Raw genomic sequence first — 57671 nt, 5'->3', positions numbered from 1 at the left:
CTCCCAGCGGAGCTCCATATCTGACAATTTCTTTAATATTTGTACTCTTTAAATTTCTCACGCCCTCGCCAACCGCGCGAAATTCTATTGCGTATATGTCTTTAAGTTTAATTAAATAATATATCGACGAAAACAAAAATCCTAATCCGAAAGAAAGAAGTGCACTTTGCACATTTTTACTATCGTTCAAAAATAACATCAACAATAAAATTGCCTGAACTACGCATTGAATTACGGTTGCCTTCAATTGAATTTCGATCTTGCGATTTGATTGGTATACGGATGACAACGTGTAAAATAAAATTTGACCGACAATAAGAAGCGATGAAAAAATAACTACTAGATGATAATTATTTTGAATTCCAATTATTAATGAACCAAAAATTAATCCGATTCCTCCAGCACAAGTCATCACACACAATGCATCAGCTAAAAATTTACTCTTATTTTCTTTCTGAGGAAGATAATACAATATTGAATTGGCTATCCATCCGGTAGATAATTGGGTAGAAATTAATGCTGTTGTCACGATTACAGAGTAACTGATATAGTCATAAGATGATAAATTTCGAAACAGAAATGAAATGAAAAACATTACCGTTATAGCCGGTAAAACCTTTGCCGGGATGTAAAGCAACGAATCTTTTAAAAGAGCTTTGTAAGGCATATTCCGCAAATTTCACATTATTAAATAGTTAAAATTACACATTCACTTCCAACCGTCATGACTGCAACCAACTCGACGATCTTCGAAAGAATCCTATTTTTCAAGATATAACTTGAACACGCAGCCTTGGCTAACAGATTCACAATACATGTCAGATGACTATCAAATAGCATTATCAAATAAAATTATCATTTTATTATCACCGAATAATCTGGGCTCCCCCTCATTGCAGCAATTTTTTGCAAACGGACAACGCTCCCTTGGTTTATTCGAGCCAGGTTGCCTGGTTTGTGAACAACATAAGTGATAGCGCAGAGTACTCTTACCTCCAACTCTCCCCGAACTGATCAAACTATAAGCATGTTGCAGCGTGGTGGTTTGAGGCCCACAATCGGGAAAGTTCAAATTGCCTGCCATTTTGCCTCTTAATCAGGCACAACTCGCTACACAGGGGGGGGTAGAAGCATAATAATTTTGCGTTTTTACCCCGTCACCGGTAGGTCCGGCATACACGCAGGTTTAGGTCCGGGATGGGTATCGCGTGCAGTCTGACTGCCCCGTTCGTCGGCAGTAAATTTGCATCATCCAATTTTTTCGTGATGTACTCCAAGTTCAATAAACGATTTGCGGCCGCTTCGGCTTTCTCGAAATAATCGAGGGCGTCGATCATCTTATACGTCGACAGATTCAAGCCACCGCAGTTTAAGCTCGAGAAATCATTTAGACCATGTACGTCTTGAAATGCAACACATACCGCCAGACGTAATTGCATTTTTACGCATCATTTCTGGCAAATAATCACATCTTGACAGAACGCCATCGCTATTCATTCGTGCTAAATAAGCCCCAAGATTGCGACTGACGTCCATGCCAAAACCATAGTCAGACACATAGAGCACATTGATTGGTTCTCTCTGATTTTTAAGTTCCAGATATGCGACGCCATCAACCACAAGACGCTCAGTGTGAATCGGGTCAATATCACACCTGCGAGCAAGAGACAGCAATTCTTCTCTACGTCTTTCGCCAAGGAAAATCGGTACTGAAAGGGGTTGGTCAGAAATCAAGTATTTATCATCATCGGCTATTTCAATAAGACGTGGCAATGTTAGATACAACAGGATACCCATGCTAACTAATGCCAATGCCATCCAGTAAGCAGCAAGGCCATAACTTGCAAATACCCATTTCGCATTTGGTTCGATATTATCTGGAAGTAGAAGCAGGAAAAACAATATGAATATGGGAACAATCAATCCTGGAGTATAGAAATGCCAGGTGCTCATGTTATATATCGTGCCATGAACTAGCAAACCGAAAACTATCGCAGATGCTAATAACGCTTTTGGACGAATGCGACGACTAAGTGCTTGTTGAATCAATTGAACAATAAATACACCTATCAGCCCAATACAAAATAAAAACAGACTTTTTTGAATCAGGTCACCAAAAAATTGAATTCCGACACCAATTTGTTGATTCTTCGAAGGTGGGAGCCAGCCCGACTGATATGAGTTACGGAAAGGTACCTTATCAAGCACTTGCCACAAAGAAGAACGGAGATTATCCGAAGCGTGTTGAAAGAACTCGGTACGATTCTCGAAAAATTGATGAAGATCCAGCGTGTTATTTGCCAGCGCATGGGCTACAAGAGGTGCCTCTCTACAGTCAGAGGCAATATTTTTGGCTTGTTGCAATCCTTGATAAGTCGCTAGTCCGATTAAAATTGCGATCAAAAAGTTTATATAAAATTTTCCTTTTTGAAAAATCAGAAATGCAGAAACAATCACAAGAGGAAAAAAAAATATGGCTTTAGGGTGTGTGTAATAAAAAACTGATGTCAACAAGATAAATAAAAATATTTTCAAAACCTTTACACGAATGCTCTCAGAATCTCCCATCCGCCAAAATAATGAAAACATGCAATATAGAGCCAAACACAGTAAAAGTACTTGCTCAGATCGCGCTAAAATTAGAACGAACGGCAGTACCCCAAGCCCATTAAAAGAAATAACCAATGTCCGCACGACGATTCTGGCTACGGTTCCTTGAACCAATTTTCCAACCCAAACCCACAGAATAAATAGCCAGCATAGTCCAAGAACAACTCCTATCAAACGCAAACCAAGTCCGCCAAAACCGGAATAGGGAATGCCATAAACCACCCCATAAAATATAGCCGCTGGATACCAGGTAAAAGGAATTTGAGCAGTTAAATAATTATTGCACTGCGGAAACAAATTAATAAGTAAGCCATTTTCGAAAAAAAATCGTGACTTTGCCAAATGAATGGCTATTTCATCCGAATATATTGGAACCAACAACCCAAGGGAAAATGTCAATATTACAGTGGCGATGATAATCCGTAGTACTACCTGCAGATATAGAGAAGGGGATTTAATGTGCATTCGGCAATATTCATGAATATAACTATAAATAAATTCGGAATAAAAATATAATCACCACATATTCACTAGCGACGTGAATATATATGGGTTATTTTTTTATGCGAAAGATAAAATAGAAAATAAATATTTCTTATTTTAAAATTAATTTAAAAAAATAATAACATTAATACGTACATCAGGGGAATGTAGCAAACGATCAGCGTACTGCTGAAACATTACTTTTTATCGAGAAATTAAAATAAAAATATGATATTCAATTCTGCATCCTCGCTGAAATAATCGCTTGTCAAACGTTGCGTGATTCGTTTTTTCGATTTGATGAAATACACTGACAATCTATTAATCCTCTTATCATACTTTTTTCATTGGAGCGAGAAATAAAAAACCTGACCAGATCGGTACCACATAAGAGAAATGCAATACAGACATATCCGGTGAACGCATATATCCGGCGAACACACATATATCCGGTAAAACGCTGCGTATACGGTCTCCAGTTCCGATGCACTATTTCCAACCACACTGCTCTAAAACAGCCACTACTTTTTTATAATTTCGCTCTCCCCCCTTCAGGAGTAACCACCGTGCTGCCGGCACCTGCGAGCTTACCTTCGCCCCCCCAGCCTTGATCCCATTGCGCAATGCCGGATCCCTCAGACCAAGCTCCTTTGCCGTCGCAATCGCGTGCCCGTCAGAAATGCGTTTAATGGCAAGCTACTTGACAGTTGTGTATGTTGGCTTCCGTAAGCTCTTCATTTTTAATTCGTCCAAAGTACCGCTATTTTATGGTAGCGATGGAAGACTGAATTTGAAGGGGATCTCAGAACTACTACATTTAATCGGTGATTCTCCCCCCTTCACTGTACTACCGTGGTCACGCCAATATCTTTTTGATGGTATTTGTTACTGTATCTATATTAGACTCAGACAATCCAACCCACAGTGGAAGACGCATCAATCGTTCACTGGTTGAATTTGTTACCGCCATATCTCCAATCGTTTTTCCTAATCTGCTGCCTGCCGGCGAACTATGCAGCGGCACATAGTGAAACACCGAATAAATCCCATTTCGCTTCATTTCATCCAACATCGCTTGCCGGTCTACCTCAGGAGCAAGCAGCACATAGTACATATGCGCGTTGTGCTGACAGTCCTCGGGGATTATGGGCCGACGCAATACACCTTTAGTCTCAAGCGAAGCAAGTGCTGCGTGATAGTATTCCCAGCTAGCTAAGCGCCGGACCGTGATAGCGTGCGCCTCTTCCAATTGAGCCCACAGGAAAGCGGCAATGAGCTCGCCAGGCAGGAAGGACGAGCCTACCTCTTGCCAAGTGTATTTGTCCACTTCGCCCCGAAAGAAGCGGCCTCGATCAGTGCCTTTTTCTCGAATGATCTCAGCACGCAACGCCAGTTCGGGGGCGTTCACCAGCAGTGCACCACCCTCACCGGAAATCACGTTCTTGGTCTCATGAAAACTGAAGGCTCCCAAGTCTCCAATACTACCTAGTGCGCGTCCCTTGTAGCTCGCCATAACACCTTGGGCAGCATCTTCCACCACCACCAGTCCGTGCCGACGTGCAATGTCGATGATGGAGTCCATTTCACATGCCACTCCGGCATAATGCACTGGCACGATTGCTTTCGTGCGTGGAGTAATGGCCGCTTCAATCAACCGCTCATCCAAATTCAGCGTATCTTCCCGAATATCTACAAACACCGGTATTCCCCCGCGCAAGGCAAACGCGTTGGCGGTGGACGCAAAGGTATAGGAAGGCATGATGACTTCGTCACCTGGCTTGATATCCAGCAGCAATGCAGCCATTTCGAGTGCAGCTGTACAGGAATGAGTAAGTAGCGCCTTGGCACAGCCAGTCTTTTCTTCAATCCAGCGATGACAACGCTTCGTGAACGGACCATCGCCAGCCAGCATGTTCCCAAACTTGGCCTCGGTAATGTATTGCTGCTCCTTGCCGGTCATATACGGCCGATTGAACCGGATTTTTTCATTACTCACCACACCTCCCAGGTCTTCAAATCTCGGTGCCCAGCCAGCGAGACAGTCGAGCGACTCGCAATTCGGCATCTGGGCAAACAAAACATCAAATGGCACCATATAAAAATGGTGTATTAGTACAATTTTTTAGATAATCAATCGGCTGGCACTCCGCCACCGACTACTCAAAACCGTGGAAAACGCTCGGCACCATGATCTACCGCCGTGACTCAAAAAATAAACATATCGCTGCCGTAGCAATCGGAACTGTGAGCAACCACATATTGGATGACCACCGCTATCAATCAGAGAGTTAACCGCGGGCTGCCACCACCGTTCCCAATACAATCAATCCCACGCCCACCGCTTTTTGAAGCGTCAACGGTTCGCTCAAGAGCCACCCACTGAGCAGAAGCACTACTACGAAATTCAAACTCATGAATGGGTAAGCATGACTCAGATCAAACTTTGTCATTGCAGCCATCCATGCAAGCGAAGCCAGGAATGCCGCGGCAAAGCCAGAAAAGATCGCCGGGTCGAGGAGGAGCGAAATCAAGAATTTCAGTTTCTCCAGCAAGTCTGCCGGAAGCGGCCCCAGTTGTCCGATACGCCACTTAAGAATCAGTTGCCCGTAAACCGTGAAAGCTATCGTTGCCAAAATATAGAAATAATCGATAAAGCGCGCCATTAACTGTGCTCCAATACTGCTAGGCCAAAGCCCGTTCGGCCGTAACCATTGCCGTTGTATAGCATGTAGCGACTTCCTTCGTGGTCGAAAACAAACGGGTATTCGATCATCTCCGAATCCCACCCAGTAGGGGAAACGTCGATGCCTACCTGACTGTCAAGCCGTTTCCACTGTCGTCCATCATAAGACTCTGCATATCCAATACGATAAGACCGGCCACGAAAGGAGTACCACATCCTCCAACGGTCACCGTCATGAATCACCGACGGCCGAGAGATTGCGTATTCCTGATCATTTGCAAAATCGATGGCAACAATCCCATCTCTTCGCCAGCTTATTCCATCGGGAGATTCAGCATACTTTATGTGATATTTGTGCTCAGGTTTACCTTCGCGCATTCTCCAACCTGTACATGACAGGTACCACATACGCCAAAACTCATCTCCCGGCAAAACGCAACAGCTCGCGCTGAAATGAGGCTCGTGCACAGAGCGGTCAATGATTGGCCCATTTGAGTAACGAGTAAACCCATCACCTTGGGTGCTGACGGATAAGCCTATTGAGTTACGGAAAGGAACGGTTACACCCAGATTCCATCCGATGTAATAAAGAGATTTTTTGCCGTGATGCAAGGTAAGCCAAGTTGCCATTGCACCACTATCATCAAACTCACCAAGCTCTCCTGGAACTAGAACCGCTTTAGTAGACAGGTCAAGAATCTGATTGGGACGATCAATGTCGACTATCACATAGCCCGTATAGCTCCTATTAAACTTATCGCGTGAGCTAAAATAAATCTTGAATAAGTTTTCACCTAAACTCTCGGCAATCGGAACCGCCGCATGCGATTGCATCCAGTCGGTTTCACCGGATGGGCAAAAAATTAGTCCGAGCTTTCGCCATTTTAAATGGACGCTCATATTTTTCTCAATTTCGTACTTGGCACTTTGGAGCGCTCTGTCGCAATACCGATATAAACGCCCTCAGGCTCTGCATCAGCTAGCAGCAGGACGCTGGCCCCTACTACGCATTTTTCACCGACCCTGATATGGTCGCGCAATGTGGCATTGACGCCGATAAAGCAAGATTCACCGAGATCAACGCCTCCGGAAATCACCACATGCGACGCAATGAAGCAGTGATCGTGAATGATCGAGTGATGACCGATATGGTTGCCGCTCCATAGTGTCACGTTATTGCCAATGGTGACGAACGGCTGAATGGTGTTGTCTTCAAGGATAAAGCAGTTATCGCCAATTCTGCCATCGTTGAGCACCGTGGCGCGGGAACTGACATAGCTGGCGATTCGGTAACCCAACGCCTTTGCAGCGAGGAATTTTTCCTTGCGCAACTGGTTAAGCTTGGAATAACTCAGGGCGACGAAGATTTCGTGCGTATCGGTCGAATAGAGGTTTGCAAGTTCTTCAAACGGCACAGCGGGTAGTCCGCAAAACTCGGTCGCGGTGATGTAGGCCGCATCCACCGTGAAGGCCACGACTTCGTAGTTCGAGTCCGTGGAGAAATAGTAGTGCGCCAGTTGAGCAATCTCGCCCAAACCGAAAATGACCAGGGGCTTTTTCATGGATGTTTTTTCACTAGGATCGTGAATTCGTAAAGACCATAGTCGTGTAGTAATGCCACGTGGCGTGAATAACGTCGCTTGCACAGATCGAACAAAACGCAAGGATCTGCGTAGTAAAGGTAGTTCCGCATCTTGTCCGAATCCGAGTAGGAGGTCAGACAGTTGAAGGCAAATCCCAGCCGACTGGTACGGTTCAACAAATCAAGGGTGGCCTCCAGATAGTTGTACCATTCGGCGTCACTACGCCCAAGCCGGACATTGAAGATACCGCTAGCGATACCGTAGTCCGCCACATCCGGTGGTTCGGCAGCAACAGCAAAACGGGCGTTGAGTCTGTTGGAGTGGCGATCCTGCGCAGCGCGAATCATGCCAGCGGATACGTCACTGCCACTATAAGCAAAGTCCCGGCAGCGCGAGTTCAAATAGTCGAACAGGGCGCCGTAACCACATCCCAGATCGTTGAGTGAAAAGCCTGTCAACTGCGGAATGACCTGCGCCAGTTGATCGAAGCGCAGTTCCTGGCTTTCTTCGCCGTTCCAATCGACGCCGCGCGGAGTCTCGCCATGCTCGGCCAGCTTGGCGGAGTAGTAGTCGGCCACCTCGGCCAGAATGTCAGTTGTCTTGTTTTCCATAAACCTGTCGCACGATGGTGTAAGGGCGTCGTTTAGTCTCCGAGAAAATCTTGGAGAGATAGATACCAACGATGCCGATGAAGGAAATGACCAAACCTCCCAACAGCCAGATCGAGGCCATAACCGAGGTCCAGCCACTGAGGGGTTTGGCAAGAAACAGCCAATGGCCCAAGAGGTAGGTTGTGTAAGCCCCTGCCAAGAGGGAGATAGTCACGCCGATGTAAAAAATACCGATCAGAGGTGCATTGCTGAATGATGTGACGGAGTTCACCAGGAGCGACATCTTACGACGGAAGGTGTAAGTCGTTTCGCTCGTGCTATGTTTCTTGATGGTTTGCGGACGTTGATCAAAACCAGTGATATGCCAAAGACCCGCCATGAAAACCTCGCGCTCGTCATGACGCAGCAGAGCATCGACATAGCGGCGAGTCATCAGTCTAGCGGTGACGACGTTTTCTGGTAGTGCAATACCGGTCAGTGCCTCGAAGATTCGATAAAACCATTGACCGCTCAAACGCTCGAAAATGCCGCCTTTGCGCTGCTCCTGAACGCCATACACGACATCACAGCGCTCTCGTGCCATTTTCTCAGAGAAGTTCGGCAGCCACTCAGGTTCTTCTTCGAGGTCGCTGTCGATCAGAAAAATATGTTCGCCACGGGCATGCGCCAGCCCAGTCATCATGGCCTTGTGGTGGCCAAAATTGCGGGAGAGATCGACCACCACCACATGCGGGTCTAATTCACAGAGGCGAACAGCCAACTCAAGGCTGTCGTCGGGTGAACCGTCATTGACCAAGACGATTTCATAGTCCTCGTCAACGAGCTGAGACGCCGCAGCACCTGCGCGGCGGCAAAACTCCTCCAGATATTGTGCAGACTGATAAAGGGTAGCGACGATGGACAGTTTCACGACCGGACATTCCTCATATAACGCGACGCATCCTTGCCGCAATTGAACAGCAAATCGAGGATGGTAACGCCGTGGGTGAAATCACCCCAGAGTTGCGGGTATTCCGGATAGCCGGCGTAGTCGAACCAGCCGAGCTTGATGCCACGCTCGACAAAGAGGTGCTCTTCAATGTAATCCCTGGCGGCAGGGCCTGAAATATATTCCGAGCCCATTGCCTGCGCACAAAGATCGGCGAGGCGCTCGGTCTTACCCTCGATTAAGACGTAATCCCAAGAGTTGCTAATTTTGGTGGTGATGCCCAGGTAAGCACACACTGCCTCAATTAACGCGCGGTTAAGCGCGGATAAATGGGTGTACTGGCGTCCCCGGTAAAGCGGTTCGAACAAGGCTGCAACTTCTTCGAAATGCGGCGCGCGGCGGTAGTTCTGCGCGACAGCCTTCCAGTGTGCGTCTGCCCAGTCGGCACCATCGATTTCCGTTTCACGGATGGTCTGGAGGTATTTTCCCTTCACCTTGACAGGAACGGTGACCCATTGCTGCCCTTGTGGTGTTTTAATCTGATTGCGGTTGCGCCAGTCGCGCCGGGTATATTGCATGTCGTCGTACAGAATGAACTCATCCACAGCGGCGATCATGTCAAAGTAGCCCTTCCAGGGGATGTAGTTAGACTGCACAATGGCGATTTTTTTATTTGGCATTACTTCACTTAGATACCCATAAATTTATTTACTCACATCTAATCAGGATTAGCGTTGCCGTTTTAAAACATCTGACATTATAAAAAATGCATCAATTATTTAGCCGGATGCATACCGATTCGATATTAATAAAGAAATAATATCAATGTGTGAGATTCTTTAATTTATAGCTGTTGACACAGACGCAACGCATTCCCCCATTCAGGCAGGCTGCAGAAGGTATTCATGAACAGATCGCATGATAGCTTTGAATTAGCAGGTCGTCCAACGGCTGCTTGGTATTCATGGGTAGCTATCGGGGTAACCAGAGGATTTCTAGCTATTGATGTGTTCGCCAGAATGGCTAGGGCAAAATCGTACCATGTTGTCTGACCTTGGGCAGTCATATGGTAAAGGCCAGACCGTTCTTTCCACCACTCCGCAGTTGGCTGCGCACTCCTGCTTTGCGCGATGATGTGTGCGGTGGCGTCAGCAATTGTACGACACCATGTCGGTGCACCATGCTGATCATTGACTATGTGCAATTCCTCGCGCTCTTGCGCAAGGCGCAAAACCGTCAACAAAAAATTATTGCCGCGCATGCCATAGACCCAGCTGGTTCGTAGAATCAGATGTGGTATGCCTGCTGCCTGTATGGCCTGCTCGCCTGCCAGCTTTGTTTGCCCATACACGTTTATCGGGCACGCAGGATCGCTTTCAGTATAAGGAACGGTCTTTTTACCGTCGAAAACGTAATCGCTTGAATAATGAATTATTGCCGCACCCAGCTTCCCGGCTTCTTGGGCCATAACGGCTGGAGCTTCGCCGTTGATGCGCATGGCAAGATCCGGTTCTTGCTCAGCCTCGTCTACAGCGGTATAGGCAGCGGCATTGACAATGAGGGCAGGCTTGACTGTACGGATGACGTCGCGCACCTGGTCAAGATCGGCTAAATTCATTTGCGCGCGATCTACTGCAACAATCTCGCCCAGTCCTTGCAAGCTTCGCTCTAGCTCATAGCCGACTTGACCGGCTTTTCCTGTGAGTAGAATCTTCACGCAAATACTTCCGCATCATTAAGCCACCGGGCGGCCTGGTCTTTTGCTGATAGCAAAGGCGGAGCTTCAACGGGCCAGTCAATTCCAATAACCGGGTCATCCCACCGAATCGCGCGCTCGTGTTCCGGTGCGTAATAATCGGTTACCTTGTATAGGAATTCCGCAGAGTCGCTCAGCACCAGGAACCCATGCGCAAAACCAGCAGGAATCCACATCTGCAATTTATTCTCTGCGGATAAAACTGTACCTGTCCACTGGCCGAAGGTAGTTGAAGTTTTACGCAAATCGACAGCAACATCAAATACTTTTCCCTCAACCACGCGTACTAATTTACCTTGGGGCTGGCGTATTTGGTAATGCAAACCATGGATAGCTCCTTTTACCGACATGGAGTGATTATCTTGAACGAAAGAGGTTTTCACCCCAGTCAATTCAAAAAAACGGCGCTCGTTGAAACTCTCCCAGAATGTACCGCGCGCATCTCGGAACACTTTCGGCTCAATGACGAGTACTTCCGGAAGATCTGTCGCAACAATTTTCATGGTTTGAAAACCTGCTCCGTAAGCAATCTCAACAGATATTGCCCGTATTCATTTTTCATTAAAGGCTGCGCAAGTTTTTCTAACTGAATGGCATCGATATAGCCTTTGCGATAAGCAATCTCCTCGGGACACGCAACTTTCAACCCTTGCCGTTTTTCGATCGTTGCAATAAATTGAGCTGCGTCCAGCAACGACTCATGCGTGCCTGTATCCAGCCATGCCATACCGCGCCCCATCACCTCCACATTGAGATTTCCGCGCGACAGATACTCGCGATTGACGTCGGTTATTTCAAGTTCACCGCGAGTAGACGGCCGGACTGCGGCAGCAATATCCACCACATCGGCATTGTAAAAATAGAGACCAGTCACCGCATAATTCGATTTAGGCTGAGCTGGCTTTTCTGCCAGTGACAAGACCTTTCCCCGAGCATCAAACTCGACTACACCATAGCGCTCAGGATCTGTTACATGATAGGCAAATACGGTGGCCCCAGACGTGCTGGACGACGCCTTAAGCAAGCTTTGCTCAAAATTACTGCCATAAAAAATGTTATCGCCCAAGATTAACGCCGCTGGTGCGCCATCGAGGAAATCACGCCCGATGATGAAGGCTTGTGCCAGCCCGTCCGGCGTTGGCTGGATCGCGTAGCTCAGGTTGATTCCCCACTGGCTGCCATCACCAAGCAATCCTTCAAAGCGCGGCATGTCTTGCGGCGTCGAGATGATCAGGATATCCGTGATCCCGCCCAACATCAAAGTGGTCAGCGGATAATAGATCATCGGTTTGTCATACACCGGCAGTAATTGTTTGGAAACAAACATTGTCACCGGGTATAGCCGTGTGCCGGAGCCGCCGGCCAAGATGATGCCCTTACGGTGTTTTTGAGTGGTTGCGACCATCAGTCTGATGCCTCCGGCTTTGCTTCACGCTGCATGTAATTTTTCTCTAGCCATTTCAGATAAACACCGGATTGCACATCGCGTACCCAGTCTTGATTGCTCAGGTACCACTGCACTGTCTTTTGAATGCCCGATTCAAAACTCTCCGTCGGCCTCCAACCGAGCTCGCGCTCGATTTTCCGCGCGTCGATAGCATAGCGCCGGTCATGGCCGGGACGGTCCGTGACGTACACAATCTGGTCGCGATAGCTGCCGTGCGCTTTAGGAGCCAGCCGTTGGAGAATGTCACATAATGCATGGACCACGTGAAGATTCGTTTTCTCGTTCCAGCCTCCGATGTTGTAGGTCTCACCTGGCTTGCCTGCTTCCAGCACCCTGCGCAGCGCGGCACAGTGATCCGTCACATAGAGCCAGTCGCGCACTTGCTGTCCATCGCCGTATATGGGCAGCGGCTTGCCCTCACGGGCGTTGGTGATGATCAGTGGAATCAGCTTTTCGGGAAAATGATAGGGCCCGTAGTTATTAGAACAATTGGTCGTCAGTGCAGGCACACCATAGGTATGGTGGTAGGAGCGGACCAAATGGTCTGAAGCCGCCTTCGAAGCTGAATACGGGCTGTTGGGCGCGTACCGGGTGGATTCGGTAAACGGGGCGTCATCGGGACCCAGCGTGCCATATACCTCGTCGGTTGAAACGTGCAGAAAACGGAATGCTGTCTTGTCGGCATTGGTCAGGGCGCTCCAATAGGCGCGGGTCGCTTCCAGCAGGCCAAACGTACCATTGACATTAGTTTCCACGAAAGCCGCCGGTCCGAGAATCGAACGATCGACATGACTTTCCGCTGCAACATTGATGATCGCACGCGGTTTATATTGCGCTAACAGTGATGCAACTTGTGCCGTGTCGGCAATATCTCCATGTACAAAGATATGACGCGAATCCTGGCGCAGGCTCGCCAAATTATTCATATTGCCAGCGTAAGTCAATTTATCGAAGTTAATCACGGGCTCGTCATTTTGCGACAGCCAGTCGAGAACGAAATTGGACCCAATAAAACCGGCTCCGCCAGTAATGAAAATCATGGTATTACCCTAAATTCGATCAAAAGAATCGTGAGGTTAAACTCCATATCAATGGCAATATGGCAATATAAAATATGAGAGCAATCTTGGATTATGCCCTATTCTTAGCATAGCCAAGCTACATGAATTACATATCATGATGCCTCCGAACGACTGATAAACGCGTTGCAGCCATCTACAATAGCGAATTCCAACCTGCCAACCCATTACTTACAGACATGCCTCTAATTCGCTCTGATTTATATGCCATTGGCGATCTGCAAGGCTGCTACCAAAGCCTGTTATCTCTGTTAGAAAAGATTGATTCGACAACCCCCGACGCGCGCCTGATCTTCGTCGGCGACCTGGTCAACCGCGGCCCGCAGTCACTGGCAACGCTCAGACTGATTCGCTCACTCGGCGATCGCGCACAAGCCCTGCTCGGCAATCACGATTTACATCTGCTGGCCGCCGCACATGGCATACGCAAACTCCATCGCAGCGACACACTGGATGAAATTCTCAACGCCCCCGATCGCGACGAGTTACTCGACTGGCTAAGGCAGCGCCCGCTGGCGTTGCTGGAAGATGGCCACTTATTTGTGCATGCCGGCACACTGCCGCAGTGGTCTGCGGCCAAAACGGTGTCGTTGGCGCAAGAAGTTGAAAACGTGCTGCGCGGTCCGCATTGGGTGGAGTTCTTGCGCGAAATGTACGGGGACAAGCCAGCTCGCTGGGACGATGCGCTGCAAGGCAACGAACGCTTGCGCTGTATCGTCAACGCGTTGACCCGCCTGCGTTTTTGCACTGAAGATGGCACCATGGAATTGACTGCCAAGGGAAGCACCGGTATATCCCTGCCCGGCTATCTGCCGTGGTTCGACGTGCCGCAACGGCAGACCCGGGATGTCACAGTCGTGTGCGGGCATTGGTCAACCTTGGGGCTGGTGCTCAGGCCGAATCTGATCGGACTGGACACCGGCTGCGTGTGGGGCGGCAAACTGACTGCGATTCGGCTAGCCGATCGCCTACTGCTTCAGGTCAGTTGTCCGCAGGCGCAGCGGCCGGGATAAAACTTCAGGTCTCGACCGCGTCTGGGCGTCCCCGACTAGGCGTCCCCGTCTAGGCGACCCCTTCTTTTTCCATCACGCCCAATGCCTCTGCAATCGAGGCGCGTGCGATGACTGCCAGGTCGCGGCGATGTAATCCTGTCGTATCGATGGGCGCCAATTGAATCAGCTCGGCTCTCATGGGAGGTGCTTTCAAAATCGCCAGCATGCTTTGGGCAAAAGTCATGTCGCCGATGAAGTCCGCGGCTGGATGCAGTGCTCCGTGCGCATCCAGATAGCGCAAGGCATAAGGCTGGACCGGTGCTTTCGCATCGAGCGCGGCCTCGAACAGGTTGGCGTGGAAAGGCAGGATCGAACCCTGCGCCGCCGTGGTTCCTTCGGGGAAGAAGGCGACTCTGGCGCCAGCTTCAATACTTGTTACGAGGCCCTGGAATATGCGCCGTACGTCGCGCTGTTTGCCGCGCGTGATAAAAATCGTGCCGCCTTTTTCGCACAACCAGCCGAGCAAAGGCCAATCGCGGATATCCGATTTGCCGACGAACTGGCAAGTCTGGATCGAGTTGATGACGAAGATATCGAGCCACGACACGTGATTGGCAACGATCAGGGCGCGTGCTGCAGCTGCGCTGTTTTGCGGATTGCATAACGTGACCTGGACTCGGCAGATTGCCAACAGCTCAAGCGACCAGCGCCGTATGCGCAGCTGCCGCCCCGCCGTATCGATCAGCGGGAACACGACCGCACAGGTCCACAAGCCGACAACCAGATGCATCAGCACCCGTATCAAACGCAAGCCGCTCATACACGTTCGAATGCTATATGACCGGCCACAATCGTGGTCTTGACCCTTCCGCTCAGTTCATATCCGAGAAACGGCGTGTGCTTGCCCTGGCTAGCCAACTCTTTCGCTTCTACTTTCCAGCGTATGGCCGGATCGAAAATGCAGATATCGGCGATACTGCCAACCTTCAGCTGGCCTGCCGGCAAGCCAGCCACGCGTGCCGCATCGGTGGTGATCTTTGCCACTGCCCGGCTGAGTCCTTGCTGCGCAGGAGACACACATTCCTCAGCCCATTTCAAGGCCAGCGACAGCAGCAGTTCGAGACCGGTGGCGCCGGGCGTCGCTTCGCCGAACGGCAGCAATTTTTCATCGTCGTCGACCGGCGTATGGTCTGAACAAATCGCATCGATGGTGCCATCCAGCAGCGCCTGCCGGATGGCATCGCGATCGCGTTGCGAACGGAACGGCGGCGTCATTCTTGCATTGGAATCGAAGAAACCGATATCGACATCCGTCATGTGGATATGGTGGGCGCCGACGTCGCAACTGATCGGCAAGCCTTCTTTCTTGGCGCTCCTGATCAACTCCAGACCCGGAGCCGAAGAAATCCGGCATAAATGCACGCGTGCGCCGGTCGCGCGCACCAGTTCAAAAATGGTATGCAGGCGAATCGTTTCCGCCATGGTAGGCACGCCCGACAACCCGAGCCGCGAAGCTACCGCGCCGCTATGCGCAATCCCGCCAAGCCCCAGATAAGGATCTTGCGGACGCAGCCAGACGGTGTAGTCAAAGGTCCGCGCGTATTGCAAGGCGCGCAGCAGCACGGTGGTGTCCAGAATCGGCTCTTCAGCCTGCGCGAAACCGATACAGCCGGCATCGGTCAGCTCTGCCATTTCTGTCAGCTCCTTACCCTTGAGCCCGACCGTCAACGCACCCAGCGGATAGACGTGCGCCTGGTTCAAGCTTTTGGCGCGATGCTTCAGCATCTCCACCAGGCCCGGCTCGTCCAGCACCGGATCGGTATCCGGCGGGCATACCAGGCTGGTGACGCCGCCCTGCATTGCGGCCTGCATTTCCGATTCCAGCGTAGCCTTGTATTCGTAGCCGGGTTCACGCAGGCGCGCACTCAGATCAACCAGGCCCGGCGTCACCACCAGGCCGCCGGCATCAATCGTTTTGTTGGCGGAAAAATCGGCGGGGGCGGCGCCAACGCCGACGATCTTGCCTGCGGCAATAAACAGATCTTGTTGCGCGTCGATATTGTTTGCGGGGTCGATCAGACGGCCGTTTTTGATGTGAAGTTTCATCTGTAAATGTTATGGCGATTCTATAAATAATTGTCTGGATAAAAGCATGTAAATCAGCGACGCCCTACGAGCAGCTCAAATGACCCTGTTACGTCTCGGCGACCCTGTCTCGGCAACCCCGTCATTCCCGCGAACGCGGGAATCCATTTTAAATCAGTAACTTGGATCCCCGCGTTCGCGGGGATGACGGAGTTTTTTGAGGGTATCTTAAGTACACTTCGTGGGAATGACGCAACGTCGCTTATAAACGCTCATTTCAATTCCCGGCCAGAATGCTCATTACCGCCATCCGCACCGCGATGCCAAATGTCACCTGCGGCAAAATCACAGCCTGTGCACCGTCGGCAACGGCGGAGTCGATTTCCACACCACGATTCATCGGCCCCGGATGCATCACAATCGCATCCGGCTTGGCCAGCGCCAGGCGCTCCGGCGTCAGGCCGTAACTCTTGAAAAACTCTTGCGCCGACGGCAGCAGCGCCCCGCTCATGCGTTCATTCTGCAAGCGCAGCATGATGATCACGTCGACGCCTTTCAAGCCTTCGTTCATGTCGGTGAATACGCGCACGCCCATTTGCTCGAGGCCGCTCGGCAGCAAAGTGCGCGGCCCGATGGCGCGCACTTCCGGCACGCCCAAGGTAGTCAATCCGTGGATGTCTGAGCGCGCAACCCGGCTATGCAGGATGTCGCCGACAATCGCTACAGTCAGATTGCTGAAATCCTTTTTGTAATGCCGGATCGTGTACATGTCCAGCAAGCCCTGGGTCGGATGGGCATGACGGCCATCGCCTGCATTCACCACATGGACATGGTGTTGTCTGGTATCGGTGAGATGTTTGGCGATCAGGTACGGCGCGCCGGATTGCGCATGACGCACCACGAACATGTCGGCGTGCATCGCCGATAGATTGTCGATCGTATCCAGCAGCGATTCACCCTTGCTGGCGCTGGAGGCGGAAATATTCAGGTTGATGACATCGGCCGACAGGCGCTTGGAGGCGATCTCGAAAGTGGTGCGGGTGCGGGTCGAGTTTTCGAAAAACAGATTGAATACGCTTTTGCCGCGCATCAGCGGCACCTTTTTTACATCGCGGTCGCTGACGCCGACAAATGAAGATGCTGTATCCAGGATGTGAGTCACCACCGAAGTCGGCAAGCCTTCTATGGTCAACAGATGTTGCAGTTCGCCGTTTTTATTCAGTTGGGGATTAAGCATTAGAGTGCACCATCAGGGAAAAGCTGCCGTCGTCGGCGCGTTGAAGTTGTAGGGATTGGCCTGGTTGCAGCGTAACTGCATCGGCGACAAAATCGGCTGCCACCGGCAGGTCTCGCTCGCCGCGGTCGATCAGTGCAGCCAGCATGATTTTTGCGGGACGGCCATAATCGAACAATTCGTTGATCGCAGCGCGCGTGGTGCGCCCGGTGTACAGCACGTCGTCCACCAGCAGGATTGTGGCGCCGTTGACGTCGAACGGGATCTGGCTCGGCTTGACATCGCTACGCAGACCTTTTTCAGAAAAGTCGTCGCGATAGAACGATACGTCGATAAAGCCAAGGCGTTCGCCCGGATTCAATTGCAAGGCCGCGACCAGACGTTCGGCGATCCATGCGCCGCCTGAGTAAATACCGACTATGGCAACATTGTCGACCTGCGCCAACGCTGCTTTTACTTTGACCTCAAGCACCTGATACAGTGCTTCGGCATCGAATTGGGGGGTGGTTGTAGTCATTGCATCTTCATCGCAAAATCAGAACAAAATCATTCAGATAAGTTACCCAGATAAGTCGTCAAAATACTGCTGCAGAATAATGGCCGCAGCCTGGTCGTCGATCACTTCGCCACGCTGCTGCCTGATGACGGCAGACGAGTAACGTTCATCTACCAGCGCCGTGGCGACAGCATAGCGGCCATGCAACTGATTGGCGAAGCGTTGGCAGCGGACAGTCATTTCATGTGTCGCGCCATCAGGATGCAGGGGCAAGCCTACTACGCACAGGACCGGCTGCCATTCCTTGATCAGCACCGCGATTTCGGCAAACTTGCCGTCATTGGTGGCAGCACTGATCACCTGCAGCGGTTGCGCCTGTTTCAGCACGGTATTGCCAACGGCTACCCCGATACGCTTCAAGCCGAAATCGAAACCCAGCACGGTACCGGCCAAACCGCTCATGCCAGGCTCCCTGGCAGGTCATTTTGGCACTCTGGCGACTCTGACAACTCACGCACGTCCGGATTCCGCAGTCAGCATATAAGGTGAAATGCCCAACAGATTGACCGCTGCGGCAAAACGTTCGGCAATCGGCAATTCAAAAATGATGGCGGGATCGGCAGCCACGGTCAGCCAGCCGTTGTGGACAATTTCACTTTCCAGCTGGCCGGCGCTCCAGCCGGAACATCCCAGGCTGACCAGGATCCGCTGCGGCCCGTTGCCATGGGCCACTTCCTCCAGCACATCTTTGGAGGTAGTCATGGCGATCTGATCCGTCACTTTCAGTGTCGACGAATACTGCTTGACCGGTGTATGCAGCACAAAACCACGCTCGACCTGGACCGGACCGCCAAACATCACGGGCCGTTCGGCCATCGGATCGCCGAATTCCAGTTCACCCGGCTCGCCCGATCCGGGGCTGATTTCAAGCTTCAGATCGATGCGGTCGAATAACACCTGCATGGTCATATCGGTCGGTTTGTTGATCACCACGCCTAGTGCACCATTGGCATTATGCTCACACAAATAGACCACGGTCCCGCCGAAAATGGGATCCAGCATGGAAGGCATTGCAATAAGGAAATGATTTGTCAGATTCAGGAACGGCGAATCCACGCCCGCCTTCGCGCCGCTCTTGTGCGCTGGAGGATCTTCCGGAGTTGTATCGAGCTTAGCCATAGACGCATTTTATCAGTTTTGAATGCGCTAAAGCCGGCTCTGGCAGGGTGGGCACTGTGCCCACGCGGAGTTCACTTTACACATCTGCCTATTTCTGTGCCGCGCGGGTCTGTACTCCGGTTATTGCGGTCACGCGTGGGCACAGGTGCCCACCCTACGGATTATGGGCGTGTGTGACGAAAGCTATCCTCCACACACGCGCACAAAGTGTTATTGCAGGGTATTGGCTTCTTTACTGATGTATGACTTGATGGTGCTGATCAATTCATCTTCCTGATACGGCTTGCCCAGATACTCGTTGACGCCCAGCTCCATCGCATAGCTGCGATGCTTTGCAGCGGTGCGTGAAGTAATCATGATGATAGGGATATGACGGGTGCGTTCGTCGTTACGGATATTGCGGCTCAGATCGAAACCATCCATACGCGGCATTTCAATATCCACCAGCATCACATCAGGCGTAATCGCTTGCAGTTGCTCCAGCGCGTCGACACCGTCTTTGGCCAATACCACCTGGTAACCTTCACGTGACAGCAAACGTTGGGTCACCCGGCGCACGGTCAGCGAATCGTCGACGACCATCACCACACTCTGGCTGCGCAAACCCTGCACGGCCTGGGCGGTCTGCGCGGTTTGCAGCAACCCGGGTTCGGCGCTGCCGTTCATTTCCGCGACGGCGCCCATCACATCATGGGTAGCCAGCTCAGATTGCCGCGGCGCCCGCAGTTCATGCGATGCGTTTTGCAACTGCCGCTGGACCAGCGGTACCGGGTTCAAGATCAGCACGATGTCGCCCGAACCCAGCACGGTAGCGCCGGCTATTCCGATCATCCGCGACAGCTGCGGGCCGATATTCTTGACCACGACTTCTCGGTTACCGACGATTTCATCCACATGCAGCGCGACCCGGTCATTACCGCTACGCAAAATGATGATGGGTGAATACTGCTGCGCCACCGGCACCATATCGACATCGCCCAGCAAGGTCGACAAATATTGGAGCGGCACTTTATGCCCTTGCCAGATCAGCGAGCCATCGTTGTAAGCCGCGGCCAGCGCCTTCGACTTCAATTGCTGCACCTGCTCGACCAGCGCAGACGGCACGGCATAGGTGTGGCCGCCGGTGGTCAACAGCACCACCTGGGTAACCGCCAGTGTCAATGGCAAGTGAATCGTGAAATGCGTACCCTGGCCGGCATCGCTGCTGACGGCAACGCGGCCGCCCAGGGAAGCCGCTTCAGAACGCACCACATCCATGCCGACGCCGCGGCCAGCCAGTTCCGTGACATCCGTCGCGGTCGAAAACCCGGGACGGAAAATCAGGTCGGTGGTTTCCAGGTCGGTTATCTGCTGATCGCTTTCCAGCAGGCCGGTGGTGCGCGCCTTGTCGCGGATACGCTGCAGGTTCAAACCCTGGCCGTCATCCGATAACTGAATCAGAATTTCATTGCCGTCCTGGCGGATTTCCAGCTTCAGCTCGCCGGTTTCGCTCTTGCCGGCTGCGCGCCGCGCTTCACGCGATTCAATCCCGTGAACGATCGCATTACGCAGCAAATGCTCGAACGGACCGATCATTTTTTCCAATACGCTGCGATCGATTTCAACGTTGCTGCCGCGGATATCCAGGTTGACGCGCTTGTCCAGTTCTTTGGCGACCTGGCGCGTCAATCGATACAAACGCTCGGCGATACTCGCAAACTGCACCATACGCACATGCATCAGATCCTGTTGCAGATCACGCGTCAAGCGGCGTTGGGTCAGCAAGTCGGCGTTAGCGCCATCTACCGTACTGGTCAGATTCTTTTGCAGCGAGGCGACGTCATTGACGCTCTCCGCCATCATCCGGGTCAGTTCCTGCAAACGGGTAAAGCGGTCGAATTCAAGCGGATCGAATTCGCGCTCGCCGGCCAACGTCATGCGCGAACTGATCTGCGCTTCCGCCTGGATTTCGATTTCCCGCAACTGGCTGCGCAGGCGATCGACGTTTTCAGTCAGTTCCGACAAAGATATCTGCAAGGTGCCGATACCCGATTCAAGCCGCGAACGTGTAATCGAAACTTCACCGGCCTGATTCACGAGCCGATCCAGCACTTCGGCATTGACACGCACCTGCGACACCAGCCCCGTGGCGCTAGTGCTGGTGCTAAACACCGCCGGCACCGGCGCTACGCCAGCGGCCAGCGGCGGCATCACGCTCGGCAAATTGACCGCCGCATGTGCTTCTGGCGTCGCGGCAGGCTCAACTGATGCAACTGATGCAACTGGTGTAACTGGTGCCACCGGCTGCTGCGCTTGCGGATTGCGCAGATTCTCGAACATCTGCGCGCCGCGGTCATAATGTGTCAGCAACTCATCGATGGTCTGGCGGGAAGACGTACCCGACTGCAGAATCACTTCGATATGGCTTTCCATCTCGTGCATATGCTGGCCCAGCACCATCGCGCCAGCCATGCGGGCACTGCCCTTGATGGTGTGCAGATGACGCAGGATTGCTTGCGACGGTTTGACGTCGGACGGACTCTGCTGCCAGCTGCGCAAGGCGCTGCCGATTTGCGGCAGCATGTCGCTGCCTTCTTCCAGAAACACCGGCAACAAGTCGGGATCCAGCTCATCCCGGACCACCAGCGCAGGGTCGATCTCTTCCGCTGCGGTATCGAACAAATGAGGCACTATCGCAGCAGGATGGTGCGGCGTAACAGGGGAAACAGGGGTAGCAGAGGCAACCGGCGCAACCGATATCGGTTGCACGGGTTGCACGTTGCCTGCCTCAGCGCGAACTTCAGCGACGGGTTCAAATTCAGGTGCGGCAGCTACTTGCGGCGTCTGCGCCACGTCGGGATTGGCGGTAGTCTCTGCTTCGACACCACGCGATTCCTGACCTTGCCACAGGCTGTCCAGGCTGCTAACCAGGGCCGGCTCGTAATACGGCATGTCACCTTGCGTAAATTGCTGCAACATCCATTTGACTCGCTCAACGCTGAGCTGGAGGGTGTTGTAGTCCGATCCGTGCAAGCTGCCTGGTTGCAGCGCCATCCGTTGCAGCGCCATCTCCAGCGCATGCGCTACTTCCTGCAAAGGCTTGAAACCCACCGTAGCGGAACTACCGGCCAGCGAATGCGCTGCATGCACCGATTGTGTCAGCACCGGCCGCTCCGGTTCATGCCGCCATTCGGCAAAATCATGCGACAGATGACGCACCAGCTGGTCGGTCTCGGCCAGATAAATATTGTAGAGCGGCAGGCTGATAGTCAAATCGCCAATTTGCTTGGTGCTGTCGTCATGACGGATTTCCTGCATGCCGGGAAAAGCGATTACCTCGGCGCTGACCGGCGTGGCCTGATTTTCTGGCGCTGCCGCGATAACCTCAGGCTCTGCAATTGTTTCCAAATGCTCTTCAGACGAAATCTCCGGCAATTGCACCTGCTCAATGTCTACTGAATGGGTGACATTTGCGTCGCTGAAGAAAGCCAGATCATCGTCGGTCAGCTGGATTTCCTCTGCTTGCAGCGGCTGTTCCGGCAAATCACCGAACTCATGCAATTCCTCCGGCGCGGTCGAAACCGTCCGAGCCGGCACAGTCTCCGCAAACGGCCCGCCTTCGCGGACTCTTGCAGCCGCTTCAGCCAATGCATCCGGCGTCTGTTGCGAATGCCCGTGCTGCTGAATCTCTTTTACCCAGCCATCCAGCTGGGTCACAGCGTGGTCCAGCAAGGCATTCAGGTTGTCGCTCACCGCACGCGATTCGGACAACCACAAATTCAATACCTGTTCAATGCTCCAGGCGGCTTCGCCGAAAGCGTTCAGGCCGATCATGCGGCCACTGCCCTTCAGGGTATGAAAAGCACGGCGCAGTATGGTTAAAGGCTCTTGCTTATGGGGTGCGTCGTGCAGCAGCGGCAAGGTGTTCCTGGCATTCGTCAGGACCTCGTCCGCTTCGGACAAAAAAATCTCACGCAGTTCGGCATCAGCCTCCTCGTCGCTTACGGCTATCGCGGCCACCGGTGCTGCGGCTTCTGCCGTGTGCAGCGGCACGATGGTGGTGACAATTTCGGCCATCGATTGCTGCGACCCCGAGAAATCGGGATGATCGAGGATGTCGATGGCAGCCTGGGCGCGATCGGTAGCTTCGGGATTGTCGCTCAACGCAGCGTCAACCCGCATCTGCACCAACGACTCTTTCAATCGTTCCTGCAGTTCCGGATCATGCGGCTGCGCGGTCAACGACAGCGCCAGTTCCGCAGATTGCTGCTGATGCTGCAGCAGCTCATCTTCTACTGTTGCCAACTCGGGCAAGGACGGCAAGCTGTCGCCAACGACCGTGTTTGCCACAATCGCATGACTATCGCCGGCAGATGAAGGCACTATCGGATCAGGCAAAGGCGCCGCAACCACGGCACGCCGCTCCAGCAGGTTGATGCGGAACACGCCCGCCGCTTCATCAAAAGTGAAATGATTGTTTTGCGTATCCGACTGATGCTGCAACGTTTCGATAAAGAAGCTGAGCGCGCCGATGTTCTGCGCAATCTGTTCGAACTCTTTTTGTTCCGGGACAACATCGCTGCCTTCCGCCGCAAAACGCTGCAAAGTACTGCGCGTATGTTCGACCACACGCATGGCGTCGCTCTGCTCCTGGATCGCCAGTGCGCCTTGAATCTGATGCAGAACTTGTTCGATCTGGGTCAATACTTCACGCCGCTCCGGATCGTTAAAAAATTCGTCCAGCATTTTTTCGACCTGGCGCAAGCTGGACAACATTTCAGATGCCAGCATTTTGACGGTCTGGCGCTGTTGCGCTTCACGATAGATATCGTCAATCCATTGCGCCGGTTTGCCCAGCTTCTCACCGGATACCACCGACAAGAGTCGCGCGGTCATCGCATCGGCGCGTTCGGAAAAATTCTCTGGCAGGCGGCTGATGTGATTAAGCGTGTTTTCAATAAACAGCAGGCTGGTGGCGATTTCCATGCAGATCGCATCGCCTGGCCGCGAATGTGCAGCGTGCCGCGCTATGCCATTGAGTTCGCGCAGCAGCTTCGACAGCGATGGCGAGTTAAGCCGGCTGCCGGCTTCGCTCAAACCGTGCATTTCCTGTTCGAAAGCAGCTGCAGGGCTGGCATCGCCGCTGGCGAGCCGGTCCCACATGTTCTTGGCTTGGTTCAGGCGATCTTTGGCAGCGCCCAATGCATCCAGGCTAATCTGACCGTAGTGGCGGATGTTGTAATCTGCCGGCACCAGGCCATTCAAACGATAGGCAATACGAATCTGGTTTGCCAGCTTGGAGGCTTGTTCAACGCCGGCGATAAAAAACAGGGCATCCCGCAACAACCGTTCCGAAATGCTCGACGAGCCCTGGCTCAGACGCCGCAACTGCAGGTTAATACGGGCAAATAATTGTTTAACGTAGAGTTCGTTGGATATCTGCTCGTTGGCAACCGCTTCCGAGAAACCGTGCATCACCCACCAGAATGCGCGCGATTGCTGGTTGCGTTGCATTTGCTCGACTTCTGTCACCACCACTTGCATGGCTGCAGCGTTTTCCAGCTCAACCGGCTTGTCGGCGCTTTTCAGGAACGGCAGCAGCGCGCGTTCGAAGCGCTTGCGCAATGGCAGATAAACTTCGGCGTCGACTGCCGCAACCTGCTCCGCCGCAGGAAAGTGCGGGCGAATGGTCAGGTCAGGGAAAAACAGATCGGCCGGGTGGATTCTTTCGGCGCCGCGGATTTCCAGCAGCGCCTGATAGTAGGGAAACAAACGCACTGGCTGATGGCTGCCGCCAGCCAATACTTCGTCCAGGTATTCGATCAATGCCTGATAGGCGTTGCCGATAATCTGCACATGCTGCGCGCTCAGCTCAGCCTGGCCTGACTCGGCACGCTCGAGTATGTCTTCAATGGTTTCGGTAATGATGATGACGCCATCGATGTCGACCATCTGCAACGCGCCATGCGCCTGGTGCAAATAGGTTTTGGCATGGCGGATGGCGGTCGAGTGATCGTCGCTGGTAGCGCCAGTCGCTTGGGACAAGGCGTTACCGGACTGATTCAGCGCCTCGCGAATTTCGCTCATCACCCATGACAATGGTCCGGTATCAAGATGCGTTCGCGCAGAGTCGGCGGTACTGGAAAAATCGGTGGTCATGACTGCCTCGTGGGATCTCTAAAAACTCCGTCATCCCCGCGCACGCGGGGATCCAAATTGCTGCGTCACACTACCCAATGAATTGGATTCCCGCCTTCGCGGGAATGACGCAGCGGGGGGGTATTGGAAATCACCTTTAATTGGTCACGCGGAAACGCGATACCGAGCTCTTCAAATCTTCTGCCAGCTTGGACAGTTCACGAATCGACAAGGCCGTCTGTCGTGTACCTTCCCGCGTCTTTTCGGTAACCGAGAGAATGTTTTGAATGTTGGTAGCCACGCCGTTTGCCGAGTTGGCCTGCTGCTCGGTAGTGGAAGAAATACTTTGAATCAGTTCCGCCAACCGGTTCGAAACGCGCCGGATATCCGACAACGCCGCACCGGCAGCATCTGACAGCTTGGCCCCTTCGACCACCCCTTGCGTCGAACGCTCCATCGCCACCACCGCGTCGTGGGTGTCGGTCTGAATGGTACGTACCAGCGCGCCAATCTGCTTGGTCGCTGCACCGGAACGTTCCGCCAGGCGTTGAACTTCTTCCGCAACCACCGAAAATCCGCGGCCGGCTTCACCAGCCGAAGCAGCCTGGATCGCCGCATTCAGCGCCAGCACGTTGGTCTGTTCGGTAATGTCTGAAATCAGTTCGGTGATTTCACCAATTTCCTGTGACGATTCACCCAGCCGCTTGATGCGCTTCGAAGTTTCCTGGATGTGTTCGCGAATTTCGTTCATGCCGGAAATCGCGTTTTCCACCGCCTTGGAGCCTTCTTCCGCCGCACTAACCGACTGCCGCGCCACTTCAGCTGATTCACTAGCCGATTTGGAAACGTCGGTAATCTGGGTCGCCATGTCGAGAACCGCTTGCGTGGTTTCCTGAATATCGCGTGACTGCCGTTGCGACGCAGCCAGCAGTTCGATCGAAATGCTTTGCGCCTGGTCCGACGCCACTGTCACCTGTTGTGCAGTTGCGGTAACCCGGCCGACCAGTCCGCGCAATTCTTCCACCGTGTAGTTAACCGAGTCGGCAATCGCGCCGGTAATGTCTTCCGACACCGTCGCCTGCACCGTCAAGTCACCGTCCGCCACTTCCTGCAATTCATTCATCAGACGCAAAATCGCAGCCTGGTTCTGGTCGTTGGCGTTACTTGCATCTTCTTCCTGGCGGATCGCTTGCAGACGCTGCTCTTCCGCTTCCATCCGGCGTACCTCAGCTTCGTGGGTACGGTGACGTCCGTCCTGCACCTGGACCCAGGCGATCGCTGCTGCTGCCAGCAGAGTAGTCAATGCGGCCAGCAACATCAGCCAGAACCAGATGCTCTGCGAGTCCTGTGCATCGCGATAGGTATCTTGCAAGGCGCCCAGGCGTTGCTTGAGGTTTTCGTTCTCGGTAAAGATCAATTGTTCCGATTGTTTAGCGGAGACGAAATTTTGCATGTTACCCAGAATCGATGCCACCGATTCCTGATACTCGGCAAAGCTCTTTTCCAGTTCAGTCAGCTTGCTGCGCTCTTCTTCGCTCTTGCTGGCCGGCAGGCGCAGTACGTCGCTGCCGTTCAGGAAGCCGCTGACGATGTCGCGGAAAGTATTGGTATCCTTACCCAGCAAGAACGCCGTTTCCGGGTTCACACCTTCGGAAGTCAGGAATTCATTCGCGCTGCGACCGAGACGCTGGGTCAACATGACCAGCTGCGACGATGCGGCGATTTCGCGCGGGGTGGCGCCGGTTTGGGTTTTCAGTGTCGCGATCTGTTCCGACAGATCGAGCAGGTTCGGCGAGATACCGTTCAGTTTTTGCAGTGTCACACCGAAGCTGGTCAATTCCTTTTGCAGCTTGAGGATAGTGTCCGCGGCCTTGTCGGTATTCGACCAGACCTTGTTGACTTCAGTCAGCTTGGTATCCATCGATGCACTTGGCGTGCCGATGTTGTGACCCTTGTAATCGCCGCCCTTCAACAAGATGCCCAAATCCTGGTTGAATTCCTTGCGGCTGTCGGCCAGCTGCTTAAACGCTTCAGGATTGCCCTGAATCGCATTCGGCGTCGCCTTACCGATACGCTGCGAGTGCATCAGCGCGTCGCCGGCGATCTGGGTCTGGGTCGAGCTCATCGCGGAACTCTTGGCGCTCAGCCACAGGAACAGGATAGTCAGCAGCAAAGCGCCGACCAGCACCGTCACCAGAAGACGGATCTGTTTTTGTTGCGGCAACTTGCCGATCAACGGCAGCGGCGACGAATCAGGACTGGCGATGCTGGCAGCTGCGCCGGCAAAAGTAGCCGTAGCAGCCCCGGCAGCCGCAGTTGCAGGAGCAGCGGATTCTTTGACAGTTTCCTGAGGAGCGGCGGTGAATGACGATGTTGACGCGGGAGTCGGCTCCGGCGCAGCGATCGGCGTCAATATCGGCGCGGGCGACGGCTCAGGAATGAAACGCTCTTCCATGACAGTCTGTTCTGGATCATGCATCAATGCGTCTTGCATGAAACGATCGCCTGCTTCGCCCTGCTCTTCCTTGGCCGCCTTGGATAAAGACGGTAGTTTGAATGCCATTACAGAATCTCCTAATTGCAAATTCGCTGCCACCGGGTACTGCCGCTGTTGCAATCGCCGTTGCAACAGTACCTGGGACTCATAAACCTACTTGTAAAAAACGAGGGTCGTGCAAGATTTGGGCCATGCTCAGCTCAGTCCAGACCTGCGCATCGCTATCGAGATAGCGTCTTGCGCCTGCCTGGTCCAGCGAATCCGCGGCCTGCAAGGTCATTTGGGCGACGTTGCGCAAGCCCAAAACACGAGAAACCAGCAAGCCGCTGTTGAACGAAAATGTCGGTGCGAAAGCAACAATCCGGCACTCCTTGTCAATTTGCGTCACGCCATGGCCCTGAAAACGCGCAAAATCGATCACGCTGATCAGCGTACCGCGCACATTGCTCAGTCCCAGGTACCAATCGTGAGTCAACGGCACGCGCGAAATCTGCTCGACGGCGACGATTTCGCCCGCCTCTTGCAAATTCAACAACCAGCGCGTTTGTCCGATCAGCAAGCCAAGCTGATTTTCCTGCTCATCGATACCGCTACGCGCGGCTTGCATCCGCTCCAGCAAGTGCGTTTGGAATTCGCGCAGCCGGCTGCGGCGCGAATCGGCGTCAAGTGCGACCTTGTTGACAGGTAGCGACGAAGGCGATGCTTCTGCCGTCAGATGCGAGCTTGATTGGGTCATATTGATTGGGCGCTCATTTGGCGTGAATTCAGCAACGTTAAATTCGGCGTTCGCAGCGTTTCAATTAACCAAGCGCCGCGATTTTTGCCAGCAGTTCCTTGGGATCGATAGGTTTCACCAGGTAATCGCGCGCGCCTTGGCGCAAGCCCCAGATACGGTCGGTTTCCAAACCCTTGCTGCTGCAGATGATGATAGGAATATCCTTGGTGTCGTCGTCACGCGTAATCGAGCGCGTTACCTGAAAGCCGTTCTGGCCAGGCATCACCACATCCATCAGGATCAGCTGCGGCTTGTCCGCCTTGATCTTGTCCAGGATGCCTTCGCCGTTTTCGGAAGTCGACACTGAATAGCCGGCCTTCGCCAGGATATCGGTCAGGAAATAACGCTCGGTTGGCGAGTCGTCGACGATGAGAATTTTCTGTATGGCCATGTTCAACCTTTGTTTGCTTCGTACTTCAAATTATGTAAATCAGTAGCCTGCTTCAGGAGTAGTACCTTAAGCAGTAACCGGGATAGCACCGTCCGCCGTCTGGGTGTGCTGACGCACCGCCTTCAGCAAACTGTCTTTAGTAAATGGTTTGGTGAGATATTCGTCAGAACCGACCATGGCGCCGCGCGCGCGATCAAACAGGCCGTCTTTGGACGACAGCATGATCACTGGCGTAGCATGGAATTTAGCGCTTTTTTTGATCAAGGCGCAGGTTTGATAGCCGTCCAGGCGCGGCATCAGAATATCGCAGAAAATCAGCGCAGGCTTGTGATCGTTCACTTTTGCCAAAGCGTCGAAACCATCTTCGGCAAGTACGACCTGATAACCAGCCTGGCTCAGGAAAATCTCCGCAGACCGCCGGATTGTGCTGCTATCGTCAATCACCATTACCTTCAGGTTGACGCCGCCAAGTGATGTTGTCATGAAATTGTCTCATTCAATCCAAATAAATCTACGGCGTCACTGTAACAAAGAAAGACATTCCTTAGAACAATGTTTCTTACGGGTAGCCGATAAAGTTCAATTTATTTTGTAACTTGAGACGATAACTTGATATTCCTACAATGAAAATGTGGTATTTGGCTTAAATGGCAACCATTTCAAAGTCTTCTTTGCGCGCGCCGCATTCCGGACATGTCCAATTCATCGGTACATCGTCCCACAACGTGCCGGGCGCGATGCCTTCTTCCGGCAAACCGGCTTCTTCGTCATAGACCCAGCCGCAAATCAGACACATCCAGGTTTTGTACTCGGTTTTGGTAGTTTCGTTATTGCTCACAGCGGCGACCCTTCAATCAAGTAAAATGCAAAGTCGGATATCTTAATCTACCCGCCGTGCAAAACCAAACTTCTCCTCTTATATTGACCTTCGGCGTTGCCGACCCCGTCGGCGCTGCCGGAATTCAGGCCGACCTGGCCACTTTTTCCGCCATGGGCTGCCATGGCCTTTCTGTCATCACGTCTATCCTGATCGGCGATACCGCCCGGATCGAAGATACCCAGCAAATCGACGCCGACTGGGTAGCCGACCAGGCCCGCGTGCTGCTTGAGGATATGCCGGTGGCTGCCTTCAAGGTAGGCGCCGTCGGCAGCATCGAAAGCGTCTCGGTGATCGCCGAGATTGTCTCGGATTATCCGGAAATCCCGCTGATTCTAGACCCTTTTTTGTCGGCCATGCCAGATCAGGGGCAAGACAGCGAAGACTTGCTGACCGCGATCCGCGAACTGCTGGTTCCGCAAACCACGGTGATGCTGGTATCGGCGGTCGAGTTGGCGCGCCTGGCGGAAACCTGGCGCGAACCGTCGTCCGAAGACATGATGAGCGTCGACGCGATGCGCATCATCGAACTCGGCTGCGAATACTTGTTCGTCACCGGCACGCCAACCTCGGCCGCCGAAGTCGGCAACACCCTGTTCAGTGAATCGGGCGTGGTCCGGCAAGACTCGTGGCCGCGCGTTTCCGGCTCGTTCAGCGGCGCCGGCACCACTTTGTCGGCGGCGATTGCAGCGATGCTGGCAAACGGTCTTGACGTACCTGAGGCAGTTTCCGAAGCGCAGGAATTCACCTTGGCAGCAGTCACCGCCGCGCAACGGCTGGGGATGGGGAAACTGATCCCTGACCGGTATTTCTGGGCTCGTGAAGAGGGCCTGGAACGGCGTGACGAGGATGTCGGCGACGCCCCCTGATTTTTTGTTGCGCGATTCTCGAAACAGCACCTTACCCACATTTATTTCCGACGATTAAGTACATGACTTCCAATAACGATACCCTGTTCGCCCGCGCCCAACTGACCACACCTGGCGGCGTCAATTCGCCGGTGCGCGCCTTCCGTTCCGTGGGCGGCACGCCACGTTTCATCACGCGCGCCGAAGGCCCCTATTTCTGGGATGCCGACGACCGCCGCTACATCGATTACATCGGCTCCTGGGGCCCGGCAATTGTCGGCCACGCCCACCCGACCGTGATCAAGGCCGTACAGGATGCGGCTGCGCGCGGCCTGAGTTTTGGTGCGCCGACCCAAGGCGAAATTGAAATCGCCGAAGAGATCTGCAAGCTGGTGCCGTCGATAGAACAAGTGCGCCTGGTTTCCAGCGGTACCGAAGCCACCATGAGCGCACTGCGCCTGGCACGCGGCGCCACCGGCCGCGACAAGATCGTCAAGTTCGAAGGCTGTTACCACGGCCACGCCGATTCGCTGTTGGTCAAGGCTGGCAGCGGCTTGCTGACCTTTGGCAATCCGACTTCGGCCGGCGTGCCGGAAGATTTCGTCAAGCACACGCTGGTGCTCGACTACAACAACACCCAGCAACTGGAAGATGCCTTCAAGGACATGGGCGACCAGATCGCCTGCGTGATCGTCGAGCCGGTTGCCGGCAACATGAACCTGGTACGCGCCACACCGGAGTTCCTGCAAACCATGCGGCGCCTGTGCACGCAGTACGGCACTGTATTGATTTTCGATGAAGTCATGTGCGGCTTCCGCGTGGCGCTGGGCGGCGCACAGGCGCTGTACGGTATCAAGCCGGACATCACTGCGCTGGGCAAGGTGATCGGCGGCGGTTTGCCGGTGGCGGCGTTCGGTGGACGTGCCGATTTGATGGGCCATATGGCGCCGCTGGGTTCGGTATATCAAGCCGGCACGCTGTCCGGCAATCCGGTGGCGGTAGCAGCTGGCATGAGTACACTCAAGCTGATCCAGGAACCGGGGTTTTATACCAATCTGACAGCGCAAACCAGCAAACTGGTCGACGGCCTGAGCATGGCCGCCAAGGACGCCGGCGTGACGTTCTGCGGCGATGCGATCGGCGGCATGTTCGGCTTGTATTTTGCGGAAACGGTGCCTGGCACTTACGCAGCGGTGATGGCGTCCAACAAGGATCTGTTCAACAAATTCTTCCATGCGATGCTGGACGCCGGCGTGTATCTGGCGCCGTCGGCATTCGAGGCAGGTTTTGTATCGGCGCAGCATGACGATGCGGTGATCGAGGCGACTATTGCGGCGGCGCGCGGCGCGTTTGCGCAACTGGCGTAATGTAGGGTGGGCATGAATGCCCACCCAGTTGGTTGCACCTCGGCGTGGGCATTCATGCCCACCCTTCTTTCTTAGTTTAGCCAACCGCGCCGGCGGAAATACCAGAACGGCGTGATCGCTGAACACACCATCAAGACCAGCGCAAACGGATAACCGAGAGACCAGTCGAACTCTGGCATGAAGCGAAAGTTCATGCCGTAGATACTGGCAATCAAGGTCGGCGGTAAAAACGCTACCGACGCAACCGAGAATATCTTGATGATCTTGTTTTGATTGATATTGATGAAACCGACCGTTGCATCCATCAGGAAGTTGATCTTGTCGAACAGGAAGGCGGTGTGGCCGTCCAGCGATTCAATGTCGCGCAGGATCTGGCGCGCATCTTCAAACTGATCCACATTCAATAAGCGCCCACGCATCAAGAAACTTACCGCGCGGCGCGTATCCATCATGTTGCGCCGGATCCGGCCGTTCAAATCCTCTTCATGCGCCATGGCGCTCAAAGCTTCGGCTGCGGCCTGGTCGGTGAGTTTCTTTTGCAGTACACGCTGGCTGACCTCGTCCAGCTTCTTGTAAACACCCTCCAGGGCGTCGGCGGAGTACTCGGCATCGGTCTGGTACAGATCCAGCAGAACGTCCTTGTAGTCGCTGATAGACCCCGGCCGCGAACGCGCACGCATGCGCACCAGGCGAAACACCGGCAGATCTTCTCCGTGCACCGAAAACAAGATATTGCGCGCCAGGATAAAGGCCACGGTGACGGTCGACGACGGGCCGTCGTCTTCCTCAAACAGAAAATCGGTGCGCAGATGCAGGTCGCCGTTTTCGGCTTCGTAATAGCGGGCGGAGGCCTCGATATCCTTGACTTCGTCTTCACCTGGCAAGGTCACGCCGTAAATGCTCTTGACCCAGGCACGCTCCTGGTCGTTCGGTTCGGTCAGGTCGACCCATACCGGCTGCACTTTCTCAAGGTCGCTGTGACTCTCGATGTTGACCTGGTTGAGGCGGCCATTTTGCAAAACAAATACATTGATCATGCTTACCTCGGAGACTGTTTTTCAGAGAAGCTGCTGTTAAATTTCGTGCGTCCCGATCATCGGCATTCGCTGCAATTTAAACAACTTTCGCAGGCCCGTATATTAAGGCAATTCAGCCGATCCCATGCGTCGCAAGATCAGGCCGGTGCGTTGCGACAAATAAGCAGAGTTGCGATTCTTATCGAAAAAACGCGGCTTCGGCAGCATCACTGCGAGTCGCGCCGCCTGGCTGGCGCCGAGATTGCTGGCAGAAGTTTTAAAGTAATGCTGGGCCGCTGCCTCGGCGCCGAAAACGCCGTTGCCCCACTCCACCACGTTCAGGTAAATTTCAAATATGCGTTCCTTATCCATCCAGAACTCAAGCATGTAGGTGATGATCAGTTCCTGCCCCTTGCGCAGGTAACTGCGTTCACCGGACAAGAACAGGTTTTTCGCCAGTTGCTGGGTGATGGTGGAACCGCCGCGCACCACCTTGCCTTTCTTGGTATTTTTCTCGTAGGCCTGTTGCAGGGCATCCCAGTCGACGCCGTCATGTTCGGAGAAATTGGCGTCTTCAGAGGCGATGATCGCCCGCTTCAGATTGGTCGAGATCCGTGCGTAGGGCACCCATTTGAATTGCAACTGCGCGTCAGGCACGGTTTCCTGCAACTCCGACAAGCGATGCCGCATGAAGCTGGTGGAGCCAGGATTATGATCGACCCACCACCAGATCTGTACGAAAAAATAAACCTGCAACAGCAGAACTGCGGCGATCAGCAGCATGCATAAGCGCAGGAAAATTTTGCCAGCTGACTTCATCTTGATTTCCTGCAAATAATTAACTTAACAAACAACTGAACAACCGATTAGACAAACACTCACAGCTGCGCGCGCAACGCGGCAAATACTGCGTCGGTATGCGGCCGCACACCACGCCAGACAAAAAACGATTCTGCCGCCTGCTCTACCAGCATGCCCAAACCGTCGCGCACCTGAGTGCCATGGGTTGCAGCAAACTGCATGAATACGGTTGGCTGCGCACCGTACATCATGTCGTAGGCCAGTGTCGCCGGGCCGAATACGCTGGCTGCAATTGGCGGCACCTCGGCCTGCAAACTGGCGGAGGTAGCATTGATCACCAGATCGTATTGCTGCTGTACTTCGGCAAAACCGCAAGCGTTCAATGTGCAATCGTCGCCGCTAAATTGCTGGAACTGCTGCACCAGCTCGAGCGCCTTGGCGGTGGTGCGATTGGCAATCGTCAGCTGCGCCGGCCGGCACTCCAACAGCGGCAGCATGACGCCGCGCGCGGCGCCGCCGGCGCCCAGCAACAGGATTTTTTTATGCGCCAGGTCGAAACCGGCATTACACACGATATCGTTGACCAGGCCGACGCCATCGGTGTTATCGCCCAATATTTCATCGCCTTCGAATTTCAAGGTATTCACCGCGCCTGCGGCCTTGGCTCGGGCCGACAACCTGCTGGCAAGCGCATACGCTTCCAGCTTGAATGGCACGGTGACATTGGCACCACGCCCGCCCTGCGCGACGAACTCCCGCACCGTCGCGACAAAACCGTCGAGCGGCGCCAGCAAGCGTGCATACCTCATGTCTTGACCGGTAGCGGCAGCAAAGCGCGCATGGATGTCGGGAGACTTGCTATGCGCAATCGGATTGCCGATCACGACGTAGGCGGCAAATGGGGTTACAGCTGTCATTGATTACTCCCGCCCATCAGTTGCGCTTCCAGCAGCCCCTCGCGGGTAAACTCGAAAGTGGAGATAACCTCCCACACATCGTCTTTGCCGCTGCTGCGCATATTTTCGGGGAAGCGCCCGAACGGTGCGGAGCGCTCAATAATTTTCAGGGTTGCACGATCAAGGTCAGGATTGCCGGAACCACGCTCGATTCTCGGACCGCCCTCTCTCGTATACAGCGAGCCGTCCTGGTAAATAGGAATGTACACCACCAGTCTGCCGTACAGATTCTTGCCGTTCTTTTTCGGGAAATTCAAGGTGCCCAGCTTTTCGACCTTGTCCTGGAACGACTTGTAATAGGCGGCGTAGCCGACTGCACGCGTGCTCGGGGTGATCTGCGTCTTTTTCGGCCGCTTGTTGTAATCGTCGATATTCTTGGCGATTTCCGCTTCCTTGCGGGCGATCGCCTTGGCGCTCTCGACCAGATCGCTGCCGGTAGGCTGTGGCGTGTTCTCGCTGGCTTTGTCGTGCAGATCCATGGCCGGCATCTTCAACGGCGTGTCCTTGCGCATTTGCGCCAGCATTTGCTGCTGTTGCTGTTCCAGCTGCTCGATCCGGCGCTTGGTAGCCTGGACGTTGTCGCCATCTTCCGACTTGCGCATATCTGGCAGCGGCGACTTGGCGCGGCCGGCATCGGCATTGCCGCCACCATCCAGATTGGCTTGCGCCAGCGCCTCCGGCTTGACCGGCCTGGTATTGTGCTTGGCGTTAACCAGGATCACTTCCAGCGCAGGATCGGTGGGCTTCAGCTTGAAGGCTTCCGGCGCCGCAAACCGTACCGCCAGCAACGCTGCATGCGCCAGTACCGACGCCGCGATGGCGCCGACCAGAATTCGATTTTGGAAAAAGGATTTCACGCGTGAGCTAAAAGTCGCTATAAAAGAGAGGGATTCTACGACAAAGCGAGATGCCTACGGGAAATTTACCGTTGCTTTCTGCGCTTATCCGTAGGGTAGGCACATCGTGCCCACGCGTGAACTCGACATCACCTGCGTCGCTAACGCGTGGGCAAAAAAACCTGCCCACCCTACAGGCTCTTCGTATCAACCACCGGCTCGCCTTCCGGGACCGGTGCGCCCTCACCCGGTTGATCCGCCAAAGGCGCTTCAACCACCTCATGCGGCATATCCATTGCAGCATCCAGCTCTTCCGAAATTTCATCCTCATCCGGCTCCTGCTGTTCAGCATCGGCGCTTGGGGCTGCACAGACTTCCAGCAAGCGTGCCTCGACCGTCAAATCGACCTCGTCCCAGCGGATAATATCCAGCTTGACCTGGGTTCCGCGCGCCAGCTGTTGCATGCCTGGCAATTTGATGATCAACGGAATCTCAGCCAGGCGCAGGATTTCATCTTTCAGCACAGCCGCTTCGACCTGGCGCGCTTGCTCCTGCCCCAGCCAGCGCAGGCACCAATAGCGTTCCATGTTCGACTGGAAATCGCCATAACCAGAATACGCAGCATCGAAACCGGAGACGATCGCAAACAGATCGGCATCGCGCGGTTTGAATGGCGCTACCAACGGCGCAGCGACACCACCTTCGACGCAGGCCAGGATCTGCCACTGGTTGACCAGGTCGGTATAACGACGCAAGGGCGAAGTGCTCCAGGCGTATTGATCGACCCCGAGTCCTTGATGCGGCGCGGCGTGGGTGACCATGCGTACCTGCATCTTGGCAGCCCAGCCGCCGCTGCCGCCGCCCTGTGCACGGTAGATGCCCGGCACGCCGTGGTCGGACATCAGCTTGCCCCAGCTGCTGTTGGCAAAGATCATCAATTCGGCGACGATCTTGTCCAGCGGCGCACCGCGCTTGCGGCGCGCGATGGTGACCACGTCGTCTTCTACATAGAAGTTGAAATCGACCCGGTTGTTTTGCTCCGGCCGCAAGCCGAAACTTTCACGCTTGGCCATGCGGCCTTGCTCCAATACCTGTATCCATTTCCACAACACGGCAATGTCAGCCTTGTGCGGATAGTCGCCGGCATCGTTGGCGAGATTTTCTTCAGTCACCAGTTCGTCGAGCGTGTTGTGACGCAGATTGGCTGAAATCGGCACCAGCTCAGCCTTGGTTTCTGTGCCGATCACACTCCAGTCGGCAGGATCAAGCGTGGCGTACAGCGACAGCGCCGGGCAGTTTTTTCCTTCGGCCAAGGTGAACGCTTCTACCAATTCGTCCGGCAACATGGTGATCTTGTCGCCCGGCATATACACGGTCGACATGCGCTGGCGTGCGATCGCGTCCAACGCATCGCCGCGCTTGATACCCAGACCCGGCGCGGCGATATGAATCCCGATCCGCACTTTGCCGTCCGCCAGCGTCTGCACCGACAAGGCATCGTCGATTTCAGTCGTGGTCACATCGTCGATAGAAAATGCTTGCACCGGCGCCAGCGGCAGGTCCGCCACCGCAGGAATCGCGATCTTGGGAAATCCAGAACCTTTCGGGAAAAATTCCAGCAGGAATTTGGAGAGATGCAATTCCTTCGGCGAGGCGATGCCGCCGACCGTCAGCATCAGACGTTGCGGTGAAGTCTGCAATTCGTTGCAAGCGGCCTCCAGCGCCTTATATTCGAGGCTGTTCTTGTCAGGCTTGAACAAGAGCTGCAGCGCCAGCGGCTTCATCACATCAGGCAATTGCCCGGCCTTCAGTTGCTCAACGTATTCGGCCTGGACCAAGGCTTGCTGTCTTTTCTTTTCGATGCCGGCCTGGGCTGCTTTCAGCGAGGCTTCCGGCGCCGCCTTGTAACGGCCCTTACCCTTCTTGTAAAAATAAATCGGCGCTGTGTGCAGGCTTAACAACAAACCCGCAGCTTCCGTCGGCAGCGGTGCATGGCCAAAATATTCCGCGCCCAGTTCGGCGAATCCGAACTCTTCCTGGCCCGCGACTTCCCACAGAAAATCGAGTTCGATCTGTTGCGCGATTTGTTGCGCGTCTTCCAACAATTGCTGCGGTGTCGGCGTGGTGAATTGCAACAACACGTCCTTGGACTTGACCTTGCTGCGCTTGCCCGACTGCAGTTCGACCTGATAGGCCTCGCCTTGCTGCGACAGTACGACACCTGCTTTAAAGTCGCCGGACTCTTCAAAAAATAGATTCATTGCATGCTTTACGTGTGGATTTCTGATGATACCGCTGCCAGCACTTTGTGCTTATTGTGTTTATCTTGCAGCGCCAAATGTTAATAATTGATGAGCCGGATGGATATGCCGGGACAGATCAGAGGCAATGGAAAAATCGGGAGACAACACCTTTATGTCCGGGCGCGCACGCCGCAACTCTTCGATCTCGGGAAAAAATACTTCAGTCACCAGCATGACGCCGGTTTTGCGGCGGAAGGCCGAGCGCCTGGCCCATAAAGGATAAGGAAAACTGTCCTTGCCGCTGGCAACGCACATGCGCCGCACCAACGGATGATCGCCGTACAGGCGGGCAAATTGCAGCTGTCCACGCTGCACCAGCGGATCGCCAAACAACGTGGTGCCGAGTGAGCGCTCACCGAGGGAACCGAAAAAAGGCCATTCCGTAGTCGTCGCGTCGAGTGCCAGCACTGTGTGCCCCAACACCATGGGACGGTCGTCGCAACGTAGCAAGACATCCCGCTCCTGTACCTGAAGACGGCGCGGCAAGCCGATCGACTGCCATTCCTCAGCCAGACACATGGCGCGCTGCTGGCGCAGGCGCTGGACCCGGAACTGCTGGCAATGCGCCATCAGCTTATAGGTCAGCGAGACCCGATCGGTCAGCCAATCGCGCAAATTATCGGAAGGATCGACGCCGTTGGCGTGATCATGCCATTGGGCATGGGTACGGGAACGTGACATCAGGCCCTCGCCGTCGATGCGGGATCGATTGCAATCCCGCAAAATGCCAGCACCGTATCGGCATACTCGGCAAATTCGCTGATGCCATGATCGCTGCCTTGTATCACCTGCTGTCTCGCTTGCGGGTAATGGCCGACCATTTCTTGCCAGTCCAGCACTTCGTCACCGGTGGCGGCAATCAGGAAATAACGCTCCGGCCGTGTAATCTGTTCGATCTGCAAAGCCTGCAATTCGTCGATGTACTTGCGTTTGAACTCAAATGGCTCATCGGAATGATATTGCGTGCTGACGCCGACATATTTTTCCAGGTCGCGCGGCGGCTTGACTGCCGGATTCAGCAACACCGCACGGCAGCCAATCTGCTCAGCCAGCCAGGTGGCGTAGAAGCCGCCCAGCGAGGAACCTATCAGGGTCAGGTCGGCTGGATCGCAAGTCTGGATGCAGTCACGCGCCATCGCTATCGCGGCAGCGGGCGAGGCAGGCAGCTGTGGGCAAAGGTATTCGGCAGATCGCCCCGACTGCTGCATGCGTTCGCCTAGCAGACGAGCCTTGAACGATTGCGGCGAAGAGCGAAAGCCGTGCAGATACAAGATCATTGCAATTCCGGCAATGGTAAAGAAAGTGCAGTCAGGATCTTTTGGTGGACGCCGCCAAAACCGCCGTTGCTCATCACCAGTACCTGATCACCCGGTTCGGCCGCCTTTACTATCGCCGCCACCAGTTGGTCGAGCTGGTCGTAAGTACTCGCTTTGCTGCCAAGTGGCTGCAGCGCAGCTGCCAGGTCCCAGTCCAGCGCATCCTTGCCGGTACCCTTGGTGCCATAGCCGAACACCAGGTCGGCCTCGCTCAGGCTGCCCGGCAGTGCTTCTTTCATGGCGCCCAGTTTCATGGTGTTCGAGCGTGGCTCCAGCACCGCCAGAATCCGTGCCGCGCCTACTTTCTTGCGCAAACCGGCGACCGTGGTGGCGATTGCGGTTGGATGGTGGGCAAAATCGTCGTACACCGCAATCTGGCGGACGCTGCCGCGCAATTCCATGCGCCGTTTAACATTTTCAAAGCGGGACAAGGTGTCGATGGCCTGTGCCGGCGGCACGCCGACGTGGCGGGCGGCGGCAATTGCGGCCAGGGCATTCATGCGGTTATGCTCGCCGCTCAACTCCCACTGCACCGTACCCTGCGGTTCGCCATTGAAGCCTACTTCAAAGTGACCATTGTCTTGGGTGTGCAGCGACCAGCCCTGCTGATCGTGATCGCCGCCGAAAAATTCCTTTTCGCTCCAGCAACCGCGGTCCAGCACGCGTTGCAATGCCGGTTCGCGGCGATTGACGATCAGCCGGCCGACGCCGGGGATGGTGCGGACCAAGTGATGAAATTGCGTTTCGATCGCAGCCAGATCGGGAAAGATGTCGGCATGATCGTATTCGAGGTTATTCAGAATTGCGGTCTTGGCGTGGTAATGGACGAATTTACTGCGCTTATCGAAAAATGCCGTGTCGTACTCATCGGCTTCGATGACAAAGAATGACGACGGCGCTGCGTTAGTCCCTGCGCCGGCCTTACCCGACAAACGCGCCGATATGCCAAAATTCATCGGCACGCCGCCAATCAGAAAACCCGGATCGTAGCCGGCGTCTTCCAGGATCCAGGCCAGCATCGCCGAAGTAGTGGTCTTGCCGTGGGTGCCGGCCACCGCCAGTACCCACTTGTCGCGCAAAATATGCTCGCCGATCCATTGCGGACCCGAGATATAAGGCAAGCCGCGATTCAGGATTTCTTCCATCAGCGGATTGCCACGCACCACAACATTGCCGATTACGTACAAATCCGGCTGTAAAGCGGTTTGTTCAACACCGAAGCCTTGAATCAGAGTAATTCCCTGCTCCTCGAGCTGGGTGCTCATCGGCGGGTACACATTGGCATCGCAGCCGGTGACTTTATGTCCGGCCTGTTTGGCCAGCACCGCCAAACCACCCATAAAGGTGCCGCAGATACCAAGGATATGAATATGCATTCTAGAATTTCACTATGCAGAAAAGAGGAATACCGTGATTTTACCTGAGCGGCCGCCGCACCCGGTAACAGCGCTTGGAAAAAGTGAAACGCAGGAAATGGAATACCGAAAACCGGCAAGTAGTGTCAGATTCTGCTTAGCCGCGTTAGTTGCAAATTCAGTTGCTTATTCAATTACATATTCGTCGGGCAGCAAGACGGGTGCCGTCAAATCGTTTTATCATGCCTGTCATGACATCCAATCTCTCACCTGAACTAGAACAGCTGCGCGCGGAAATTGCCGCGGCAGCAGCCCGCATGATTGCCGAAGACGGCGCCGACTATGGCACTGCGAAGCGCAAAGCGGTGGAACTATGCGTCGGCAGCAAACGAGGCGGCGGTAAAATCCGTGGTGAATTCCTGCCTGATAACGCCCAGATCGAAGACGAAGTGCGTACATATAACGAACTGTTCTTTGCCGACACCCAACCGGCGCGACTCTTGCATTTGCGCCGGATCGCCGCCGAAATCATGGGTGAGCTGACTCAATTTAAGCCTTATCTTACGGGCGCAGTCCTCAACGGCACCGCCGGGGAACACTCGGACATCTATATACATCTGTTTGTCGACAGCCCCAAAGACGTGGAAATTTTCCTTTTTAATAAGAATGTACAATTTGAGCTGTCAACCAGCCCTCCCCTTAAAACCGGCGGTAATAACGATCCGGTGGAAACTGTGAGTTTCATGTATAAAAAAGAGGGGCTGCATCTGACGCTATATGAAACGGACGATTTGCGCGGTAGTATCAGGGCCGCATCCGGTAAACGGGCCGAGCGGGCCGATCTCAATGCGGTACTTGCCCTGATCAATCAAGAAGACAATCAAAAAGAAGATTAATGAAAAGAAATATATTGATATTTGTGCCGATTGCCATTCTATTTTGCGCGATCGGCATTTATTTTGGCGTACAACGCCATACGCCGGCATCCCCGGAAAGCGTGGCGGTAGCCAATCTGCTCGCCCAGGAAATGCCCGACGCCAGCGGCAAGGCCAGTGCATTGTCGCAATGGAAGGGCAAACCCCTGGTCGTCAATTTCTGGGCGACCTGGTGTGCGCCATGTGTGGAAGAGATGCCGGAACTGAATGCGCTGCAAACCGAGATAGCGGCCAAGAATATTCAAATCGTCGGCATCGGTATCGATTCCGCAGATAACATCGCTAAATTTGCAGAAAAATACAAAATCTCTTACCCCTTGTATGTAGCCGGCACTGGCGCTACTGCACTGCTGCGGCAGTTCGGCAACCAGAGCGGCGGCCTGCCCTTTACCGTCTTGATAGGCCGTGATGGCCAGGTAAAAAAAATGTACCTGGGCAGCATTAAATTTGACGAATTACGACAAGATCTGGGATTGCTGTAGCCTTGGCACCCTCGGGAAAAATAATTAACATTGCCCCGCTGAAATTTAACAGAAACAAATTTCCCCTTGCCAGTCAACGTCATTTGACGGCAAAATGCGGCCATCATCGTCAAACGGAGCGCCATCTCCATGGCAAAAAATATACTTCTACTCAACGGACCCAACCTGAATTTACTGGGTACAAGAGAGCCAGAAGTCTACGGCTCGACCACGCTGAGTGACGTCGAGCAAGCAGCACGGGTCCAGGCAACTGCTGCCGGGGCTCGGCTTGAGCACTTCCAAAGCAATCACGAAGGCGCACTGATAGACCGCATCCATGCGGCCAAAACAGAAGGCGTCGACGCTATTGTGATCAACCCCGGTGGGCTTACGCATACCAGCGTAGCCTTGCGCGACGCACTGACGGGAGTAGCAATCCGTTTTGTCGAAGTCCACATCTCGAACATCCACCAGCGAGAAGCATTTCGACATCATTCCTATTTATCGGAAGTCGCGGTGGGTGTCATTTGCGGTTTGGGCGTGGACGGTTATCGCGCCGCAGTTGATTTTGCCATTAAGAAACTCTAGTTGATAGCCCAGTCGCTACGGAGTCTTTGCTGATTCCTTGCAACTGCGCTGAGCTGTCTGTCAAAAAAACGAAAATAGCTTTTCATTAATATATTCTGAAGGATTGCATATGGATTTGAGAAAACTCAAAACGCTGATCGACCTGGTCGCGGAGTCAGACATCGAAGAGCTTGAAGTGACCGAAGGCGAAAGCAAGGTCCGTATCGTCAAGTCGTCTGCATCCCAGCAAAACCAGGTTGTCATGATGCAACCGCAACAACAACACCCGGCCCAATACCAGGTTGCAGCGCCGGTGCCAGTGGCCGTCGCAGCACCGGTGGAACCGGTGTCGGAAGGCCACGTTGTCAAATCGCCAATGGTTGGCACCTTCTACCGTTCATCGGCTCCCGGCTCGCCGGCGTTTGTCGAAGTCGGTTCGGAAGTCAAAGAAGGCGGCACCCTGTGCATCATCGAAGCAATGAAATTGCTGAATGAAATCGAAGCCGATGCTTCTGGCGTAGTGAAGAAGATCCTGGTGGAAAACGGCCAACCGGTCGAATTCGGCCAGCCACTGTTTATTATTGGCTAATTTATCGGCTAATTATTTATTGGCTGATACAGCTCAACCCAGTAGTCTGCACGGCGGCATCCGCGTCATACGGATCTCGCCGTTCCGGTTGTTAATGCAGCGTAATGCAGCGCCGTCTTTCGCTTTCTCCCGCCTTCACGCGGGGCCTGCTTACCCTGCGTTACCAACCCAATGCTTGATAACGCTTAACTTTTAGCGACGCATATACCAATTACTATGTTTGAAAAAATCCTTATCGCCAACCGCGGCGAAATCGCCTTGCGCATCCAACGCGCCTGCCGTGAGATGGGCATCAAAACCGTGATGGTCCATTCCGAGGCTGATCGTGACGCCAAGTATGTGAAACTGGCAGATGAATCGGTCTGTATCGGCCCTGCGCCGTCCAGCCTGAGCTATCTCAACATGCCGGCCATCATCAGCGCCGCAGAAGTCACCGATGCCGAGGCAATCCACCCTGGCTACGGCTTCTTGTCCGAAAATGCCGATTTCGCTGAACGCGTCGAGCAATCAGGCTTTGTCTTCATCGGCCCGCGGCCGGCGAACATCCGCTTGATGGGCGATAAAGTATCTGCCAAACAAGCCATGATCCGTGCCGGCGTGCCTTGTGTTCCGGGCTCTGAAGGCGCGTTGCCGGACGATCCGAAGGAAATCGTCAAGATTGCCCGCAAGATCGGCTATCCGGTCATCATCAAGGCGGCCGGCGGCGGTGGCGGACGCGGCATGCGCGTGGTGCACACCGAAGCGGCGCTGGCCAACGCAGTCGTTATGACCAAGACCGAAGCCGGAGCCGCGTTCGGCAATCCGGAAGTGTATATGGAGAAGTATCTGGAAAATCCGCGCCACGTGGAAATCCAGATCCTCGCCGACCAGTTCAAGAACGCCGTCTGGCTGGGCGAACGCGATTGCTCGATGCAACGCCGCCACCAGAAGGTCATCGAAGAAGCGCCGGCGCCAGGCATTCCGCGCAAGATCATCGAAAAAATCGGCGATCGTTGTGCCGAAGCTTGCCGCAAGATGGATTACCGCGGTGCCGGCACCTTTGAATTCCTGTATGAAAACGGTGAGTTCTACTTCATCGAAATGAATACCCGGGTTCAGGTTGAGCACCCGATCACCGAAATGATCACCGGTATCGATATCGTGCAGGAACAGATTCGTATTGCGGCTGGCGAAAAGCTGCGTTTCCGTCAACGCGACATCCAGCTCTCCGGCCATGCGATCGAATGCCGTATCAACGCTGAAGACCCGTTCAAATTCACGCCATCTCCTGGCAAAATCCTGTCATGGCATGCACCTGGCGGCCCTGGCATCCGGGTTGATTCGCATGCCTATGCAGGCTATTTCGTGCCGCCGCATTATGATTCGATGGTGGGCAAGGTGATTTCTTACGGCGCCACCCGCGAGCAAGCTATCAAGCGGATGCAGATTGCTCTGTCGGAAATGGTAGTGGAAGGCATACAAACCAACATCCAGCTGCATCGCGAGCTGATGATCGACGCCCGTTTCATTGAAGGCGGCACCAACATCCATTATCTGGAACACAAGCTGGCCGAACGGCCGGTGGTGGCGAAAGAAACGGATAAGGCAGTAAAGAAATAAGCGCAGTAAAGAAATATGGATCATCACCTTCGGGTGATCATCCACAACACACAGTAAGGCATCTGATGAGCTGGACCGAAATTGTTATTGAAGTTGCACTGAGCGACGCCGAGACGCTGTCTGATGCGTTGATGGATGCTGGCGCCTTATCGGTTTCGGTAGAAGATGCTGACCTGGGAACCGCCGCTGAACAACCCTTGTTCGGCGAACCCGGCATGGAACCCAAGGAAGCCGCCTGGCAACGTAGCCGGGTGGTGGCTCTGGCCGAGGTCGATGCCGATCATGACGCTATCGTCAGCAACGCCGCCAAAGCTTGCGGCGTCGCGGTCCCGCCCTATTCTTTGCGCCCGGTCGCGGCACAGGACTGGGTGCGCCTGACGCAATCTCAATTTGAACCGATCCATATCGGCAAGAACATCTGGGTGGTGCCTAGCTGGCACGATGCCCCGGACGCCAACGGCCTGATCCTGGAGCTCGATCCGGGCCTGGCTTTCGGTACCGGCAGCCATCCGACCACCCGCCTGTGCATGGAATGGCTGGAAATCCATGTACCGCTGCAGAAGCCGCAATCGGTGCTCGATTACGGTTGCGGTTCGGGGATCCTGGCCATGGTTGCCAAGAAACTCGGCAGCAGCACGGTCATCGGCGTCGATATCGACCCGCATGCGATCGATGCCGCGCGTTACAACAGCGAACGCAATCATTGCGACGTCGCCTATTATCTGCCGGAAGATTTCAGCACCCGGAGCCCACTGCAGGTATTCGATATCGTGGTGGCCAACATCCTGTCCGGCCCGCTCAAGCTGATGGCGCCGATGCTGTGCAGCCGCATCGCGGCCGGCGGCAGCCTGACCCTGTCCGGCGTGCTGGCAGAACAGGCAGATGACGTCATTGCCGCCTACGCGCAGTGGATTCCATTGACCGTCTGGGCAGAACAAGACGGCTGGGTAGCGTTGTCCGGAAGCCTGAAGTAAGCAGCACGCCATGGCGCTCGCGACCCAATGTCCGCATTGTCAAACTACCTTTCGGGTCGCCAATGACCAGCTGAAGCTGCGCGGCGGCCTGGTTCGCTGCGGCAGCTGCCGCGAAGTCTTCAACGGTATCGAACACCTGGTGCGGCCCGATGTGACAACTCCATTGGCAGCACCGGTGACGACCCAAGCAGCGGCGCCAGAGCAAGAAATCAACACCGTTCAAACCCATGCCGTCGTCGCTGATAAAGCGGCCTTGGCAGAACCACGGCATGGCGAATCATTGCCCGCTGCCGCCTCTGCCGTTCACATTGCACCGCAGCCGGTTCACGAGCAACAGCCGGAGCATCTGCCGGCGACCGAGGCGGCAGTCGTGGCTGCTACCGATCACCCGCTACCGGCGATTAGCATTAGCGAGCCCTTCATCGTCAGCGCACCCGAAACGAGGACCACAACTTCGGATCGGGTAGAAGCCGCAATTGATGGTCTCGAAGAAGATTTACGCATTGCTGAAGAAACCAGTCAATCGGCGCCAGCCGATGTGCATCACACGCCATTCGGCTTGATCAAGCCATCCGCTCCCACCGATCCGGACGAACCGACAAGCAGTTCGCCGCCGCCGAATGTCTGGCATCGTCATGTAGACGATAGCGATAGCGATAACGATGACGAAGACAATCAGATGGCGCGCATGACCTTGATGCACGTTGCCGGACAAGACGATTACCCGCTGACGGCAAAAGCCGGCGCGAAAGATGGCACCGCACACACCGACGACGACGATGAGCTCGACCGCATCATCGACGAGCTTCAACGTAAGCCATGGCGCGGTGAAAAGAACGCCGCTGCTGCAGCCTCCTTGAACTCGACTGAAGGCAACGAAAACAGCAGCAAGAAGAACAGCCGCGAGAGAACTGCCGAACCCGAGCTGGACGCCAGCGATGAACCTGACTTCGTCCTGAGCGCACGACGCAGGCAGCGCCTCGGCGGCCCGCTACGCGGTGCCATGTGGGGCATAGGCGCACTATTGTTGATTGGACTGGTTGGGCAGTCGACCTATTTTTTCCGTGACCAGCTGGCCGCACGCATGCCGCAACTCAAGCCGGCGCTGGTCAGCGCCTGCGCGAAAATCGGCTGTACGGTTGATCTGCCCATGAAAATCGACAGTATTTCGATCGAGGCCAATGAGCTGCAGGCAGTGGATCCGGCGCGCAATCTGTATTCACTCAACCTGTTGCTGCGCAATCGCAGCGACACCGTGCAAGCGTGGCCCAACATCGAGCTGACCTTGAACGATGCGAATGAGAAGGCAATAGTGCGACGGGTATTTGCACCTCACGATTATTTGAACGCATCGGCCAGCTCGGCTCAAGGCTTCGGCAGTGACCAGGAACAGCCTGTGAAACTGGGGTTTGAGTTATTGCAGCTGAAGGCATCCGGTTACCGGGTATATCTGTACTATCCATAATGCTAAACTCGTAGATGTTGTGAATTCCCCCGTGGGCACAGGTGTCCACCCCACGTTTAAACTTTGCTCCACAAAATAAACTATGTCCTCTCTCATCTGCGGTTCATTGGCATTCGACGTCATCATGCAATTCCCGGGACGCTTCTCGGATTCGCTGCTGGCGGATCAATTGCATAAAATCAGCGTCTCGTTCCTGGTGCCAACCATGCGCCGCGACTTTGGCGGCTGTGCCGGCAATATCGCCTACAACCTGAAGCTGCTGGGTGGTGATCCGCAAATCATGGCCACCGTCGGCCACGATGGCGGCGATTACCTTGAGAGACTGGATCGACAAGGCATTTCGCGCAAAACCGTGCGCACCATCGAGTCGATCTACACTGCGCAATGTTTCATTACCACCGACATCGACAATAACCAGATCGCCGCCTTCCATCCAGGCGCGATGACCTACTCGCACGAAAATAAAGTGGCCGATGCCGGTCCGGTCAAACTGGCGATCGTGGCGCCGGACGGCCGCGACGGCATGCTGCAACATGCTGCCGACTGCGTGGCGCAAGGCATCCCGCTGATCTTCGATCCGGGCCAGGGCATGCCGATGTTCAACGGCGACGAACTGAAGCAGTTCATCGAACTCGCAACCTACATCGCCATGAATGATTACGAAGCCGAGATGCTGGCTTCACGCACCGGCTTGTCGCTGCCGCAAATTGCCGAGCGCGTATCGGCGTTGATAGTCACTCGCGGCGAACTCGGCGCGGAGATATTTACCGCCGGCGGAAAAATCGACATTCCTTGCGTTAAGGCCGAACAAGTGCTGGATCCTACCGGTTGCGGCGACGCCTTCCGTGCCGGCATGCTGTACGGCCTGAGCAATGGCATGGACTGGGCCACCACCGGCCGTCTCTCCAGTTTGTTAGGCAGCATCAAGATTGCCCATCAAGGCCCGCAGAATCACACACCGAGCCGCGCCGAAATCGATGATCGATTCCATCGTGAATTTGGTTACCGATTGTAAAAGTAGCACATCAATTCCTATACTCCCAACCGATACTGGGCGGGGTATAGGAAAAAAATTGATAAATCTCAGGCTTATTTTTTAAATTATCCGAGCATACTCCCCGGTTATCACCAAATTCACGTGATACATCTTGCCCTTCCCAAGCTGAACTTATCTGCTAGGCTTATATCCAATTGGCATTGGAGCGATGGACGGAGGGCATCATGAAAAAACGACTTTTAACCGGCGTAGCACTGCTTGGCGCAACCTTGTTGCTGGGCGGCTGTGTGGCCTATCCATACGGCGCATACGCTGGCGACCCATATTATGGCGGCGGTTATTACGGTGGCGGCTACTATGCTCCGGCACCTGTTTATGTGGCACCAAGCGTCGACATCGGCTTTGGCTACTCGCGTGGTTGGGGCGGCGGCAGGGGCTGGGGTGGCAGAGGCTGGGGCGGCGGTGGCGGCTGGCATGGCGGTCACTAAGCGGCTTGTCACTCGCGCATTCTTCTGAACATGTGATTGGACAACTCTGCGATCTCGACGCATGATGCTACCTATCTTTAACCAGGAGTCCTCATGAAACGATTGATTGCCGCTTTATTGGTTTGCGGTTCAGTTGCAGCACCGGCCTTTGCCGCTCTCAAGGCCGGTCAGCAAGCGCCTGCGTTTACCACGCAGGCCTCTATCGGTGGCAAGGTATTCAGCTACTCGCTGGCCGACGAGTTGAAAAAAGGTCCGGTGGTGCTGTACTTTTATCCGGCCGCATTCACCAAGGGTTGCACCATTGAGGCCCACATGTTTGCCGACGCGGTCGACAAGTACAAAGCGCTCGGTGCTACCGTGATCGGAGTTTCCGCCGACAACATCGACACCCTCAACAAATTTTCCGTCAGCGAATGCCGCAGCAAATTCCCGGTTGCCGCCGATCAGGATCAAAGCATCATGAAATCGTACGATTCCGTGCTGCTCTACAAAACCAGCTACGCCAACCGGGTATCGTATGTAATCGCTCCCAACGGCAACATCATCTACGAATACAGCAGCATGGATCCGGACAAGCATGTCAGCAATACGCTGCAGGCGCTGGAACAGTGGAGCGCCAAACAGAAGAAGTGACGTAACAATAGAAATAAAAAAGCGCGCTTGTGACAGCGCGCTTTTTTTACGATTTTCAATCAGGCCGCGGTCATTCGCCGATGCGCTTCAAGATTCGGCAGGAACGCTGCCAACAAGCCGATCAAGGGCAGGAAAGAGCAAACCTGATACACAAAACGGATGCTCGTCATGTCCGCCAGTTGACCCAAGGCGGCAGCACCGATACCGCCCATCCCGAAAGCAAACCCGAAGAACAATCCTGACACGGTGCCAACTTTGCCAGGCACCAGCTCTTGGGCGAATACCAGAATTGCCGAGAATGCAGAAGCCAGGATGACGCCGATCACTACCGTCAGCACGCCGGTCCAGAACAGATTGGCATACGGCAGCATGAGGGTAAATGGCGCAACGCCCAGAATCGATACCCATATCACCAGCTTGCGCCCAACCTTGTCGCCGATCGGGCCACCCAGCACGGTACCGGCAGCCACCGCGAACAAGAATACAAACAAATGCAGCTGCGCCGACTGTACCGACAGCTGGAATTTATCGATCAGGTAAAACGTGAAATAGCTGCTCAGGCTGGCCATGTAAAAATATTTCGAGAAAACCAGCATCAGCAAGATACCGATCGAAAACATGACCTTCTTGGGCGGTAGCGCCACATAGTGCTGCTTTGCTTTAGCCGGCTTGCCTTTCGCCTCCATGCGCTTGCGCTTGTACCAGTTACCGATCTGCCACAGCACCACAATCGCCAGCAATGCCGCTGCTGAAAACCAGGCGATGCTGGTCTGTCCGTGCGGAATCACAATCCATGCCGCCAGCAACGGCCCCATGGAACTGCCGGCATTGCCGCCGACCTGGAATATCGATTGCGCCAGACCATGGCGGCCGCCGGAAGCCATGCGCGCCACGCGCGACGATTCTGGATGGAAGATGGATGAACCGGTGCCGACCAGGGCCGCCGCAAACAGCAATATGCCGTAGCTGGGCGCGACCGACAAAATCAGCAGACCGACCAAGGTAAAGCCCATTCCCAACGCCAGCGAATACGGCTTGGGATGTTTGTCGGTGTACAGCCCCACCAGCGGTTGCAAGATCGATGCGGTAATTTGATAAGTCAGGGTAATCAGGCCGATCTGCGCGAAGCTGAGATTGAAATTACCTTTCAGCAGCGGATAGATCGACAAGATCAGCGACTGGATCATGTCATTCAGGAAATGGGCAAAACTGATGGCGCCCAATACGCGAAAACCGGTTTTTTCGGCATCGTGCGATCCCAGCGCGGGGGAAATCTGCTTGGCAGCGGTTTGCATGGTGATGGAATGGCTAGTTGGAATAAGGCGCAAATGAGATGAAAAACGGCCTGGTCAGGCGCGGCAATAGCTCTTTCTATAACTCTTCCTCATTTGCAAGACATCAGTGTAAGCAAAAAAAATGAGACTGTTTTAAGATAGAAAGACATAATTTGTCGTGTTTCTGCCATTTTGTCCTTCTGTCACCATGCCCGTAAAAATACTTACCCATACCAGGATCGGCCTGGTGGACGTCGTGCCGGATGCGCAGCACCCGGTACGCCTGCGCGCGCGCGACCTTGCCGCCGCTGAATTGCTGAGCGCCCATTCTCATCCCTGGGGCCAGGTCACCTATGCCCCGGAAGGCGTATTACGGGTGAGCGTGGGCAACAGCACCTGGATCGTGCCACCGCTGCGGGCCATCTGGATTCCGCCGTACGTCGAGCATGAAATGGCGACCATCGAAAAATCGCAGTTGAGGGCCTTGTACGTCCATCCCGATGCAGCGCCGTTCCACGGCCAGGAATGCATCGTGCTGGAAGTGTCGAGCTTGTTGCGCGAACTGATCGTCGCGCTGTCGCAAGCCGATGACGACAGCCTGCGTGAATCACTGCTCAGCCAATTGATACTGGATGAACTGGCCGAGGCAAGCACGCCCGGCATACGCATCGCGCTGCCGACCGAAAAACGTCTGCAGGCGATCTGCCAGGCGCTGCTGCAAGCACCAGACTCAAGCAAGACGCTGGCGGACTGGTCAGAGCAGGTTGGCGCCTCGGAGAGAACCTTGGCGCGCCTGTTCGAACGCGACCTGGGAATGACTTTCGGTCAATGGCGGCAGCAGATCAGGCTGGCGCATGCAGCGCCGATGATCGCGCGCGGCATGCCGCTGTCGCTGGTGGCGGCCGAACTGGGCTACGCCAGCCAGTCGGCTTTTTCCGCCATGTTCCGGAAAACCTTCGGGCAGTCGCCGTCGACTTTCTTCGCTCCGAAAAAAATTAGCCAGGCGGCCAATCGGCAGAGTTAACTGGATTAGCTCCGAGCCAGGTGCAACTGGCGCAGCTGCGCCTGCAACGACGGGCTGGCTGCTGTCATCGGTGCGCGCAGCTCGTCGCGTATCCACCCCTGCTGCGCCAGCAAGGCCTTCACCGGCCCCGGACTTGGCTCAGCAAACATCAGCCGAATCAGCGGCGCCAGTTCATGGAAAATGGCGCGGGCGTCGTGCAAGCGCTGTTCGACAACTGCGCGGTACAGCGCCACGAAACGTTGCGGAGACACGTGGGCCGCCGCCGAGATTGCGCCGCTGCCACCCATGCACAGGCTGTTGAAGATGTTGATGTCTTCTCCCGCCAGCACTTGCAGGCGGCCGTCTGCGATCAGGGCCTGGGTGGTGGCTATCGATCCGCTGCAATCTTTCACCGCCTGTATCTGCGGATGAGCGGCCAGTGTCAACAGGGTCTGCAGTTCGATCTGCACGCCAGTGCGATAGGGAATATCGTACAGCACCAGCGGCACCGGACTGGCGTCGGCCAGGCGGGTGAAGTGATCGATAATGCCTTGCTGTGACGGCCGCACATAATAAGGTGCGGGAATCAAAAAGCCGGCGATATTCCGTTCGCTGAACTGCTGCAGGTTTTGGTGCAACTGTCCGCTATGGTTACCGCCCAGACCAACGATGACCGGCAAACCGCCCGCGGCATCGAGTACGGTGTGCACCACCGCCTGTTGCTCAAGCTGATCCAGCGCGGCGGCTTCGCCGGTGGTGCCGAGCGCCACCAGTCCGCTCACGCCTGCTTCGGCATAATGACGCACCAGCTTGCGCAAAGCCGGATGATCGACTTGGCCATCGGAAAAAGGGGTGACCAGCGCTACCCAGATACCAGTAAAAATTGACATCACAACACTCCTGAAAAAAATTGCCGAATTGACCGTCATGGGTCCGTTCAGAAGTGCGAAGGAGCTTGCGTGCGGGAGGGATTTATCCGAGAGCCTGCTGTTCCGTCGCCCATCTGACGGAACAGCGAGCTCCGGTCAGATGAGCTGCTGTTTTTTTGCTTTGACTACGCGGCACAATGCCACCGCACCGCGGTCGGCAGGCTGGCATGTGGAATAAGAATTCTGCGTTGTCATGGTTGATGATTTTAATACATAAGTTGATACATAAGCTGATTTTCAGCTTAACGCTTATTGAGGAACGGTATCCTTGAACGACTGGCGTTCAGACAACTTTTCAAACAGCTTGGCCAAAGTCGGATAGTCTTCGCGCCAGGTAATTTCCGGGAAGCGGAAGCTGAGCCAACCCAGCGCGCAACCAACCGCAACATCGGCCAGCGAATAATGGGTACCGGAGCAGAATGGCTTTTCCGCCAAACCCGCCGCCATCGCTTTCAGACCGGCGTCGATCTTGCGTTGTTGACGATCGATCCAGGCTTGGCTGCGTAATTCTTCAGGGCGCAGGTTGTTTTCCAGGCGGATCAGCACGCCGGCATCCAGCACGCCATCGGCCAGCGCTTCCCAGCATTTCACTTCGGAGCGCTCACGGCTGTTAATCGGGATTAATTTGCCAACCGGTGTCAAGGTGTCAAGATATTCGACGATCACGTGCGAATCGAACATGGCGCCGCCATCTTCCATCACCAGGCAAGGTACCTTGCCCAACGGATTGGAAGCCTGGATCTTGGTGTCGGCAGCCCACACATCGTCCAGCACAAAGTCGTAATCAAGCTTCTTTTCCGCCATGACAACACGAACTTTGCGAACAAAAGGACTACCCAAGGAACCGATCAACTTCATATGTCACTTATTGTAAAAAATGTTGGCTGATTATAGCATTCGCCCCCTGCCACTTTGTTCATCGCCGATCCTGTCTGTGTGCAAAGCGGCATATTTACCACGGTGCCAATGGTAAAATTCGGTTTAGCTTGTTTTTGCCTTGCGTTGTTGCCAGACGTTGTTGCTAGAATTTCAGATTGGTTTTCTTATGCACCTGCAGCGATGTTGTGCAGTTGCAAAACAGAAACAACTGGCACGCCAGCCCTATCTTCACTCACCTCTATAGTCACCATTATCATGTCTCTTACCACGCTTTCCGCCCTGTCCCCGCTGGATGGCCGCTACGCCGCCAAAACCGATAAGCTGCGCCCGATCCTGTCTGAGGCTGGTTTCATGCACCATCGGGTCAAGGTTGAAATCGCCTGGCTGCAAGCGCTGTCGAGTGCCGGCTTTGCCGAGATCAAACCCTTCTCCGCCAGCGCCAATGCGCTGCTCGACAAACTGGCAAGCGATTTCACCGAAGCTGATGCAGAACGCATCAAGGCCATCGAAGCCGTCACCAACCACGACGTCAAAGCGGTCGAGTACTGGCTCAAGGAACAAGTCAAGGACGTGCCGGAACTGGTCGCAGCATCTGAATTCATCCACTTCGCCTGTACCTCGGAAGACATCAACAACACGTCCCACGGCATGATGCTGAAAGCGGCGCGTGATACCGTGCTGCTGCCAGCCTTGCAACAAGTGATCGCCAAGCTGACTGAACTGGCGCACACCAATGCCGATTTGCCGATGATGTCGCGCACCCACGGCCAGCCAGCCAGCCCGACTACGCTCGGCAAGGAAATGGCCAACGTCGTGGCGCGCTTGCAACGTGCGGTGAAACGTATCGCTGCCGTGGAAATCCTGGGCAAGATGAACGGCGCAGTCGGCAACTACAATGCCCACCTGTCGGCCTATCCCGACTTCGACTGGGAAAATTTCTCGAAGAATGTGATCGAACAGCGCCTGGGCCTGGTGTTCAATCCCTATACCATCCAGATCGAACCGCATGACTACATGGCCGAACTGTTCGATGCCATCAGCCGCAGCAACACCATCCTGCTCGACTTGAATCGCGATATCTGGGGTTACATCTCGCTGGGCTTTTTCAAGCAACGCACCAAAGCTGGTGAAATCGGTTCGTCGACCATGCCGCACAAGGTCAACCCGATCGATTTCGAGAACTCCGAAGGCAACCTGGGCATGGCCAACGCCGTGCTCAAGCACATGTCGGAAAAGCTGCCGCTGTCGCGCTGGCAGCGTGACCTGACCGACTCCACCGTATTGCGCAATATCGGTGTCGGCCTCGGTTACGCGATCCTGGCTTACGATAGCTGCCTGCGCGGCTTGAACAAGCTGGAAGTCAATCCGGGCCGTCTGGCGGAAGATCTGGATGCAACCTGGGAAGTGCTGGCCGAGCCGGTGCAAACCGTGATGCGCCGCTACGGCATCGAGAATCCGTACGAGCAGCTGAAAGAGCTGACGCGTGGCAAAGGCATCTCCAAAGATGCACTGCGCGAGTTCATCCTCAAGCTGGAAATCCCGCAGGAAGCCAAAGACCATCTGCTGGCCATGACGCCGTCCAACTACATCGGACATGCGGCATTGCTGGCGAAGAAAATCTAAAGCCCGGCACCCGACGTTCATTTCGTCAGACCCAAAAAAAACCAGCCCGAAGGCTGGTTTTTTTTATAACCGCAACGCCTTACACTACGGCGCCGTCAGTCTCGTCTTTTTCCTTGATCGGCTTGATCATGTCTTCACGTTTGACGCCCAGCCACATTGCCACAGCCGCCGCCACGAACACCGAAGAGTAGATACCGAACAGAATACCGATAGTCAGCGCCAGTGCGAAGTAATGCAATGCCGGGCCGCCGAACACGAACATCGACAACACCATGATTTCAGTACTGCCGTGGGTGATGATGGTACGGGAAATCGTGCTGGTGATCGCATGGTTCATGACATCCGAAACCGCCAGCTTGCCGAAGCGGCGATCACGGAAAGTTTCGCGCACCCGGTCGAACACCACCACCGACTCATTCACCGAATAACCCAATACCGCCAGGATCGCCGCCAATACCGTCAGCGAGAATTCCCATTGGAAGAATGCGAAGAAGCCGAGAATGATCACCACGTCATGCAAGTTGGCGATAATCGCCGCTACCGCATATTTCCATTCGAAGCGGATGGCCAGGTAAATCATGATGCCGATCACCACAAACAGCAGCGCCATCAAACCATCATGCGCCAGTTCGTCACCCACCTGCGGTCCGACGAACTCGGTGCGCTTCAGCTGGACATCGGGTTCCTGCTGCTGCAAGGCTTTCAGTACGGTCGCGCTTTGCGCATTGGAATTTTCACCTTTTTTTGCCGGCAGGCGAATCATCACATCTTGCGCGGTGCCGAAATTGGTGACCTGGTTATCGGTATAACCAATACCCTCAACCGTCTTGCGTATGCCCTCGATATTGGCCGGCTTGCTGTAGGCGACTTCGATTACCGTACCGCCGGTAAACTCGATCGACAGATGCAGGCCCTTCGAGAACAGGAAGAATACGGCAAATACAAACGTCAGCGCCGAAATCGCATTGAATATCAATGCATGGCGCATGAACGGAATATCTTTTTTGATACGGAAAAGTTCCATCACATTCCTTTTGGTTCACTGTGGCCGCAGCTTAAAGCGACCTCGAATAACTGCTTCAGCGTCATTCCCGCGCACGCGGGAATCCATTTTATTCAGTAAACTGGATTCCCCACCTTGGTGCCCGCGTTCGCGGGGATGACGAATTTTTTAGCTCAACTCAAGCGTTCGGTTTCCAGATCTGGCCTATCGACAGACTCGTCAGTTTCTTCTTGCGGCCGTACCAAAGATTGGCGAAACCGCGCGAAACGAAGACCGCTGAGAAAATCGAAGTCAGGATACCGAGGCAATGCACCACTGCAAAACCGCGAATCGCACCGGAACCGAAAATCAGCAATGCCAGACCGGCAATCAATGTCGTCACGTTGGAGTCCAGAATCGTGGCCCAGGCGCGGTCGAAACCGATGGAAATCGCTGCCTGCGGCGAATTGCCGTTGCGCAGCTCTTCGCGGATACGTTCATTCACCAGTACGTTGGCGTCGATCGCAATACCGAGGGTCAGCGCAATCGCGGCGATACCCGGCAAGGTCAGCGTTGCCTGCAAAGTCGACAGCACCGCGATCAGCAGCAACAAGTTGACCGACAGGGCCAGTACGCTGAACAGGCCGAACAACATGTAGTAGATGATCATGAACACGGCGATGACGGCGAAACCATACATGGTCGAGTCAAAACCCTTCTTGATATTCTCGGCGCCCAGTTGCGGGCCGATGGTACGTTCTTCGATGATTGTCATCGGCGCTGCCAGCGAGCCGGCGCGCAGCAGCAGCGCCAGGTCGGCCGCCGCTTCCGGCGAACCCATGCCAGTGATCTGGAAGCGCGAACCCAATTCGCTTTGAATCGTCGCCACGGTCAGGACTTCGCCCTTGCCTTTTTCAAACAGCACGATCGCCATCGCCTTGCCAACCTTGCCACGAGTAGCGTCGCGCATCTTGCGGCCGCCGTCGCCGTTGAGGTCGATGCTGACTGCCGGCTGCTGGTTCTGGTCGAAGCTGACTGCCGCACTGGAGATATAGTCGCCAGTCAGCACCGGATCCTTGTACAGCACCACCGGCGCATTCTTGCCAACCTTGAACAGTTCGGAACCGAAAGGTACGGCAGCGGTGGCTTCAGTACCGCGGGTCACCGACTCATCCACCATGCGCACTTCCAGCGTCGCTGTACGGCCGATGATGTCCTTGGCGCGCGATACGTCTTGCACGCCTGGCATTTGCACTACGATGCGGTCAGCGCCCTGGCGCTGGATGATCGGCTCGCTGACGCCCAGTTCATTAACCCGTTTCGACAATGTCGTGATGTTTTGCGTAACGCCGTTATCGACGATCTGCTTGAGCGCCTCAGGCTTCAGCGATGCGGTCAGCATCGGGTCGGAACCGGCAACCGCCGGCGCCACCTGGATCAGCATCTCAGACAGTTGCGGCGCCAATATATTGCGCGCCTTTTCCAAAGTAGCCTGGTCGCGGAAACTGATTTCGATCGCATCGCCATTGCGGTTGATGCCGCTGTAGCGGATATCCTTGTCGCGCAATTCGCTGCGGGCGCTGGCTTGCAAACCTTGCAAGCGCTTGTTGATGACCGCCTTGGTATCGACCTGCATCAGGAAGTGCACGCCG

Annotated in this window: 53 protein-coding genes (2 of these 53 cut by a window edge); 15 read left to right on the top strand and 38 right to left on the bottom strand. The window is 54.6% G+C overall.

The features are described from left to right. From KHU29_RS05770 to rfbB, 13 genes are all read right to left on the bottom strand, one after another. On the bottom strand, positions 1-667 hold the beginning of the coding sequence (locus KHU29_RS05770) for an oligosaccharide flippase family protein (protein ID WP_211451727.1). Its footprint begins 770 nt before the window's first position; only the first 667 of its 1437 coding nucleotides appear in the window; its start codon is at positions 665-667; its stop codon lies off the left edge, out of view. 716 nt (positions 668-1383) lie between these two features. After that, positions 1384-3075 carry a hypothetical protein gene (locus KHU29_RS05765; protein WP_211451726.1) on the bottom strand — a complete coding sequence of 564 codons (1692 nt, stop codon included), beginning with the start codon at positions 3073-3075 and terminating at the stop codon, positions 1384-1386. Positions 3076-3949: 874 nt separating this feature from the next. Then, entirely contained in the window at positions 3950-5101 is a 1152-nt protein-coding gene (gene rffA, locus KHU29_RS05760; RefSeq protein ID WP_211451919.1) for a dTDP-4-amino-4,6-dideoxygalactose transaminase, read from the bottom strand. Positions 5102-5381: 280 nt separating this feature from the next. Continuing rightward, complete coding sequence (locus KHU29_RS05755) at positions 5382-5756, bottom strand: EamA family transporter (protein WP_211451725.1); 375 nt, start codon at positions 5754-5756, stop codon at positions 5382-5384. Beyond that, a complete protein-coding gene (locus tag KHU29_RS05750; protein ID WP_211451724.1) occupies positions 5756-6676 on the bottom strand; it encodes a glycoside hydrolase family protein in 921 nt (306 codons plus the stop codon). Before KHU29_RS05750 ends, KHU29_RS05755 begins: the two co-directional genes overlap by 1 nt. Then, positions 6673-7338: an acetyltransferase gene (locus tag KHU29_RS05745; RefSeq protein ID WP_211451723.1), complete on the bottom strand. Its 666-nt coding sequence runs from the start codon at positions 7336-7338 to the stop codon at positions 6673-6675. Before KHU29_RS05745 ends, KHU29_RS05750 begins: the two co-directional genes overlap by 4 nt. Next, positions 7335-7970 carry a class I SAM-dependent methyltransferase gene (locus KHU29_RS05740; protein WP_211451722.1) on the bottom strand — a complete coding sequence of 212 codons (636 nt, stop codon included), beginning with the start codon at positions 7968-7970 and terminating at the stop codon, positions 7335-7337. Before KHU29_RS05740 ends, KHU29_RS05745 begins: the two co-directional genes overlap by 4 nt. Beyond that, complete coding sequence (locus tag KHU29_RS05735; protein WP_211451721.1) at positions 7951-8880, bottom strand: glycosyltransferase family 2 protein; 930 nt, start codon at positions 8878-8880, stop codon at positions 7951-7953. Before KHU29_RS05735 ends, KHU29_RS05740 begins: the two co-directional genes overlap by 20 nt. After that, positions 8877-9578, bottom strand: a complete 702-nt coding sequence (locus KHU29_RS05730; protein WP_211451720.1) for a WbqC family protein — start codon at positions 9576-9578, stop codon at positions 8877-8879. Before KHU29_RS05730 ends, KHU29_RS05735 begins: the two co-directional genes overlap by 4 nt. Positions 9579-9742: 164 nt before the next feature. Continuing rightward, positions 9743-10615 (bottom strand): dTDP-4-dehydrorhamnose reductase, encoded by an 873-nt coding sequence (rfbD, locus tag KHU29_RS05725; protein WP_211451719.1) that lies wholly within the window; start codon positions 10613-10615, stop codon positions 9743-9745. After that, positions 10612-11157: a dTDP-4-dehydrorhamnose 3,5-epimerase gene (gene rfbC / locus KHU29_RS05720; RefSeq protein ID WP_211451718.1), complete on the bottom strand. Its 546-nt coding sequence runs from the start codon at positions 11155-11157 to the stop codon at positions 10612-10614. The genes rfbD and rfbC overlap by 4 nt, the downstream gene beginning before the upstream one ends. Continuing rightward, complete coding sequence (rfbA, locus tag KHU29_RS05715) at positions 11154-12059, bottom strand: glucose-1-phosphate thymidylyltransferase RfbA (RefSeq protein WP_211451717.1); 906 nt, start codon at positions 12057-12059, stop codon at positions 11154-11156. Before rfbA ends, rfbC begins: the two co-directional genes overlap by 4 nt. Next, a complete protein-coding gene (rfbB, locus tag KHU29_RS05710) occupies positions 12059-13141 on the bottom strand; it encodes a dTDP-glucose 4,6-dehydratase (protein WP_211451716.1) in 1083 nt (360 codons plus the stop codon). The genes rfbA and rfbB overlap by 1 nt, the downstream gene beginning before the upstream one ends. Before the next feature lie 218 nt (positions 13142-13359). On the opposite strand from rfbB, the gene KHU29_RS05705 reads away from it, so the two are divergent. Further along, a complete protein-coding gene (locus tag KHU29_RS05705; protein ID WP_211451715.1) occupies positions 13360-14193 on the top strand; it encodes a symmetrical bis(5'-nucleosyl)-tetraphosphatase in 834 nt (277 codons plus the stop codon). 49 nt (positions 14194-14242) lie between these two features. On the opposite strand, the gene KHU29_RS05700 is transcribed toward KHU29_RS05705, so the two are convergent. The 12 genes from KHU29_RS05700 to KHU29_RS05645 all read right to left on the bottom strand — a co-directional run bounded on the left by KHU29_RS05700 (position 14243) and on the right by KHU29_RS05645 (position 29742). Further along, positions 14243-14992: a lysophospholipid acyltransferase family protein gene (locus KHU29_RS05700; RefSeq protein WP_211451714.1), complete on the bottom strand. Its 750-nt coding sequence runs from the start codon at positions 14990-14992 to the stop codon at positions 14243-14245. Further along, positions 14989-16278: a dihydroorotase gene (locus KHU29_RS05695; RefSeq protein WP_211451713.1), complete on the bottom strand. Its 1290-nt coding sequence runs from the start codon at positions 16276-16278 to the stop codon at positions 14989-14991. Before KHU29_RS05695 ends, KHU29_RS05700 begins: the two co-directional genes overlap by 4 nt. Before the next feature lie 256 nt (positions 16279-16534). After that, on the bottom strand, positions 16535-17494 hold the full coding sequence (locus KHU29_RS05690) for an aspartate carbamoyltransferase catalytic subunit (RefSeq protein ID WP_014004791.1): 960 nt from the start codon (positions 17492-17494) through the stop codon (positions 16535-16537). Continuing rightward, positions 17487-18008, bottom strand: a complete 522-nt coding sequence (gene pyrR / locus KHU29_RS05685) for a bifunctional pyr operon transcriptional regulator/uracil phosphoribosyltransferase PyrR (protein WP_211451712.1) — start codon at positions 18006-18008, stop codon at positions 17487-17489. The genes KHU29_RS05690 and pyrR overlap by 8 nt, the downstream gene beginning before the upstream one ends. Before the next feature lie 42 nt (positions 18009-18050). After that, the gene (gene ruvX / locus KHU29_RS05680; protein WP_211451711.1) at positions 18051-18449 is read right to left on the bottom strand and encodes a Holliday junction resolvase RuvX; all 399 of its coding nucleotides are present in this window, start codon (positions 18447-18449) and stop codon (positions 18051-18053) included. A gap of 48 nt (positions 18450-18497) precedes the next feature. Then, complete coding sequence (locus tag KHU29_RS05675) at positions 18498-19166, bottom strand: YqgE/AlgH family protein (protein ID WP_211451710.1); 669 nt, start codon at positions 19164-19166, stop codon at positions 18498-18500. Positions 19167-19376: 210 nt separating this feature from the next. Continuing rightward, positions 19377-25304 carry a hybrid sensor histidine kinase/response regulator gene (locus KHU29_RS05670; RefSeq protein WP_211451709.1) on the bottom strand — a complete coding sequence of 1976 codons (5928 nt, stop codon included), beginning with the start codon at positions 25302-25304 and terminating at the stop codon, positions 19377-19379. A 136-nt stretch (positions 25305-25440) separates the two neighbouring features. Further along, positions 25441-27846 (bottom strand): methyl-accepting chemotaxis protein, encoded by a 2406-nt coding sequence (locus KHU29_RS05665; protein ID WP_246541548.1) that lies wholly within the window; start codon positions 27844-27846, stop codon positions 25441-25443. A 79-nt stretch (positions 27847-27925) separates the two neighbouring features. Then, positions 27926-28516, bottom strand: a complete 591-nt coding sequence (locus KHU29_RS05660; protein WP_211451707.1) for a chemotaxis protein CheW — start codon at positions 28514-28516, stop codon at positions 27926-27928. A 64-nt stretch (positions 28517-28580) separates the two neighbouring features. Further along, the gene (locus tag KHU29_RS05655; RefSeq protein WP_038485766.1) at positions 28581-28946 is read right to left on the bottom strand and encodes a response regulator; all 366 of its coding nucleotides are present in this window, start codon (positions 28944-28946) and stop codon (positions 28581-28583) included. A 66-nt stretch (positions 28947-29012) separates the two neighbouring features. Further along, complete coding sequence (locus KHU29_RS05650) at positions 29013-29429, bottom strand: response regulator (protein ID WP_211451706.1); 417 nt, start codon at positions 29427-29429, stop codon at positions 29013-29015. 160 nt (positions 29430-29589) lie between these two features. Beyond that, the gene (locus tag KHU29_RS05645; RefSeq protein WP_038495022.1) at positions 29590-29742 is read right to left on the bottom strand and encodes a rubredoxin; all 153 of its coding nucleotides are present in this window, start codon (positions 29740-29742) and stop codon (positions 29590-29592) included. Between the two features lie 98 nt (positions 29743-29840). Between KHU29_RS05645 and thiD the strand changes: the two genes are divergently transcribed. Next, the gene (gene thiD / locus KHU29_RS05640) at positions 29841-30692 is read left to right on the top strand and encodes a bifunctional hydroxymethylpyrimidine kinase/phosphomethylpyrimidine kinase (RefSeq protein ID WP_211451705.1); all 852 of its coding nucleotides are present in this window, start codon (positions 29841-29843) and stop codon (positions 30690-30692) included. A 62-nt stretch (positions 30693-30754) separates the two neighbouring features. Then, a complete protein-coding gene (gene hemL, locus KHU29_RS05635) occupies positions 30755-32038 on the top strand; it encodes a glutamate-1-semialdehyde 2,1-aminomutase (RefSeq protein WP_211451704.1) in 1284 nt (427 codons plus the stop codon). 71 nt (positions 32039-32109) lie between these two features. On the opposite strand, the gene corA is transcribed toward hemL, so the two are convergent. The 8 genes from corA to mpl form a co-directional block, all read right to left on the bottom strand. After that, a complete protein-coding gene (gene corA, locus KHU29_RS05630; protein ID WP_211451703.1) occupies positions 32110-33075 on the bottom strand; it encodes a magnesium/cobalt transporter CorA in 966 nt (321 codons plus the stop codon). Between the two features lie 102 nt (positions 33076-33177). Continuing rightward, entirely contained in the window at positions 33178-33873 is a 696-nt protein-coding gene (gene mtgA / locus KHU29_RS05625) for a monofunctional biosynthetic peptidoglycan transglycosylase (protein WP_211451702.1), read from the bottom strand. Positions 33874-33932: 59 nt separating this feature from the next. Next, the gene (gene aroE / locus KHU29_RS05620; protein ID WP_211451701.1) at positions 33933-34772 is read right to left on the bottom strand and encodes a shikimate dehydrogenase; all 840 of its coding nucleotides are present in this window, start codon (positions 34770-34772) and stop codon (positions 33933-33935) included. After that, positions 34769-35668: a TonB C-terminal domain-containing protein gene (locus KHU29_RS05615; RefSeq protein WP_211451700.1), complete on the bottom strand. Its 900-nt coding sequence runs from the start codon at positions 35666-35668 to the stop codon at positions 34769-34771. The genes aroE and KHU29_RS05615 overlap by 4 nt, the downstream gene beginning before the upstream one ends. Positions 35669-35838: 170 nt before the next feature. Further along, positions 35839-37908 (bottom strand): ribonuclease catalytic domain-containing protein, encoded by a 2070-nt coding sequence (locus KHU29_RS05610; protein WP_211451699.1) that lies wholly within the window; start codon positions 37906-37908, stop codon positions 35839-35841. 60 nt (positions 37909-37968) lie between these two features. Continuing rightward, on the bottom strand, positions 37969-38631 hold the full coding sequence (locus tag KHU29_RS05605; protein ID WP_211451698.1) for a chorismate--pyruvate lyase family protein: 663 nt from the start codon (positions 38629-38631) through the stop codon (positions 37969-37971). Next, a complete protein-coding gene (locus tag KHU29_RS05600) occupies positions 38631-39227 on the bottom strand; it encodes a YqiA/YcfP family alpha/beta fold hydrolase (protein WP_211451697.1) in 597 nt (198 codons plus the stop codon). Before KHU29_RS05600 ends, KHU29_RS05605 begins: the two co-directional genes overlap by 1 nt. After that, a complete protein-coding gene (mpl, locus tag KHU29_RS05595) occupies positions 39224-40642 on the bottom strand; it encodes a UDP-N-acetylmuramate:L-alanyl-gamma-D-glutamyl-meso-diaminopimelate ligase (protein WP_211451696.1) in 1419 nt (472 codons plus the stop codon). The genes KHU29_RS05600 and mpl overlap by 4 nt, the downstream gene beginning before the upstream one ends. 221 nt (positions 40643-40863) lie before the next feature. Here mpl and KHU29_RS05590 point away from each other — a divergent pair, with 221 nt between their 5' ends. The 10 genes from KHU29_RS05590 to KHU29_RS05545 all read left to right on the top strand — a co-directional run bounded on the left by KHU29_RS05590 (position 40864) and on the right by KHU29_RS05545 (position 49329). Continuing rightward, the gene (locus KHU29_RS05590; RefSeq protein WP_211451917.1) at positions 40864-41517 is read left to right on the top strand and encodes a hypothetical protein; all 654 of its coding nucleotides are present in this window, start codon (positions 40864-40866) and stop codon (positions 41515-41517) included. After that, the gene (locus KHU29_RS05585; RefSeq protein ID WP_211451695.1) at positions 41517-42038 is read left to right on the top strand and encodes a TlpA family protein disulfide reductase; all 522 of its coding nucleotides are present in this window, start codon (positions 41517-41519) and stop codon (positions 42036-42038) included. Before KHU29_RS05590 ends, KHU29_RS05585 begins: the two co-directional genes overlap by 1 nt. Before the next feature lie 129 nt (positions 42039-42167). After that, a complete protein-coding gene (gene aroQ, locus KHU29_RS05580; RefSeq protein WP_211451694.1) occupies positions 42168-42605 on the top strand; it encodes a type II 3-dehydroquinate dehydratase in 438 nt (145 codons plus the stop codon). Between the two features lie 109 nt (positions 42606-42714). Next, positions 42715-43173, top strand: a complete 459-nt coding sequence (accB, locus tag KHU29_RS05575) for an acetyl-CoA carboxylase biotin carboxyl carrier protein (protein ID WP_211451693.1) — start codon at positions 42715-42717, stop codon at positions 43171-43173. A gap of 216 nt (positions 43174-43389) precedes the next feature. Continuing rightward, positions 43390-44772, top strand: coding sequence for an acetyl-CoA carboxylase biotin carboxylase subunit (accC, locus tag KHU29_RS05570; RefSeq protein ID WP_211451692.1), 1383 nt, complete (start codon positions 43390-43392; stop codon positions 44770-44772). Positions 44773-44837: 65 nt separating this feature from the next. Then, complete coding sequence (gene prmA / locus KHU29_RS05565; protein ID WP_211451691.1) at positions 44838-45746, top strand: 50S ribosomal protein L11 methyltransferase; 909 nt, start codon at positions 44838-44840, stop codon at positions 45744-45746. 10 nt (positions 45747-45756) lie between these two features. Next, positions 45757-47211 carry a DUF3426 domain-containing protein gene (locus KHU29_RS05560; RefSeq protein ID WP_211451690.1) on the top strand — a complete coding sequence of 485 codons (1455 nt, stop codon included), beginning with the start codon at positions 45757-45759 and terminating at the stop codon, positions 47209-47211. 82 nt (positions 47212-47293) lie between these two features. Continuing rightward, entirely contained in the window at positions 47294-48226 is a 933-nt protein-coding gene (locus tag KHU29_RS05555) for a carbohydrate kinase family protein (protein ID WP_211451689.1), read from the top strand. A 206-nt stretch (positions 48227-48432) separates the two neighbouring features. Then, positions 48433-48696, top strand: a complete 264-nt coding sequence (locus KHU29_RS05550; protein ID WP_211451688.1) for a hypothetical protein — start codon at positions 48433-48435, stop codon at positions 48694-48696. 93 nt (positions 48697-48789) lie between these two features. Further along, positions 48790-49329, top strand: a complete 540-nt coding sequence (locus KHU29_RS05545; RefSeq protein WP_211451687.1) for a peroxiredoxin — start codon at positions 48790-48792, stop codon at positions 49327-49329. A 59-nt stretch (positions 49330-49388) separates the two neighbouring features. Here the strand turns inward: KHU29_RS05545 and KHU29_RS05540 are convergent, their stop codons facing one another. Next, a complete protein-coding gene (locus KHU29_RS05540) occupies positions 49389-50624 on the bottom strand; it encodes an MFS transporter (protein ID WP_211451686.1) in 1236 nt (411 codons plus the stop codon). 187 nt (positions 50625-50811) lie between these two features. Between KHU29_RS05540 and KHU29_RS05535 the strand changes: the two genes are divergently transcribed. After that, positions 50812-51627: an AraC family transcriptional regulator gene (locus KHU29_RS05535; RefSeq protein WP_211451685.1), complete on the top strand. Its 816-nt coding sequence runs from the start codon at positions 50812-50814 to the stop codon at positions 51625-51627. A gap of 5 nt (positions 51628-51632) precedes the next feature. Here KHU29_RS05535 and dapA read toward each other — a convergent pair whose 3' ends face one another. Together dapA and KHU29_RS05525 are read right to left on the bottom strand one after the other, a co-directional pair. After that, complete coding sequence (gene dapA / locus KHU29_RS05530; protein WP_211451684.1) at positions 51633-52496, bottom strand: 4-hydroxy-tetrahydrodipicolinate synthase; 864 nt, start codon at positions 52494-52496, stop codon at positions 51633-51635. Positions 52497-52784: 288 nt separating this feature from the next. Next, positions 52785-53393 carry a glutathione S-transferase C-terminal domain-containing protein gene (locus KHU29_RS05525; protein ID WP_211451683.1) on the bottom strand — a complete coding sequence of 203 codons (609 nt, stop codon included), beginning with the start codon at positions 53391-53393 and terminating at the stop codon, positions 52785-52787. A gap of 276 nt (positions 53394-53669) precedes the next feature. Here KHU29_RS05525 and purB point away from each other — a divergent pair, with 276 nt between their 5' ends. Further along, a complete protein-coding gene (gene purB / locus KHU29_RS05520) occupies positions 53670-55037 on the top strand; it encodes an adenylosuccinate lyase (protein ID WP_211451682.1) in 1368 nt (455 codons plus the stop codon). A 79-nt stretch (positions 55038-55116) separates the two neighbouring features. Here purB and secF read toward each other — a convergent pair whose 3' ends face one another. Both secF and secD read right to left on the bottom strand, forming a co-directional pair. Beyond that, the gene (secF, locus tag KHU29_RS05515) at positions 55117-56061 is read right to left on the bottom strand and encodes a protein translocase subunit SecF (RefSeq protein WP_211451681.1); all 945 of its coding nucleotides are present in this window, start codon (positions 56059-56061) and stop codon (positions 55117-55119) included. A gap of 157 nt (positions 56062-56218) precedes the next feature. Continuing rightward, positions 56219-57671 carry the 3' portion of a protein translocase subunit SecD gene (gene secD / locus KHU29_RS05510; protein WP_211451680.1) on the bottom strand. The gene runs 413 nt beyond the window's last position, so 1453 of the gene's 1866 nt are visible here — the last part of the coding sequence; the start codon falls outside the window, past its right edge; the stop codon is at positions 56219-56221.

It is taken from the genome of Collimonas antrihumi (assembly GCF_018304965.1).
Taxonomy (GTDB): domain Bacteria; phylum Pseudomonadota; class Gammaproteobacteria; order Burkholderiales; family Burkholderiaceae_D; genus Collimonas; species Collimonas antrihumi.
This window is presented reverse-complemented; position numbering and strand designations above follow the sequence as displayed.

Excerpts from the sequence above, each read along its gene's own strand:
- KHU29_RS05765 (WP_211451726.1), bottom strand. The coding sequence starts at position 3,075 with ATGCACATTAAATCCCCTTCTCTATATCTGCAGGTAGTACTACGGATT.
- KHU29_RS05755 (WP_211451725.1), bottom strand. The coding sequence starts at position 5,756 with ATGGCGCGCTTTATCGATTATTTCTATATTTTGGCAACGATAGCTTTC.
- KHU29_RS05750 (WP_211451724.1), bottom strand. The coding sequence starts at position 6,676 with ATGAGCGTCCATTTAAAATGGCGAAAGCTCGGACTAATTTTTTGCCCA.
- KHU29_RS05745 (WP_211451723.1), bottom strand. The coding sequence starts at position 7,338 with ATGAAAAAGCCCCTGGTCATTTTCGGTTTGGGCGAGATTGCTCAACTG.
- KHU29_RS05740 (WP_211451722.1), bottom strand. The coding sequence starts at position 7,970 with ATGGAAAACAAGACAACTGACATTCTGGCCGAGGTGGCCGACTACTAC.
- KHU29_RS05730 (WP_211451720.1), bottom strand. The coding sequence starts at position 9,578 with ATGCCAAATAAAAAAATCGCCATTGTGCAGTCTAACTACATCCCCTGG.
- rfbC (WP_211451718.1), bottom strand. The coding sequence starts at position 11,157 with ATGAAAATTGTTGCGACAGATCTTCCGGAAGTACTCGTCATTGAGCCG.
- rfbA (WP_211451717.1), bottom strand. The coding sequence starts at position 12,059 with ATGGTCGCAACCACTCAAAAACACCGTAAGGGCATCATCTTGGCCGGC.
- rfbB (WP_211451716.1), bottom strand. The coding sequence starts at position 13,141 with ATGATTTTCATTACTGGCGGAGCCGGTTTTATTGGGTCCAATTTCGTT.
- KHU29_RS05705 (WP_211451715.1), top strand. The coding sequence starts at position 13,360 with ATGCCTCTAATTCGCTCTGATTTATATGCCATTGGCGATCTGCAAGGC.
- KHU29_RS05700 (WP_211451714.1), bottom strand. The coding sequence starts at position 14,992 with ATGAGCGGCTTGCGTTTGATACGGGTGCTGATGCATCTGGTTGTCGGC.
- KHU29_RS05695 (WP_211451713.1), bottom strand. The coding sequence starts at position 16,278 with ATGAAACTTCACATCAAAAACGGCCGTCTGATCGACCCCGCAAACAAT.
- KHU29_RS05690 (WP_014004791.1), bottom strand. The coding sequence starts at position 17,494 with ATGCTTAATCCCCAACTGAATAAAAACGGCGAACTGCAACATCTGTTG.
- pyrR (WP_211451712.1), bottom strand. The coding sequence starts at position 18,008 with ATGACTACAACCACCCCCCAATTCGATGCCGAAGCACTGTATCAGGTG.
- ruvX (WP_211451711.1), bottom strand. The coding sequence starts at position 18,449 with ATGAGCGGTTTGGCCGGTACCGTGCTGGGTTTCGATTTCGGCTTGAAG.
- KHU29_RS05675 (WP_211451710.1), bottom strand. The coding sequence starts at position 19,166 with ATGGCTAAGCTCGATACAACTCCGGAAGATCCTCCAGCGCACAAGAGC.
- KHU29_RS05670 (WP_211451709.1), bottom strand. The coding sequence starts at position 25,304 with ATGACCACCGATTTTTCCAGTACCGCCGACTCTGCGCGAACGCATCTT.
- KHU29_RS05665 (WP_246541548.1), bottom strand. The coding sequence starts at position 27,846 with ATGGCATTCAAACTACCGTCTTTATCCAAGGCGGCCAAGGAAGAGCAG.
- KHU29_RS05660 (WP_211451707.1), bottom strand. The coding sequence starts at position 28,516 with ATGACCCAATCAAGCTCGCATCTGACGGCAGAAGCATCGCCTTCGTCG.
- KHU29_RS05655 (WP_038485766.1), bottom strand. The coding sequence starts at position 28,946 with ATGGCCATACAGAAAATTCTCATCGTCGACGACTCGCCAACCGAGCGT.
- KHU29_RS05650 (WP_211451706.1), bottom strand. The coding sequence starts at position 29,429 with ATGACAACATCACTTGGCGGCGTCAACCTGAAGGTAATGGTGATTGAC.
- KHU29_RS05645 (WP_038495022.1), bottom strand. The coding sequence starts at position 29,742 with ATGTGTCTGATTTGCGGCTGGGTCTATGACGAAGAAGCCGGTTTGCCG.
- hemL (WP_211451704.1), top strand. The coding sequence starts at position 30,755 with ATGACTTCCAATAACGATACCCTGTTCGCCCGCGCCCAACTGACCACA.
- corA (WP_211451703.1), bottom strand. The coding sequence starts at position 33,075 with ATGATCAATGTATTTGTTTTGCAAAATGGCCGCCTCAACCAGGTCAAC.
- mtgA (WP_211451702.1), bottom strand. The coding sequence starts at position 33,873 with ATGAAGTCAGCTGGCAAAATTTTCCTGCGCTTATGCATGCTGCTGATC.
- aroE (WP_211451701.1), bottom strand. The coding sequence starts at position 34,772 with ATGACAGCTGTAACCCCATTTGCCGCCTACGTCGTGATCGGCAATCCG.
- KHU29_RS05610 (WP_211451699.1), bottom strand. The coding sequence starts at position 37,908 with ATGAATCTATTTTTTGAAGAGTCCGGCGACTTTAAAGCAGGTGTCGTA.
- KHU29_RS05605 (WP_211451698.1), bottom strand. The coding sequence starts at position 38,631 with ATGTCACGTTCCCGTACCCATGCCCAATGGCATGATCACGCCAACGGC.
- KHU29_RS05600 (WP_211451697.1), bottom strand. The coding sequence starts at position 39,227 with ATGATCTTGTATCTGCACGGCTTTCGCTCTTCGCCGCAATCGTTCAAG.
- mpl (WP_211451696.1), bottom strand. The coding sequence starts at position 40,642 with ATGCATATTCATATCCTTGGTATCTGCGGCACCTTTATGGGTGGTTTG.
- KHU29_RS05590 (WP_211451917.1), top strand. The coding sequence starts at position 40,864 with ATGCCTGTCATGACATCCAATCTCTCACCTGAACTAGAACAGCTGCGC.
- KHU29_RS05585 (WP_211451695.1), top strand. The coding sequence starts at position 41,517 with ATGAAAAGAAATATATTGATATTTGTGCCGATTGCCATTCTATTTTGC.
- aroQ (WP_211451694.1), top strand. The coding sequence starts at position 42,168 with ATGGCAAAAAATATACTTCTACTCAACGGACCCAACCTGAATTTACTG.
- accB (WP_211451693.1), top strand. The coding sequence starts at position 42,715 with ATGGATTTGAGAAAACTCAAAACGCTGATCGACCTGGTCGCGGAGTCA.
- accC (WP_211451692.1), top strand. The coding sequence starts at position 43,390 with ATGTTTGAAAAAATCCTTATCGCCAACCGCGGCGAAATCGCCTTGCGC.
- prmA (WP_211451691.1), top strand. The coding sequence starts at position 44,838 with ATGAGCTGGACCGAAATTGTTATTGAAGTTGCACTGAGCGACGCCGAG.
- KHU29_RS05560 (WP_211451690.1), top strand. The coding sequence starts at position 45,757 with ATGGCGCTCGCGACCCAATGTCCGCATTGTCAAACTACCTTTCGGGTC.
- KHU29_RS05555 (WP_211451689.1), top strand. The coding sequence starts at position 47,294 with ATGTCCTCTCTCATCTGCGGTTCATTGGCATTCGACGTCATCATGCAA.
- KHU29_RS05550 (WP_211451688.1), top strand. The coding sequence starts at position 48,433 with ATGAAAAAACGACTTTTAACCGGCGTAGCACTGCTTGGCGCAACCTTG.
- KHU29_RS05545 (WP_211451687.1), top strand. The coding sequence starts at position 48,790 with ATGAAACGATTGATTGCCGCTTTATTGGTTTGCGGTTCAGTTGCAGCA.
- KHU29_RS05540 (WP_211451686.1), bottom strand. The coding sequence starts at position 50,624 with ATGCAAACCGCTGCCAAGCAGATTTCCCCCGCGCTGGGATCGCACGAT.
- KHU29_RS05535 (WP_211451685.1), top strand. The coding sequence starts at position 50,812 with ATGCCCGTAAAAATACTTACCCATACCAGGATCGGCCTGGTGGACGTC.
- dapA (WP_211451684.1), bottom strand. The coding sequence starts at position 52,496 with ATGTCAATTTTTACTGGTATCTGGGTAGCGCTGGTCACCCCTTTTTCC.
- KHU29_RS05525 (WP_211451683.1), bottom strand. The coding sequence starts at position 53,393 with ATGAAGTTGATCGGTTCCTTGGGTAGTCCTTTTGTTCGCAAAGTTCGT.
- purB (WP_211451682.1), top strand. The coding sequence starts at position 53,670 with ATGTCTCTTACCACGCTTTCCGCCCTGTCCCCGCTGGATGGCCGCTAC.
- secF (WP_211451681.1), bottom strand. The coding sequence starts at position 56,061 with ATGGAACTTTTCCGTATCAAAAAAGATATTCCGTTCATGCGCCATGCA.